At 69.4% G+C, this 57,256-nt stretch carries 49 protein-coding genes (1 of these 49 cut by a window edge); 21 read left to right on the top strand and 28 right to left on the bottom strand.

Annotated features, from left to right (window positions below; translation table 11 throughout):
* Positions 1–1,177 carry the 3' portion of a globin domain-containing protein gene (locus ACNPQM_RS00245; RefSeq protein ID WP_418082348.1) on the top strand. Its footprint begins 29 nt before the window's first position, so only the last 1,177 of its 1,206 coding nucleotides appear in the window; its start codon lies off the left edge, out of view; the stop codon is at positions 1,175–1,177.
* 21 nt (positions 1,178–1,198) lie between these two features.
* On the opposite strand, the gene ACNPQM_RS00240 is transcribed toward ACNPQM_RS00245, so the two are convergent.
* From ACNPQM_RS00240 to ACNPQM_RS00215, 6 genes are all read right to left on the bottom strand, one after another.
* A complete protein-coding gene (locus tag ACNPQM_RS00240; RefSeq protein WP_418082347.1) occupies positions 1,199–2,953 on the bottom strand; it encodes an NAD+ synthase in 1,755 nt (584 codons plus the stop codon).
* 87 nt (positions 2,954–3,040) lie between these two features.
* A complete protein-coding gene (locus ACNPQM_RS00235) occupies positions 3,041–4,669 on the bottom strand; it encodes a multicopper oxidase family protein (protein ID WP_418082346.1) in 1,629 nt (542 codons plus the stop codon).
* 61 nt (positions 4,670–4,730) lie between these two features.
* The gene (locus ACNPQM_RS00230) at positions 4,731–5,144 is read right to left on the bottom strand and encodes a hypothetical protein (protein WP_418082345.1); all 414 of its coding nucleotides are present in this window, start codon (positions 5,142–5,144) and stop codon (positions 4,731–4,733) included.
* Positions 5,145–5,243: 99 nt separating this feature from the next.
* A complete protein-coding gene (locus tag ACNPQM_RS00225; protein ID WP_358858502.1) occupies positions 5,244–5,669 on the bottom strand; it encodes a CBS domain-containing protein in 426 nt (141 codons plus the stop codon).
* A gap of 135 nt (positions 5,670–5,804) precedes the next feature.
* Positions 5,805–6,539: a DUF305 domain-containing protein gene (locus ACNPQM_RS00220; protein ID WP_418082344.1), complete on the bottom strand. Its 735-nt coding sequence runs from the start codon at positions 6,537–6,539 to the stop codon at positions 5,805–5,807.
* Positions 6,536–7,213 carry a DUF3105 domain-containing protein gene (locus ACNPQM_RS00215; RefSeq protein ID WP_358858500.1) on the bottom strand — a complete coding sequence of 226 codons (678 nt, stop codon included), beginning with the start codon at positions 7,211–7,213 and terminating at the stop codon, positions 6,536–6,538. Before ACNPQM_RS00215 ends, ACNPQM_RS00220 begins: the two co-directional genes overlap by 4 nt.
* Before the next feature lie 272 nt (positions 7,214–7,485).
* Between ACNPQM_RS00215 and glnA (ACNPQM_RS00210) the strand changes: the two genes are divergently transcribed.
* Entirely contained in the window at positions 7,486–8,847 is a 1,362-nt protein-coding gene (glnA, locus tag ACNPQM_RS00210) for a type I glutamate--ammonia ligase (protein WP_358858499.1), read from the top strand.
* 208 nt (positions 8,848–9,055) lie between these two features.
* Here the strand turns inward: glnA (ACNPQM_RS00210) and ACNPQM_RS00205 are convergent, their stop codons facing one another.
* Positions 9,056–9,577 carry a hypothetical protein gene (locus ACNPQM_RS00205; protein ID WP_418082343.1) on the bottom strand — a complete coding sequence of 174 codons (522 nt, stop codon included), beginning with the start codon at positions 9,575–9,577 and terminating at the stop codon, positions 9,056–9,058.
* A gap of 151 nt (positions 9,578–9,728) precedes the next feature.
* Between ACNPQM_RS00205 and ACNPQM_RS00200 the strand changes: the two genes are divergently transcribed.
* On the top strand, positions 9,729–9,944 hold the full coding sequence (locus tag ACNPQM_RS00200) for a hypothetical protein (protein WP_418082342.1): 216 nt from the start codon (positions 9,729–9,731) through the stop codon (positions 9,942–9,944).
* Between the two features lie 211 nt (positions 9,945–10,155).
* Complete coding sequence (locus ACNPQM_RS00195) at positions 10,156–10,968, top strand: putative protein N(5)-glutamine methyltransferase (protein ID WP_418082341.1); 813 nt, start codon at positions 10,156–10,158, stop codon at positions 10,966–10,968.
* A gap of 30 nt (positions 10,969–10,998) precedes the next feature.
* Here ACNPQM_RS00195 and ACNPQM_RS00190 read toward each other — a convergent pair whose 3' ends face one another.
* A complete protein-coding gene (locus ACNPQM_RS00190) occupies positions 10,999–11,343 on the bottom strand; it encodes a DUF6191 domain-containing protein (RefSeq protein WP_418082340.1) in 345 nt (114 codons plus the stop codon).
* A gap of 271 nt (positions 11,344–11,614) precedes the next feature.
* Entirely contained in the window at positions 11,615–12,130 is a 516-nt protein-coding gene (locus ACNPQM_RS00185; protein WP_418082339.1) for a pyridoxamine 5'-phosphate oxidase family protein, read from the bottom strand.
* A 138-nt stretch (positions 12,131–12,268) separates the two neighbouring features.
* Between ACNPQM_RS00185 and ACNPQM_RS00180 the strand changes: the two genes are divergently transcribed.
* Positions 12,269–15,259, top strand: coding sequence for a bifunctional [glutamine synthetase] adenylyltransferase/[glutamine synthetase]-adenylyl-L-tyrosine phosphorylase (locus ACNPQM_RS00180; RefSeq protein WP_418082338.1), 2,991 nt, complete (start codon positions 12,269–12,271; stop codon positions 15,257–15,259).
* An 83-nt stretch (positions 15,260–15,342) separates the two neighbouring features.
* Here the strand turns inward: ACNPQM_RS00180 and ACNPQM_RS00175 are convergent, their stop codons facing one another.
* Both ACNPQM_RS00175 and ACNPQM_RS00170 read right to left on the bottom strand, forming a co-directional pair.
* Positions 15,343–16,332 carry a phosphatase PAP2 family protein gene (locus ACNPQM_RS00175; protein ID WP_418082337.1) on the bottom strand — a complete coding sequence of 330 codons (990 nt, stop codon included), beginning with the start codon at positions 16,330–16,332 and terminating at the stop codon, positions 15,343–15,345.
* A gap of 89 nt (positions 16,333–16,421) precedes the next feature.
* Entirely contained in the window at positions 16,422–17,489 is a 1,068-nt protein-coding gene (locus tag ACNPQM_RS00170) for a LacI family DNA-binding transcriptional regulator (protein WP_358858491.1), read from the bottom strand.
* A 404-nt stretch (positions 17,490–17,893) separates the two neighbouring features.
* On the opposite strand from ACNPQM_RS00170, the gene ACNPQM_RS00165 reads away from it, so the two are divergent.
* The 6 genes from ACNPQM_RS00165 (at position 17,894) to pulA (ending at position 29,904) form a co-directional block, all read left to right on the top strand.
* Entirely contained in the window at positions 17,894–19,168 is a 1,275-nt protein-coding gene (locus ACNPQM_RS00165; RefSeq protein ID WP_358858490.1) for an extracellular solute-binding protein, read from the top strand.
* Between the two features lie 21 nt (positions 19,169–19,189).
* Positions 19,190–20,206: a carbohydrate ABC transporter permease gene (locus tag ACNPQM_RS00160; RefSeq protein WP_358858489.1), complete on the top strand. Its 1,017-nt coding sequence runs from the start codon at positions 19,190–19,192 to the stop codon at positions 20,204–20,206.
* A complete protein-coding gene (locus tag ACNPQM_RS00155; RefSeq protein ID WP_418082336.1) occupies positions 20,203–21,096 on the top strand; it encodes a sugar ABC transporter permease in 894 nt (297 codons plus the stop codon). Before ACNPQM_RS00160 ends, ACNPQM_RS00155 begins: the two co-directional genes overlap by 4 nt.
* A 101-nt stretch (positions 21,097–21,197) precedes the next feature.
* A complete protein-coding gene (locus ACNPQM_RS00150; protein WP_418082335.1) occupies positions 21,198–22,901 on the top strand; it encodes a glycoside hydrolase family 13 protein in 1,704 nt (567 codons plus the stop codon).
* The gene (locus tag ACNPQM_RS00145) at positions 22,886–23,944 is read left to right on the top strand and encodes a LacI family DNA-binding transcriptional regulator (RefSeq protein WP_358858486.1); all 1,059 of its coding nucleotides are present in this window, start codon (positions 22,886–22,888) and stop codon (positions 23,942–23,944) included. The genes ACNPQM_RS00150 and ACNPQM_RS00145 overlap by 16 nt, the downstream gene beginning before the upstream one ends.
* A 647-nt stretch (positions 23,945–24,591) precedes the next feature.
* Complete coding sequence (gene pulA, locus ACNPQM_RS00140) at positions 24,592–29,904, top strand: pullulanase-type alpha-1,6-glucosidase (protein ID WP_418082334.1); 5,313 nt, start codon at positions 24,592–24,594, stop codon at positions 29,902–29,904.
* Positions 29,905–30,169: 265 nt separating this feature from the next.
* On the opposite strand, the gene ACNPQM_RS00135 is transcribed toward pulA, so the two are convergent.
* From ACNPQM_RS00135 to ACNPQM_RS00110, 6 genes are all read right to left on the bottom strand, one after another.
* Positions 30,170–30,883 carry a TetR/AcrR family transcriptional regulator gene (locus ACNPQM_RS00135; RefSeq protein WP_418082333.1) on the bottom strand — a complete coding sequence of 238 codons (714 nt, stop codon included), beginning with the start codon at positions 30,881–30,883 and terminating at the stop codon, positions 30,170–30,172.
* 230 nt (positions 30,884–31,113) lie between these two features.
* Positions 31,114–32,193, bottom strand: coding sequence for a PDR/VanB family oxidoreductase (locus ACNPQM_RS00130; protein ID WP_418082567.1), 1,080 nt, complete (start codon positions 32,191–32,193; stop codon positions 31,114–31,116).
* Positions 32,194–32,202: 9 nt separating this feature from the next.
* The gene (locus ACNPQM_RS00125; protein WP_418082332.1) at positions 32,203–33,108 is read right to left on the bottom strand and encodes a metal-dependent hydrolase; all 906 of its coding nucleotides are present in this window, start codon (positions 33,106–33,108) and stop codon (positions 32,203–32,205) included.
* Between the two features lie 119 nt (positions 33,109–33,227).
* Positions 33,228–33,620: a hypothetical protein gene (locus tag ACNPQM_RS00120; RefSeq protein ID WP_418082331.1), complete on the bottom strand. Its 393-nt coding sequence runs from the start codon at positions 33,618–33,620 to the stop codon at positions 33,228–33,230.
* Between the two features lie 381 nt (positions 33,621–34,001).
* Positions 34,002–35,957, bottom strand: coding sequence for a hypothetical protein (locus tag ACNPQM_RS00115; RefSeq protein WP_418082330.1), 1,956 nt, complete (start codon positions 35,955–35,957; stop codon positions 34,002–34,004).
* Between the two features lie 264 nt (positions 35,958–36,221).
* A complete protein-coding gene (locus tag ACNPQM_RS00110) occupies positions 36,222–36,785 on the bottom strand; it encodes a carboxymuconolactone decarboxylase family protein (RefSeq protein ID WP_418082329.1) in 564 nt (187 codons plus the stop codon).
* A 70-nt stretch (positions 36,786–36,855) separates the two neighbouring features.
* Here ACNPQM_RS00110 and ACNPQM_RS00105 point away from each other — a divergent pair, with 70 nt between their 5' ends.
* Positions 36,856–37,359 (top strand): MarR family winged helix-turn-helix transcriptional regulator, encoded by a 504-nt coding sequence (locus ACNPQM_RS00105; protein WP_358858479.1) that lies wholly within the window; start codon positions 36,856–36,858, stop codon positions 37,357–37,359.
* Between the two features lie 107 nt (positions 37,360–37,466).
* Here the strand turns inward: ACNPQM_RS00105 and ACNPQM_RS00100 are convergent, their stop codons facing one another.
* Both ACNPQM_RS00100 and ACNPQM_RS00095 read right to left on the bottom strand, forming a co-directional pair.
* On the bottom strand, positions 37,467–38,114 hold the full coding sequence (locus tag ACNPQM_RS00100) for a response regulator transcription factor (RefSeq protein ID WP_358858478.1): 648 nt from the start codon (positions 38,112–38,114) through the stop codon (positions 37,467–37,469).
* Positions 38,099–39,367, bottom strand: coding sequence for a sensor histidine kinase (locus ACNPQM_RS00095; protein WP_358858477.1), 1,269 nt, complete (start codon positions 39,365–39,367; stop codon positions 38,099–38,101). Before ACNPQM_RS00095 ends, ACNPQM_RS00100 begins: the two co-directional genes overlap by 16 nt.
* Positions 39,368–39,608: 241 nt before the next feature.
* On the opposite strand from ACNPQM_RS00095, the gene ACNPQM_RS00090 reads away from it, so the two are divergent.
* On the top strand, positions 39,609–41,756 hold the full coding sequence (locus ACNPQM_RS00090) for an MMPL family transporter (protein ID WP_418082565.1): 2,148 nt from the start codon (positions 39,609–39,611) through the stop codon (positions 41,754–41,756).
* 71 nt (positions 41,757–41,827) lie between these two features.
* On the opposite strand, the gene ACNPQM_RS00085 is transcribed toward ACNPQM_RS00090, so the two are convergent.
* From ACNPQM_RS00085 to glnII, 3 genes are all read right to left on the bottom strand, one after another.
* The gene (locus ACNPQM_RS00085) at positions 41,828–42,409 is read right to left on the bottom strand and encodes a winged helix-turn-helix domain-containing protein (RefSeq protein ID WP_418082328.1); all 582 of its coding nucleotides are present in this window, start codon (positions 42,407–42,409) and stop codon (positions 41,828–41,830) included.
* Between the two features lie 345 nt (positions 42,410–42,754).
* Positions 42,755–43,666 (bottom strand): DUF6891 domain-containing protein, encoded by a 912-nt coding sequence (locus tag ACNPQM_RS00080; protein ID WP_418082327.1) that lies wholly within the window; start codon positions 43,664–43,666, stop codon positions 42,755–42,757.
* A gap of 97 nt (positions 43,667–43,763) precedes the next feature.
* Positions 43,764–44,798 carry a glutamine synthetase gene (gene glnII, locus ACNPQM_RS00075; RefSeq protein ID WP_366689801.1) on the bottom strand — a complete coding sequence of 345 codons (1,035 nt, stop codon included), beginning with the start codon at positions 44,796–44,798 and terminating at the stop codon, positions 43,764–43,766.
* Between the two features lie 173 nt (positions 44,799–44,971).
* Between glnII and ACNPQM_RS00070 the strand changes: the two genes are divergently transcribed.
* Positions 44,972–45,898: a Gfo/Idh/MocA family protein gene (locus ACNPQM_RS00070; protein WP_418082326.1), complete on the top strand. Its 927-nt coding sequence runs from the start codon at positions 44,972–44,974 to the stop codon at positions 45,896–45,898.
* A gap of 48 nt (positions 45,899–45,946) precedes the next feature.
* Here the strand turns inward: ACNPQM_RS00070 and ACNPQM_RS00065 are convergent, their stop codons facing one another.
* Together ACNPQM_RS00065 and ACNPQM_RS00060 are read right to left on the bottom strand one after the other, a co-directional pair.
* Positions 45,947–46,081 (bottom strand): hypothetical protein, encoded by a 135-nt coding sequence (locus ACNPQM_RS00065; protein WP_358858472.1) that lies wholly within the window; start codon positions 46,079–46,081, stop codon positions 45,947–45,949.
* 162 nt (positions 46,082–46,243) lie between these two features.
* A complete protein-coding gene (locus ACNPQM_RS00060) occupies positions 46,244–46,693 on the bottom strand; it encodes a MarR family transcriptional regulator (RefSeq protein ID WP_358858471.1) in 450 nt (149 codons plus the stop codon).
* Between the two features lie 71 nt (positions 46,694–46,764).
* Between ACNPQM_RS00060 and ACNPQM_RS00055 the strand changes: the two genes are divergently transcribed.
* Positions 46,765–47,640, top strand: a complete 876-nt coding sequence (locus ACNPQM_RS00055) for an alpha/beta fold hydrolase (RefSeq protein WP_418082325.1) — start codon at positions 46,765–46,767, stop codon at positions 47,638–47,640.
* Between the two features lie 12 nt (positions 47,641–47,652).
* Here the strand turns inward: ACNPQM_RS00055 and ACNPQM_RS00050 are convergent, their stop codons facing one another.
* Positions 47,653–48,012 carry an arsenate reductase family protein gene (locus ACNPQM_RS00050; RefSeq protein WP_418082324.1) on the bottom strand — a complete coding sequence of 120 codons (360 nt, stop codon included), beginning with the start codon at positions 48,010–48,012 and terminating at the stop codon, positions 47,653–47,655.
* Positions 48,013–48,132: 120 nt separating this feature from the next.
* Between ACNPQM_RS00050 and ACNPQM_RS00045 the strand changes: the two genes are divergently transcribed.
* Together ACNPQM_RS00045 and ACNPQM_RS00040 are read left to right on the top strand one after the other, a co-directional pair.
* Positions 48,133–48,402, top strand: a complete 270-nt coding sequence (locus ACNPQM_RS00045; protein WP_358858468.1) for a hypothetical protein — start codon at positions 48,133–48,135, stop codon at positions 48,400–48,402.
* A gap of 148 nt (positions 48,403–48,550) precedes the next feature.
* Positions 48,551–49,033, top strand: a complete 483-nt coding sequence (locus tag ACNPQM_RS00040) for a hypothetical protein (protein ID WP_418082323.1) — start codon at positions 48,551–48,553, stop codon at positions 49,031–49,033.
* A gap of 38 nt (positions 49,034–49,071) precedes the next feature.
* On the opposite strand, the gene ACNPQM_RS00035 is transcribed toward ACNPQM_RS00040, so the two are convergent.
* Positions 49,072–49,995: a helix-turn-helix transcriptional regulator gene (locus tag ACNPQM_RS00035; protein ID WP_418082322.1), complete on the bottom strand. Its 924-nt coding sequence runs from the start codon at positions 49,993–49,995 to the stop codon at positions 49,072–49,074.
* A gap of 202 nt (positions 49,996–50,197) precedes the next feature.
* Between ACNPQM_RS00035 and ACNPQM_RS00030 the strand changes: the two genes are divergently transcribed.
* The 3 genes from ACNPQM_RS00030 to ACNPQM_RS00020 all read left to right on the top strand — a co-directional run bounded on the left by ACNPQM_RS00030 (position 50,198) and on the right by ACNPQM_RS00020 (position 52,840).
* Entirely contained in the window at positions 50,198–50,971 is a 774-nt protein-coding gene (locus ACNPQM_RS00030; protein WP_418082321.1) for a hypothetical protein, read from the top strand.
* A 939-nt stretch (positions 50,972–51,910) separates the two neighbouring features.
* Positions 51,911–52,282, top strand: a complete 372-nt coding sequence (locus ACNPQM_RS00025) for a hypothetical protein (protein ID WP_418082320.1) — start codon at positions 51,911–51,913, stop codon at positions 52,280–52,282.
* Positions 52,283–52,615: 333 nt separating this feature from the next.
* Complete coding sequence (locus tag ACNPQM_RS00020; protein WP_358858463.1) at positions 52,616–52,840, top strand: hypothetical protein; 225 nt, start codon at positions 52,616–52,618, stop codon at positions 52,838–52,840.
* Positions 52,841–53,429: 589 nt separating this feature from the next.
* Here the strand turns inward: ACNPQM_RS00020 and ACNPQM_RS00015 are convergent.
* Both ACNPQM_RS00015 and glnA (ACNPQM_RS00010) read right to left on the bottom strand, forming a co-directional pair.
* Entirely contained in the window at positions 53,430–54,005 is a 576-nt protein-coding gene (locus tag ACNPQM_RS00015) for a DUF1990 family protein (protein WP_418082319.1), read from the bottom strand.
* A 1,050-nt stretch (positions 54,006–55,055) separates the two neighbouring features.
* Positions 55,056–56,465 carry a type I glutamate--ammonia ligase gene (gene glnA, locus ACNPQM_RS00010; protein WP_358858460.1) on the bottom strand — a complete coding sequence of 470 codons (1,410 nt, stop codon included), beginning with the start codon at positions 56,463–56,465 and terminating at the stop codon, positions 55,056–55,058.
* Between the two features lie 253 nt (positions 56,466–56,718).
* Here glnA (ACNPQM_RS00010) and ACNPQM_RS00005 point away from each other — a divergent pair, with 253 nt between their 5' ends.
* A complete protein-coding gene (locus ACNPQM_RS00005) occupies positions 56,719–57,186 on the top strand; it encodes an RDD family protein (protein ID WP_358858459.1) in 468 nt (155 codons plus the stop codon).
* Positions 57,187–57,256 lie beyond the last annotated feature (70 nt).

The raw sequence follows: 57,256 nt of genomic DNA, 5'->3' as shown, positions 1-57,256 counted from the left end.
GAGCTTCTCTGTCGTCGAACGGCGTGCGGATCAGCTGAGCAAGTACTTCTACGCCCACCTGTTTCACCACAACCCCGGCGTCCGCCACATGTTCCCGGAGCAGATGGACGAGCAGCAGGACCGGCTCTTCGCCGCCCTCACCACGGCAGCCATGAACACCGCCGACCCCGAAGCGCTCGTGGCGTATCTGCGCCCCCTCGGCTTCGACCACCGCAAGTTCGATACCCGTCCCGAGCACTACCCGGCCGTGGGTGCCAGCCTCATCGCGGCGCTGAAGGTGTTTGCCGGCGACGCCTGGACGCAGGAGGTCGAGGAGGCGTGGGTCGCGGCCTACGACCTCATCTCGCAGGTGATGATCGCTGCGGCCGAAGAGGTCCCTGCGTCGACGCCCCGCTGGTGGGATGCGGAGGTCGTGCACCACGAGCTGCGCACCGATGACATCGCCGTTCTCACGGTGCGCCCGCACCTTCCCTATCCCTTCGAGGCCGGTCAGCACGCCGCGCTGACCGTGCCCGAGGCGCCCCAGGTCTGGCGCCCGTACTCGATCGCCAACGCTCCGCGCATGGACGGCACCCTGGAATTCCATGTGCGCCGCATCGAGCGCGGCCGACTGAGCACCTCACTGGTGGACCGGGTCCGCTCCGGAGGCAGCGTCCGTCTCGGCCCCGCGACCGGCAGCATGACCCTGCCGCCCGATTCCGGTCACGGTCTGCTGTGCGTGGCCGGGGGTACCGGCTGGGCGCCGGTGAAGGCGATCATAGAGGCGGCCGCGGCCCTGCCCCGGCCGGGTGAAGTGAGGCTGATCCTCGGCGCCCGCACCGAGCGCGAGGTCTACGACCTCGACGGCCTGGAGCGGCTGGCCAAGACGTACGACTGGCTGGACGTCACAGCGGCGCTGCCACCGGAGGGCGGGGAACCGGAGGACGCCGACGCCGAACTGCTGCGGCAGGTCGGTGAGTACGCCCGTAACCGACCTGGCCGCCAGGCCTGCATCAGCGGACCCTCGGGCATGGTGCGCGCAGTCGAGAAGCAGCTCGGGGCGCTCGGCTTCGATCCTGACCGCGTACACCGCGACGCCTACATCCACCGGTACGGCACCGACGACCCCACGTCCCCCACGTCCCCGGCGGAGTGGTTCCTGAGCAGACGCGACATCCCATGGATTCACTCCCGGTAGACCCGCGAGGGACGTCGCCGCTCACCCCGACTCGCGCCACCGATTGGTGATCGGCAGCCGTCGGTCCTTGCCGAAGCCCTTCGGGGAGATCTTCGTGCCCGGCGGGTACTGCCGCCGCTTGTACTCCGCCGTGTCCACCATCCGCAGCGTCCTCGTCACCAGCGTCTCGTCGAACCCGGCCGCCACGATCGACTCCAGCCCCAGGTCCTGGTCGACGTACAGCTCCAGGACCCGGTCCAGCACGTCGTAGTCGGGCAGCGAGTCCGTGTCGACCTGGTCGGGCCGCAGCTCGGCGCTGGGCGGCTTGGTGATGGACGCCTCCGGGATCGGCGGGGTCTGGCCGCGTTCCTCAGCGGCCCGGTTGCGCCACTTCGCCAGCCGGAAGATCGACGTCTTGTAGACGTCCTTGATCGGCCCGTACGCGCCGACGGAGTCCCCGTACAGCGTCGAGTAACCGACCGCCAGCTCCGACTTGTTGCCCGGAGCGAGGACGATATGGCCCTCCTGGTTGGAGACGGCCATCAGCATCGTGCCGCGCAGCCGCGACTGGAGGTTCTCCTCGGCGAGACCGGTGAGCCCCAGCGACTTCATGTATGCGTCGAACATCGGCTCGATCGACACGGTGCGGAAGTTCAGCCCGGTACGGCGCGCCAGCTTCGCCGCGTCGCCCTTGGAGTGGTCCGAGGAGTACTTCGACGGCATCGAGATGCCGTAGACGTTCTGCGCGCCCAGCGCATCGCACGCGATGGCCGCGACGAGCGCCGAGTCGATCCCGCCGGACAGCCCGATCAGCACACTGCTGAAGCCGTTCTTGGCGGCGTACGCACGCAGGCCCACGACCAGCGCGGAGTACAGCTCCTCGTCGTCGTCGAGCCGCTCGGCGTAGCCGCCGGTCAGCTCCGCCTCGTAGGCGGGGAGGGGCTCGTCGGAGAGGACCACGTGGTCGATCCGCAGTCCGTCGTTCACCACCCCGGACGGCGCCTCGGGCGCCGCGGCGGGCAGCTCCAGGTCGAGGACGACGCAGCCCTCGGCGAACTGCGGAGCACGGGCGATCACGTCGCCGTCCTTGTCGACGACGATCGAGTCGCCGTCGAAGACCAGCTCGTCCTGCCCGCCGATCATCGCCAGATAGGCGGTGGTGCAGCCGGCCTCCTGCGCCCGCTTGCGGACCAGTTCCAGGCGGGTGTCGTCCTTGTCGCGCTCGTACGGCGAGGCGTTGATCGACAGCAGCAGCCCGGCCCCGGCGGCGCGCGCGGCCGGCACCCGGCCGCCGTCCTGCCAGAGGTCCTCGCAGATCGCGAGCGCCACGTCGACCCCGTGGACCCGTACGACGGGCATCGAATCGCCCGGCACGAAATACCGGAACTCGTCGAAGACCCCGTAGTTGGGCAGGTGGTGCTTGGCGAAGGACAGCGCGACCCGCCCCCGGTGCAGAACCGCGGCGGCGTTCTGCGGAGCGCCGGCAGGCTGGCCGTAGCGCGGCTGGGCCTTCTCTGAACGGTTGAGGTAGCCGACGACGACCGGCAGCTCCCCGAAGCCCTCCGCGTCTAGGCGGGCGGCGAGCGCAGACAGCGCGTTCCGCGACGCCTCGACGAAGGACGACCGCAGGGCCAGATCCTCGACGGGGTAACCGGTCAGCACCATCTCGGGAAACGCCACCAGATGGGCGCCCTGTTCGGCGGAGTGCCGGGTCCAGTGGACGATCGCCTCGGCGTTGCCGGCGAGGTCACCGACGGTCGAGTCGATCTGATTCAGTGCGAGGCGTAGTTGAGGCACGCGCCTCAGTGTAATCGTCTTTCTGACGCGATATCCTGGCGGGCCGTACTTCCGCTGCCGCGGCCGGCGCGGCCCGCCAGGACCTGGTCAGCGGCGGTAGCCGAGGACCGTCATCATGTTCATGTTCGAGTGGTAGACGTTGTGGCAGTGGAGCATCCACAGCCCCGGGTTGTCCGCGTCGAACTCCACGGCCACCGACCTCTTGGGCAGAACGATCGCGGTGTCCTTGCGCGCCCCGGGAGCCCTGCCCAGCACCGAGCGCGGTCCGGCACGTCCCGCGAGGCCGAACGTGTGCCCGTGCAGATGGATCGGGTGCCACATCTCCGTGATGTTGTAGAACTCCAGCCGGACCCGCTCGCCCGGCCTGACCCCGTGGCGCCGAGCGGGGTCGTACTTCTGGTGGTCGAAGCCCCAGTCGAACGCCCTCATGCTGCCGGTCATCTTGATCCGGATCGTCCGGTCGGGCTTGCGGGCGGCCAGCGCCACCGACTCGTCCGGCTTCAGCTCGAAGGCCGACACCAGCTGCCCGGTCAGTTCATCGGGCAGCACGGAGGCGGACGGCGCCGCGCCGCCGCCGGTACGGAGCAGGGCCAGCGCCGATGCCCTCTTGCCCTCGGCGACCGCCGTCAGCGGGAACACCCCGTCCCGCGCGGTGACCAGCACGTCGTACCGCTCGCCCATGCCCAGCAGCAGTGCGTCCGTCGTGGTGTGCCGGACCGGGAAGCCGTCCGCGTGGGTGATGGTCATCCGGTGGCCGCCGAGCGCGACGCGGAACGGGGTGTCGCCGCCCGCGTTGATGATGCGCACCCGGATCCGGTCGCCGGGCTTCGCGGTGAACGTGGTCGGGTCCTTCGGGACGCGGCCGTTGATCAGGTAGTACGGGTAGTCGACACTGCCCGCGTCACCGCCGAGCAGTCCGCTCCGGGCGCCCCTCAGCATCCGCGAGGGCCCGGACGCGGAGCGGGGCTTGTCATCGGCCCCGGAAGACCCGTGTTCCATGCCACCCATGCCGTGGCTGAGCTCGGCCAGCACCGCGTCCGGAGTGGAACCCTCCACTCCGTCGAGCCAGTCGTCGAGCACGACGACCCACTCCTTGTCGTACGACAGGGGCTCCTTCGGATCATCGACGATCAGTGGCGCGTACAGACCGCGGTCCTGCTGGACGCCCTGGTGCGGATGCAACCAGTACGTCCCCGACTGCGGCACCGCGAAGCGGTACGTGAACTCCGCGCTCCGTTTGATGGCCGACTGGGTCAGTTCGGGAACACCGTCCATGTCGTTGCGCACATGGAGGCCGTGCCAGTGCACGGTGGTCGACGTCGGCAGGTGGTTCGCGAGGTTGACTGCCAAGGTGTCGCCCGCGGTGATCCGGACTTCCTTGCCGGGCAGCCGGCCCCCGAAGGACCAGGAGCTGACGGTGAGCCCGCCGCCCAGATCGAGGCGGCCCGGGGTGGCGGTGAGGTCGATCTTCCGTACGGGGCCGGAGCCCCGCTTCGCCTCGACCGCCGCGACCTCCGGGTCGCCGGGGGAGATGTACTCTCCGCGGCTCCCCGACGCGGGCGACGGGCTGTGGTTCATGGCGTCGTGATGCGTGGGGCCAGGGTTCGCGGCGTGCCGTTGCGGGTCCGTACCACTGGAGCAGGCGGCCAGAACTCCCGTGCCGGCCATGGCGATTCCGGCGCCGAGCACGGCGCGTCGAGTGGGTTGAGTGGGCATGACTGGAACACCTCTGCTGCTGTCGGCGTGGGCTGAAGGAGGGATGCGGAGCGACCCGCTCCTATATCCGAAGCACCGACAACCGGGCGGGAACCGTCATCGCGGGCGAGGGGCCGGACCGCAGCGCACGCGACAACAGCGCCCCGGCGGCCACGAGGAGATGCTCCGCGATCAGCCGGCCGACGAGCAGGGCGAGACCCCAGGCGCCCAGCACGGCGAGACAGACTGCCATCGGGTCCGTGCCGTCGCCCCTCGGCAGGGGCGGGACGGAGGAGTGCTCCACCGAGGGCTCCGTCATGGCGCTCGCCGGGTGTACTCCCTGAGCTCCCTGGTCCCGCACGTGGCCCGCCGTCACCACAGCCTCAAGGCCGCTGTGTTCCTCCGGATGCCCGACGGTGTGCATGGTGAAGATCCCGAACAGCAGCGCGGCAAACAGCAACAGCTGTCCGTATGCCGCACTCTGTTTCGGGCCCATGCCAGGGACCCTACCCCCGCTGGGTATGCCTCGCACGCGGGCCCGGCACCCCCGTTGTCAGGGGTGCCGGGCCCGCAGTGGCGCGTTGCCGAACGCCGGTCAGCGGCGGGCGTAGACCTTCTCCGCCCAGCCGGCGATCTGGTCCTCGGAAAGGTGCTGGGCGAGGTCGGCCTCGCTGATCATGCCGATCAGCATCTTGTTCTCGACCACGGGGAGCCGGCGGATCCGGTGGCTCTGCATTTCTTCCAGAACCTCGTTGACCTCTGCGTTCGCATCGATCCAGCGCGGCGTTCCCTGGGCGAGTTCACCCGCGGTCACCCTCGACGGGTCGTGGCCCATCGCCACACAGCCGACCACTATGTCGCGGTCCGTGAGGATGCCGACCATCCGGTCCTTCTCGCCGTTGGCCGAGATCGGCAGTGCGCCGACGTTGTGTTCGCGCATCATCTGGGCGGCGCGGTCGAGCGTCTCGTGCGCGGGGATCCAGTGGGCCCCGGTGTGCATGATGTCCTTGGCGGTGGTCATGAGGAATTCCTCCTGGTGCCGATGGGCACTGCGGTCCGACCCCGAGCGAACCCATCGTCATGGGCCCGTTCGGGGCGCGCGACCGCTATCACCCATTCGGGTGCATCCATGCTGCTGCGGGGCCGGCGGAATGCCTCAGGACCTGGGCTTCGCCCCGCGCGCCGCCAGCATCTGTGCCATCGCGTCCAGCTCGGACTGCTGAGCCTCGACCATGCCCTGGGCGAGCCGCTTCTCCGCCTTCACCGTGCAGAGCTCGGCGCAGCCGCGCGCCATGGCCACGCCGCCCTTGTGGTGGTCGGTCATCAGTTGCAGGAACAGGATCTCGGCCTGCTTGCCGCTCGCCTTCCTGAGCCGGTCGAGTTCGGTCCGGGTGGCCATGCCGGGCATGAGAGCGCCGTCATGCGCGGTGAAGGCGCCGTCCGGCCCGCCCGCGTCCCCCATGCCGGCCATCCCGTCCATGGCGTGGTCACCGTGCGTGCCGTGTCCACCGCGGGGCGTCATCCACCCCATCGGCTCCTGCCCGGCGGCCACCTTCGGCAACTCCCACAGATCCAGCCAGCCGAGCAGCATGCCCCGCTGATTGGCCTGGGTATTGGCGATGTCGTACGCGAAACGGCGTACCTCCTCGTCCTGCGTACGGTCACGCACGATGAAGGACATCTCCACGGCCTGCTGATGGTGGACCGCCATGTCGCGGGCGAACCCTGCGTCGGCCGAGTCCGGGCCGGGCACCCGGACGGCCGCGGCGGCCGCTCCGGGCTGCTTCGCGTCCGCCGTGTCGTCCCGCGCCGAGGCGACCGTCGCCACCCCCGCGAGGAGCAGCGCGAGGGCGACGGCGGAACCGGCCACCCACTGTTTCGTACTGGTCACTGGGACCCCAGCCCGCCCGTGCACGCCGCACCCGGCTCCGGGGTCTGTTCCCCCTGCACGAACTTGGCGAAGAACCGGCCGACCCGCGGGTCATCGGCGCTGTCCACGGTGACCTGCTTGCCCCAGGCGCTCAGCATGATCGTGCCGGCCTGGTCCTGGTACGGGCTCATCAGCGAGTACGGCGTCTTCCCGACCAGGGCCGCGAGCTCGGCCACGTCGGCGGCCGACGCCCTGTCCGTGTATGTCACCCACACCGACCCGTGCTCCAGCGAGTGCACGGCGTTCATGTCGGGGATCGCCTTTTTGTATACCTCGCCGTCGCAATTCATCCAGACGGGGCTGTGGTCACCGCCGACCGGAGGCTTCATCGGGTACGTGACCGCCTTGGTGACGTGGTTGCGGGTTAGTTTCTTCGCGTCCCACGTCTTGAGCCCCTCGATCGGCTCGGCGGCCAGCACCTTCTTCTCCGCCGCGGACGGCGTCGCTTCGTCGGCCGCGACGGTGTTCGTCTTGTCCGCAGCCTCGGACCTGTCCAGCAGCGCGTAGGAACCGAAGGCGACCAGACCAGCGACGACGAGGGCGCTCAGCCCTATGGCGAGGGCGCGGTTGCGACGGTCGCGTGCACGGTCGGTGTTGCGCATCTGCTCTATGCGGGTCCTGCGGTCGAAGCTCATGTCGTCTGGTCCTTCGGTCCTTCTGCGAATGGGCGGGGAGGGACAGGAACGGATCGGGGTACCGGCGCGCACGGGGCAGCTGCGACGCCGTTCCGCCCCTGGGGCCTCTCCTTCGAAGGCCCGCACACCATGGCCGCCGATCGTAGTGGGTGGCCGAGTGCTCCATCTCACGTCGAGTGCGTAATCTGGGTGAAATCCCGGGTCGTGATACTGGAGCTTCTCCCTATCCCGGGCGGTGGTGCACAGACCGTCTGAACTGCAAGGATGTGGCTATGGACAAGCAGCAGGAATTCGTCCTCAGGACACTTGAGGAGCGCGACATCCGCTTTGTGCGCCTGTGGTTCACCGATGTGCTCGGGTATCTCAAGTCCGTTGCCGTGGCCCCTGCCGAGCTGGAACAGGCGTTTGACGAGGGAATCGGCTTCGACGGCTCTGCCATCGAGGGCTTCGCCCGGGTGTACGAGTCCGACATGATCGCCAAGCCGGATCCGGGCACCTTCCAGATCCTGCCCTGGCGTGCGGAGGCCCCCGGCACCGCGCGAATGTTCTGCGACATCCTGATGCCCGACGGTTCGCCGTCCTTCGCCGACCCGCGCTATGTGCTCAAGCGCATCCTTGCCAAGACCTCCGACCTGGGTTTCACCTTCTACACCCACCCGGAGATCGAGTTCTTCCTGCTGAAGAACAAGCCGGTCGACGGCAGCCGCCCGACCCCCGCCGACAGCTCCGGCTACTTCGACCACACCCCGCAGAACGTCGGCATGGACTTCCGTCGCCAGGCGATCACCATGCTCGAATCCATGGGCATCTCCGTCGAGTTCAGCCACCACGAGGGCGCCCCCGGCCAGCAGGAGATCGACCTGCGGTACGCGGACGCGCTCTCGACCGCCGACAACATCATGACCTTCCGTCTCGTCATGAAGCAGGTGGCGCTGGAGCAGGGCGTGCAGGCGACGTTCATGCCGAAGCCGTTCTCGGAGCACCCCGGCTCCGGCATGCACACCCACCTCTCCCTCTTCGAGGGCGACCGCAACGCGTTCTACGAGTCGGGCGCCGAGTATCAGCTCTCCAAGGTCGGCCGCTCCTTCATCGCCGGCCTGCTGAAGCACGCCGCGGAGATCTCCGCCGTGACGAACCAGTGGGTCAACTCGTACAAGCGCATCTGGGGAGGCTCCTCGCGCGCCGCGGGCGCCGGCGGCGAAGCCCCCTCGTACATCTGCTGGGGCCACAACAACCGTTCCGCGCTGATCCGAGTCCCGATGTACAAGCCCGGCAAGACCGGTTCGGCCCGTGTCGAGGTCCGCTCCATCGACTCCGGCGCCAACCCCTATCTGACGTACGCGGTGCTGCTCGCCGCGGGCCTCAAGGGCATCCAGGAGGGGTACGAACTCCCGGCAGGCGCCGACGACGACGTGTGGGCGCTGTCCGACGCCGAGCGCCGCGCGATGGGCATCGAGCCGCTGCCGCAGAACCTGGGCGAGGCGATCTCGCTGATGGAGAAGAGCGAACTGGTCGCCGAGACGCTCGGCGAGCATGTCTTCGACTTCTTCTTGCGCAACAAGAAGCAGGAGTGGGAGGAGTACCGCAGCGAGGTCACGGCCTTCGAGCTGAAGGCACTGCTGCCGGTGCTGTAGTCGCAGGCCGGCGCTGTCCGAGCGAACGTACGCGGCTTCGGGCCGACGGTTCCGTGCCGTCGGCCCGAAGCCGTTTCACCCGCCCTGGGCGGTGCGACGGGGCAGAGATATGCGGCTGATCGTCTTCACGGGTGCCACGAGCCGCACTACGCGCGAGCGGATGCGATGTGAGCCGACGGTGACTCGCGGCGCGACGGTTTTCCAGAACTCAGTGCTGGAGCGCGACCTTGGCGGCCACGATGATGAGCCCGAGCACCAGGTTGACGGCAGCGACGGACGCCACTGCACCGCGCGAGGCGCCGGCCCGGATGACAGCGGCACTGGCCCAGCTGACTTGCTGGGCCACAGCGACGCCCAGCGCGAGCCAAGCCGCCCCTTCGAGACCCAGGCCCAGGAACGGACTGATCGCGACAGCGGCGGCCGGCAGGAAGGCCGACTGCACGATCGGCCACTGGCGAGCCATGACGTGGCGGATCTCCCGCCACGTCACGGCCTCGTGCTTCAACCGGTCCCCGACAAAATCGGCGTAGACGTGCGCGGCCCAGAACACCCCACCGGTGCACAGCAGAAGCACCACGAGCTCAAAGCGTGGATAGTGGCCGAGCGCACTGGCCCCGGCCACCACTGATGCGGCCAGGAGCGAACCATAGATTGCGCCCGTGTAGTCAGTGCGGACCGCATCGGTCGGTTGACGGGAGTTCGATTCATCCGGAGAGGTGCGGTGTGCCACCTGTCCAGGATCGCAAGAGAGGCCGGATCTTGCCATTGCACCGCTGCGGCTCGCTCCGGGCCCGGAGCGGATGCGCGCCGGCTGACTCTGGACGAGGTGTGTCCGGTGGGCGACACTGCGGACAGAAGGTCGGATCAGACACGGGGGATTCATGACACACGTGCTCGTGCTGCTCGGTGGGCTGCTGGCGTTAATCGTCGCGCTCATCGTCAGACTGCAGCTGAGGTCGCGGCGCAGGACCGAGAACTTCGACGGCCAGCAGATCGAGCGGCAGCATCGCGAAGCGATCCGGCACACCCGCGCGAACAACACCTCTATAGCGGTCCACAACCGGTTCTACGACGGCGGTGGCGGCCGCCGTTCGTGACCGGCCGTCCGCGCGTACCGCCCGGTCCGGCCCGTGGCAGGCACCGGGACTCGATTCGGGTAGTGTTGCCGACCCCAGCACAGGGACGGACCGAGGAGGTGAGACCCATTACCGCTGTATCAGGCTGGGTGCTCATCTCTCGCGATTGCGTGGTCGGACCGGTATAGGCGGACCGCGGAGCACCCATCGGCATTCCGAAAGGCTCCGCTCCATGTCGCTTTCCTCGACACCGCTCCCTTACTCCGTCATCGTCAACAGACTTGGCGCCGCCGGCTGTGTATTCGCCGAGGACGAGGCGGATTTGATCCTCTCCACAGCCGTGGATCCGGCCGAACTCGCGGCCATGGTCGACCGGCGGACAGCCGGAATCCCCCTCGAACACGTCCTCGGCTGGGCCGAGTTCCGTGGTCTGCGGATCAGCGTGGACCCCGGTGTATTCGTCCCCCGGCGCCGTACCGAATTCCTTGTCGACCAGGCTGTCGGTCTCGTACGCCCCTCGGACGGACCTGCCGTCGTCGTCGATCTGTGCTGCGGTTCCGGTGCGCTGGGCGCCGCGCTCGCTGCCGCCCTGGACCTCGTCGAGCTGCACTCCAGCGATGTCGAACCCGCCGCGGTGCGGTGCGCGCGCCGCAATGTCGCCGGCGCGGGGGAGGTGTACGAGGGTGACCTCTTCGAACCGCTGCCCGCCTCGCTGCGCGGCCGCGTCGGGATTCTGCTCGCCAATGTGCCGTACGTACCCAGCGAGGACGTCGAACTCCTGCCCGCGGAGGCCCGGGTCCATGAACCGAGGGTGGCGCTCGACGGTGGGGGCGACGGGCTCGACGTGCTGCGCAGAGTGACGGCCGAAGCGCCTCGGTGGCTCGCACCGGGTGGGCATCTGCTGGTCGAGACGAGTGAACGGCAGGCGGCGCGGGCCCAGGAGACCGTCGCCCGGAGCGGGCTGACTGCGCGGGTGGTCACCTCCGACGAGCTGTACGCGACCGTCGTCATCGGTACGAAGCCCGTTGCCGGCAACGGCAGGTAGCCGGTCCCGGGGCGCCTGAGCGGTTCTCGCTCAGGCGCCGCGTGATCCGTCGGCGCGCTTGCACGGGGACGGCGGTGGTACGGGACCGGCGTGGAACACGGCCGTCCGTGCGTCCAGATCCACCCCCATCCGGGGCGGTGCACCGTCCGGGGCGTCGTCCTTGAGGACCTGCTCCTCCACCCGGTGCTCGATCTGCACACGTTTGGCCGAATTCAGGAACGCGTGCAGTTCGTCGGCGACCGAGGCCCCCACGCCCAGCCCGTGACGAGGGGTGCGGGCCGCGAGGACGCGGCGTAACCAGTCGGGGCGGCCGGTGCGTACGACCACATGACGGGCCGATGCCAACAGGAACGGCACCAGGACCAGTACGGCCATCAACAGCAGGCTCGACATCATCACCATGCCCCGCCAACGCCCTGGCGGCCCGCGCGGTTCCGCTGCGCGGGCCTGCGCCAGGGGTCAGCGCTCAGCTCTCGGCGCTCAGAGCCTGTCGGGTGACCTCTGATCGGGCGGCCACGCCCTGGCACGCACGCTTCCCGCGTTGCCGAAATATCCTAGTAGCTCCGCTACGAGGACATCCCGCCGCCTTGGAATCGCACGCACCAGACCGCGTCCGCTATCCGATCGAAGGTCACCCGACAGGCTCTCAGCCGAAGAGCCAGCGCGTCTGGCTGTACGGCTCTCCCTTGCCGAAGCCGAATGCCTTGCGCGGGGTCACGCCGAACACGTCGGCGCGTCCGCCCGCACCGTTCGCGAACGCGCCCGCGTGGACCTCGAAGTGCCAGTCCGCGCCGTACTTCTCCTCCCAGAGCTCCGCCAGCCGGGTCAGCCGGGTCTCGTCCGTCACCGGGACCGCCCTGCCCTCGACCACCACGTCGAAGCCCCGGGACAGGGTGTTGGTGCCGGTCGTCAGCACGACCTCCGGGTTCTCCGCCAGGTTCCGCGCCTTGCGCTCCGTCGGGCCCGTGCAGAAGTGCAGCGTGCCGTCCGTCCATAGCCCGATCAGCGGAGTGACGTGCGGGCGGCCGTCCGGGCGGACCGTGGACAGCCAGAACACCTCTGCCTGCGTCAGCACACCCACGGCTTCCGACCACGGGCGGGCGGTGGCTCTCTTGTCGCTGTACTCGTGATGCAGCTCGGCGACGGGTTCGGGTCCGGACATGGGCGCGCCCTCCTGATACAGGTCCTGCAGGCGATCGTGCCTGCAGAGTACAGACGGCGCAGCCGCTACGAATTCATCGGCACCGGGCTAGGCTCGGAATGCTGGGACGGGAACGGGCGGCGAGCAGGAGAGCACGGAATGACGACGGTGCCGGGGCGCAGAAGCAGTACGTTCACCCGACTGCTGCGGCACGGTTTCACCGACCCCGCCGCCGCCGAGCGGCTGCTCGACCTGCCCGCCCTGGCGTCCGTACGCACCGATCCAGTGCTGCTCGACGCGCTCGGGGCGACCGCCGACCCCGATCTGGCGCTGCGGGGACTCGCCCGGCTGGTGGAGGCGGAGGAAGCCGACGAGCGGCAGATGCTGCTGGACACGCTCGTCTCCGCCAAGCCGCTGCGGGACCGGCTGCTCGGGGTGCTCGGGGCGTCCGAGGCCCTCGGCGACCATCTGGCCCGGCACCCCCGCCACTGGCAGGCGCTCGTCATGTACGAGGCGACGGACCTGCACCCCGGGGTCGCCGAATTCGAGCACGAGCTCGGGGACGCCCACGACCCGGACACGCTGCGCATCGCCTACCGCCGGTGCCTGCTGGCCATAGCGGCCCGGGATGTCTGCGGTACGACGGACGTCGCCGAGACCGCCGCCGAACTCGCCGACCTGGCGACCGCCACCCTGCGGGCCGCGCTCGCCATCGCCCGGACGGCCGCACCCGCCGACGCCGCCCTGTGCCGGCTGGCGGTCATCGCGATGGGCAAGTGCGGCGGGCACGAACTGAACTACGTCTCCGACGTCGACGTCATCTTCGTGGCGGAACCCGTCGACAGCTCGGGGGAGAGCAAGGCCCTCCAGGCCGCCACCCGGCTGGCCGCGCACATGATGCGGATCTGCTCCGAGACGACCGTCGAGGGCACCATCTGGCCGGTCGACGCCAACCTCCGGCCCGAGGGCCGCAACGGACCGCTGGTTCGGACGCTCTCCTCACATCTCGCGTACTACCAACGCTGGGCCAAGACCTGGGAGTTCCAGGCACTGCTCAAGGCCCGGCCGGTGGCCGGAGACCCCGAGCTGGGTGCGGAGTACGTCGAAGCCGTCTCGCCGATGGTCTGGCAGGCAGCCGACCGGGAGAATTTCGTCGGCGACGTACAGAAGATGCGCCGCCGCGTCGTCGACAACATCCCCGCGGACCGCATCGACCGTGAGATCAAGCTCGGGCCCGGCGGGCTGCGGGACGTCGAGTTCGCCGTACAGCTGCTGCAGCTCGTGCACGGCCGCAGCGACGCGTCCCTGCACAGCGGTTCGACCTTGGACGCCTTGCGGGCGCTCGCCCAGGGAGGTTACGTCGGCCGGGTGGACGCCGCGCAGTTCGACGACGCGTACCGCTTCCTGCGCGCCATGGAGCACCGCATCCAGCTCTACCGGCTGCGCCGCACCCACCTCGTGCCCGAGGACGAGTCGGATCTGCGCCGGCTCGGGCGCTCCCTCGGGATGCGTATGGACCCCATCGCCGAGATCAACCAGGCGTGGAAGCGGCACGCGTCCGTGGTGCGGCGGCTGCACGAGAAACTGTTCTACCGGCCGCTGCTGGACGCCGTCGCCCAGCTGGCACCCGGCGAGACCCGGCTCAGCGCGAAGGCCGCCGGGGTCCGGCTCGAAGCCCTCGGTTACGCCGATCCGGCCGCCGCGCTCCGGCACCTGGAGGCGCTGTCGTCCGGGGTGTCCCGCAAGGCGGCGATCCAGCGGACCCTGCTGCCGGTGCTGCTCGGCTGGTTCGCGGACTCCGCCGACCCGGACGCCGGGCTCCTCGGCTTCCGCAAGGTGTCCGACGCGCTCGGCAAGACCCCCTGGTACCTGCGGCTGCTGCGCGACGAGGGCGCGGCGGCGGAGAACCTCGCCCGCGTTCTGTCGGCCGGCCGGCTCGCCCCCGACCTGCTGCTGCGGGCGCCCGAGGCGGTGGCGATCCTCGGCGACCCGCAGGGGCTGAAGCCGCGCAGCCGGAACCACCTGGAGCAGGAGGTGCTGGCCGCGGTGGGGCGGTCCGAGAACGCCGAGTCGGCGGTCGCGGTGGTCCGCGGTGTGCGACGGCGCGAACTGTTCCGTACGACGGCGGCCGACCTCATCGGCTCGTACGGCACGGAGGAGAACCCCGCGGAACTCGACCACGGCGCACTCGTCGACCGGGTCGGTAACGCGGTCACGGACCTGAATGCGGTCACCATCGCGGGCGCGCTGCGCGCCGCCGTACGCGAACAGTGGGGCGACACCCTTCCCACCCGGTTCGCCGTCATCGGCATGGGCCGCTTCGGTGGTCATGAACTCGGTTACGGCTCCGACGCCGATGTCCTGTTCGTGCACACACCGCGGGAGGGCGTCGACGAGCAGGAGGCGACCCGGGCAGCCAACAGCGTCGTTGCCGAAATGCGCAGACTGCTGCAGCTGCCCACCGCCGACCCGCCACTGCTCATCGACGCGGATCTGCGGCCGGAGGGCAAGAGCGGACCACTGGTGCGCACATTGAAGTCGTACGACGCGTACTACCGGCGCTGGTCGCTGATCTGGGAGAGCCAGGCCCTGCTGCGCGCCGAGCCCATGGCGGGTGACGCGGAGCTCGGCCGCGACTTCATCGACCTGATCGATCCCCTGCGCTACCCGATGGAGGGGCTGGGGGAGGACGCGGTCCGCGAGATCCGCCGCCTCAAGGCCCGGATGGAGTCCGAGCGGATGCCGCGCGGCGCCGACCCGACGCTCCACACGAAGCTGGGGAGGGGCGGGCTGAGCGACGTCGAGTGGACGGTCCAGCTGTTGCAGATGCAGCATGGCTGGGTGGAACCGGGGCTGCGCACGACCCGCACACGCGAGGCGCTGGCCGCGGCGTGTGCGGCGGAACTGATCTCCGGCGAGGACGCACAGACGCTGGACGAGGCATGGGTCCTGGCGACTCGGGTCCGCAACGCGGTGATGCTGGTGCGCGGACGCCCGGGGGACACGTTCCCTTCGGGGCCGCGGGAGCTGACGGCGGTGGGGCGGTACCTGGGGTACGAGCCGGGGCACGTGGGGGACATGCTGGACGACTACCGGCGGATCACGCGGCGGGCGCGCGCGGTGGTGGAGGAGCAGTTCTACGGGGCGTGAGGCGGAGCTCGATCCTCAAGCATCGGCCGGCGGGCGTTATCGGGCGTCGGCCGCGGAGTCACGGATGGCCCGCGGCGAAACCCTCAACGGCGCGCCGCCACGTCCGCCGCGGGGTGGCCCGCCCGGATCGGTATTCCCGCGCTCAGCCCTGCCAGGCGTGCCCGCCCCCGCGGCACCTGCACCCGCTTCGCGAGGTGGTGCGGCAGCGCCCCGTACCAGGCGTACGACACCGCGAAACCGAACGTCAGGCAGGCCGTACCGCCCATCGCGTCGAGCCAGAAATGGTTGGCCGTCGACACGATCACGACCAGGGTGACCGCCGGGTAGAGCAGGCCCAGGATCCGCGCCCAGGGCGCAGACGCCAGCGCGAAGACGGTCAGCCCGCACCACAGCGACCAGCCGATGTGCATGGACGGCATCGCCGCGTACTGGTTCGACATGTTCTTGAAGTTGCCCGAGGCCATCGAACCCCAGGTGTGGTGCACCAGCACGGTGTCGATGAAGTGCCCGCGGTTCATCAGACGGGGCGGTGCGAGCGGATACAGGTAGTAACCGAGCAGTGCTACACCCGTCGTTGCGAACAGCGTCAGACGCGCTGCCGCGTAACGGCCGGGATGGAAGCGGAACAGCCACACCAGCACACCGATGGTGACGACGAAGTGCAGTGTCGCGTAGTAGTAGTCCATCGAGACGACCAGCCATGTCACGGAACTCACCGCGTGGTTGACCGTCTGTTCGACGGCGACGCCCAGGAACCTCTCCACCGACCAGAGCCGGTCGGCATTCGCCAGCGCCGCCGCCTTCTGCTCGGGGACGGCGTTTCGCACCAGCGAGTAGAGCCAGTAACTGGCCGCGATCAGCAGGACTTCGAACCAGATGCGCGGCCTATGGGGGGACCGCAGCGAGCGCAGTCTCGCCGGCCGGTCGTTCCGCTTCGCCTCCGGGGCGTGTTTCGAAAGTCCCGCCTGGGCCGCCCTGCGGGCGGACGACGGTCCTTTCGGAACACGCCCGAGGGCCGCCTCGTCCGCGATGGGTGACGGGGGAGCCGTCGTTCGGCCTTCCTGTGACTTCACGCGCAATTCACCCATAGGCATCGATTCCGCCAGATGTGCTCCTCTACCCGATCATCCTCCCGTCGGGTTCCGGCTGCACGTGATGCACCCTATGGGCGGGTGTGCGACCCTGGGCCGATTCCGGAAGCGGACGACGGATCCGGGCCGGGGCCCGCGGCAGTGGAACCGCGTACGACCAGTTCCGGCATGAAGACGAACTCGCTGTGCGGAGCCGGTGTGCCACCGATTTCCTCGAGCAGGGTGCGGACCGCGGCCTGACCCATCGCCGTGACCGGCTGCCGAATCGTCGTCAGCGGCGGATCGGTGAACGCTATGAGCGGCGAATCGTCGTAGCCGACGACCGACAGGTCGCGCGGCACCTCCATCGACAGCCTGCGCGCGGCCCGGATCGCTCCGAGCGCCATCATGTCGCTCGCGCACACCACTGCCGTGCACCCGCGCTCGATCAGTGCGGAGGCGGCCGCCTGGCCACCCTCCAGCGTGTACAGCGAGTGCTGAATCAGTTCCTCCACCTCGTCCGAGGTGAGGTTCAACTGCTCCTGCACGGTGGCGCGGAAGCCCTCGATCTTGCGGAGTACGGGAACGAAACGCTTGGGTCCGACCGCGAGACCGATCCGCTGATGGCCGAGTGACACCAGATGCGTCACCGCGAGCCGCATCGCCGCCCGGTCGTCGGGTGAGATGAAGGGTGCCTGGACTTTCGGCGAGAATCCGTTGACCAGGACGAAAGGGACGCCCTGGGCGCGCAGTTGCTCGTACCGCTGCATATCGGCCGAGGTGTCGGCGTGCAGACCCGAGACGAAGATGATGCCGGAGACGCCACGGTCGACGAGCATCTCGGTGAGCTCGTCCTCGGTGGAACCGCCGGGCGTCTGTGTGGCCAGCACCGGGGTGTAGCCCTGCCGGGTCAGCGCCTGGCCGATCACCTGGGCGAGCGCCGGGAAGATGGGGTTCTCCAGCTCGGGCGTGATCAGCCCGACCAGCCCCGCGCTGCGCCTGCGCAGCCGTACCGGCCGTTCGTAGCCGAGGACGTCGAGCGCGGCGAGTACGGATTCGCGGGTGGCCGCAGCAACGCCGGGCTTGCCGTTCAGTACACGGCTGACCGTAGCTTCGCTGACCCCCGCCTGAGTTGCGATATCGGCAAGCCGTGCGGTCATGGAAGTGGACTGTACCGGGCGTATGTCGGATTGCCCACCATGCGCAGGAATCGGGCGACCGGACCCGTAGGTCACGCGCGGCAACCGCGTGCGCCGGTGAGCGGCCTCGCCCCGGAGCATCGTCGCAGACACGGATGCCGCAACTTCTTGCAAGGATTTACGAAGGCGCCATGCTGCTTGCGGTCGGATTGTCGCACCGCGGAATCGGCCGCCTGCTCCTTTTCCTGTCGGGGTGGGGGGTCTCGTCAAGAGGCTTGACGGCAACCTTGAGGACACGCGAATGTAACGATCGTCGAAGCTTGCAGAAATCTTCCGCAAGGTCTTTCGACCTTCTTGCATCCTTGTTACGTTCACGTCGACCCGGCGCCGCGACGGAGCGGTACGGCAGTTGAAGGAGTTCACAGATGCGACGTGGCATAACGGCCACCGCCCTGGTCGCGGCCCTGGCGCTCGCGGCGACCGCCTGCGGCAGTGACGACAAGTCCGACGGCACCAGCAAGGGCTCGGGGGAGCTTTCCGGGACCGTGACGTGGTGGGACACCTCCACCGTGGGCAGCGAGGACAAGGTCTTCAAGAAGCTCGCCGAGGACTTCACCAAGCAGCACCCGAAGGTCCACATCAAGTACGTCAACGTGCCCTTCGGTGACGCGCAGAACAAGTTCAAGAACGCCGCCCAGTCCGGCTCCGACGCACCCGACGTCATCCGCTCCGAGGTCGCCTGGACCCCCGAGTTCGCGGACCTCGGCTACCTGGCCCCGCTCGACGGCACCTCCGCGCTGAAGAACCCGGACGACTTCCTGAAGCAGGCCGCCGCGTCCACCAAGTACAACGGCAAGACGTACGCGGTGCCGCAGGTCATCGACTCCATGGGCATCTTCTACAACAAGAAGATCTTCAAGGAGGCCGGCGTCGAGGTCCCCAAGACCATCGACGAGCTGAAGTCTGTCTCCAAGAAGATCAAGGACAAGACCGGCAAGACCGGCATGTACCTGCGCGGCGACGACGCGTACTGGTTCCTCTCCTTCCTCTACGGCGAGGGCGGCGACATGGTCGACGCCTCCACCAAGTCCGTCACCATCGACAACCCTGCGGGCGTCAAGGCGATGAAGGTCGTCAAGGACCTCGTCGACTCCGGTGCGGCCAAGACCGATGCCACGGACGGCTGGGAGAACATGCAGTCGTCCTTCAAGGACGGCAAGGTCGCCATGATCATCAACGGCCCGTGGGCCGTCGCCGACACCTACGCCGGCCAGGAGTTCAAGGACAAGGCCAACCTGGGCATCGCCCCGGTCCCGGCCGGCTCCGCCGCGCAGGGCGCTCCGCAGGGCGGTCACAACCTGGCCGTCTACGCGGGCTCCAAGAACCTCGATGCCTCCTACGCGTTCGTCGACTACATGACGTCCGCGGACACCCAGGCCAAGGTCACCAAGGAGCTGAGCCTCCTGCCGACCCGTACCTCCGCCTACGCCAAGCAGGACGTCGTCGACAACGAGATCGTCGGCTTCTTCAAGCCCGTCGTCGAGACCGCCGTCGAGCGTCCCTGGATCCCGGAGACCGGCAGCCTCTTCGCCCCGCTCGTCACCGAGTACACCAAGGTTCTGACCGGCCAGACCACTCCGGAGAAGGGCGTCAAGTCCACCGGTGACTCCTACCGCAAGCTCCTCAAGGGCTGGAAGTAACTCAGGAAGGCAGGCCGACTGATGGCTGTCCACACCAGCCAGTCGGTGGCGAAGGCCGCGGGTGACGACGTCGCCCGCGGCCGGAGCCGCGGTACTGGCAACCCTCCGCCGCCGAGCAGGCTCCGGCGGGCCCTGTCGACCCACTGGTACGCGTGGACCATGGTCGCCCCGGTCGTCGTCGTGATCGGCGTGATCATCGGCTATCCGCTGGTCCGCGGCATTTACCTGTCGATGACCGACGCCAACGAGCGCAACGTCGCCAGGTCCATCGGTGTCAACCACATGCCCGCCACGTACAAGTTCGTGGGCCTGGACAACTACACCGAGGCGATCACGGGCGACCAGTTCCTCGGCACGCTCGGCTGGACCCTGGTGTGGACGGTCTCCTGCGTGGCCATCACCTTCTCCCTCGGCATGGCCCTCGCCAACATCCTCAACCGTCGGATCGCCGGCCGCTCCGCGTACCGGATGGCACTCATCCTGCCCTGGGCCATCCCCGGCTTCGTTTCCGTCTTCGCCTGGCGCTTCCTGTACAACGAGGACCGCGGGCTGCTCAACAAGATCCTCTCCGGTGCCGGTATCGACGGCATCCCGTGGCTGAACGACCCGGCCTGGGCGAAGTTCTCCGTCATCGCCGTCAACGTCTGGCTCGGCGTGCCGTTCATGATGGTCGCCCTGCTCGGCGGACTGCAGTCGATCCCCAGCGAGCAGTACGAGGCCGCGGAGATGGACGGCGCCACCGCCTGGCAGCGGTTCCGTCACATCACGCTGCCCGGGCTGCGGCCGGTCTCCACCACGGTGATCCTGCTGTCGACCATCTGGACCTTCAACATGTTCCCGGTGATCTTCCTGCTGACCCGTGGCGGACCCGGCGAGGCCACCCAGATCCTGGTCACCCAGGCGTACAAGTTCTCCTTCGAGATCAGCCCGCGCGACTTCGCGCAGTCCTCCACTTGGGGAGTACTGATCCTCGTACTCCTGCTGATCTTTGCCGCCGTCTACCGGCGAGTCCTGCGCACCCAGGGAGACGACTGGTGACCACCGCCCCCGCAACCACCGCCCCGGCGACCCCCGCAGGGCACTCCGTGCGCAAGGTCCGGCGGCGCGGCGAGCGTTCGCCGATCGCCTCCGTCGGGCTGCATCTCACACTCATCGCCGCGTCCGTGATCGCCGTCTTCCCCGTGCTGTGGGTCCTGCTCACCTCGCTGAAGCCCGCCGCGTACGCGACGACCACGGACTTCTTCAAAGAGACGACGTTCGAGAACTACACGAAGCTGATCCAGAACACGAAGTTCCTGACCTGGTTCGGCAACTCGCTGCTCATCGCGGGGCTCACCACACTTCTCGGCGTCATCGTCTCCGCCTCCACCGGCTACGCCGTCAGCCGCTTCCGCTTCCCCGGCAAGCGCGGGCTGATGTGGACGCTGCTGATCACCCAGATGTTCCCGGTCGCCGTCCTTATCGTGCCGATCTACAACATCATGGCCGGCATGGGGCTGCTGAATCAGCCCGCCGGCCTCGTCATCACCTACCTCACCATCTCGGTGCCGTTCTGCGCCTGGATGATGAAGGGCTTCTTCGACACCATCCCGCGCGAGATCGACGAGTCGGGCCAGGTCGACGGCCTCACCCCGTTCGGCACGTTCTGGCGGCTCATCCTGCCGCTCGCCAAGCCCGGGCTCGCCGTCACCGCGTTCTACTCCTTCATCACCGCGTGGGGCGAAGTGGCGTACGCCTCCGCTTTCATGGTCGGCGAGGACAACCTCACCCTCGCGGGCGGACTGCAGCTCTTCGTCAACCAGTACGGAGCCCAGTGGGGAGCGATGACCGCCGCGTCCGTGCTGATCGCGATACCCGCGGCCCTGGTCTTCCTCTTCGCCCAGCGCCACCTGGTGACCGGCATGTCCGCCGGAGCCGTCAAGGGCTGACGCAGCCCGCCCCGTACGACCCGCACGCACCAAGTCACGGCGGCGCCGGATCCCCGACCCGGTCCCGGCGCCGCTCCCCACCCAGACACCCCAGGGACGACATGACCCAGCACCTCGCTGCCCCCTCCGCCGGCACGTCCGACGACGCTCCGGGCCACCGCACCGGCTGGTGGCAGGACGCGGTGATCTACCAGGTCTATCCGCGGAGCTTCGCCGACGGCAACGGCGACGGCATGGGCGATCTCGCAGGCGTACGCGGCAGACTCCCGTACCTCAAGGACCTCGGCGTCGATGCGGTCTGGCTCAGCCCGTTCTACGCGTCGCCGCAGGCGGATGCGGGGTACGACGTCTCCGACTACCGTGCCATCGACCCGATGTTCGGCACCCTGCTGGATGCCGACGGGCTGATCCGGGACGCCCACGACCTGGGCCTGCGGATCATCGTCGACCTGGTGCCCAATCACTCCTCCGACCAGCACGAGTGGTTCAGGCGCGCCCTCGCCGAGGGCCCCGGCTCCGCACTGCGCGAGCGCTACCACTTCCGCCCCGGCAAGGGCGCGGACGGTGAACTCCCGCCCAACGACTGGGAGTCCATCTTCGGCGGCCCCGCCTGGACCCGGACCACCGACCCGGACGGCACGCCGGGTGACTGGTACCTCCACCTCTTCGCGCCCGAGCAGCCCGACTTCAACTGGGAACACCCGGCCGTCGCCGACGAGTTCCGCTCCATCCTGCGGTTCTGGCTCGACATGGGCGTGGACGGCTTCCGCGTCGACGTCGCCCACGGCCTCGTCAAGGCCGAGGGCCTGCCCGACCTCGGCACCCACGACCAGCTCAAGCTGCTCGGCAACGACGTCATGCCGTTCTTCGACCAGGACGGGGTGCACGAGATCTACCGCTCCTGGCGCACCATCCTCGACGAGTACTCCGTAGGAGAGGGGCCCGCAGGGGCTTCGGGCGGGCGGATCCTCGTCGCCGAGGCCTGGACCCCCACCGTCGAGCGCACCGCCAACTACGTGCGCCACGACGAGATGCACCAGGCGTTCAACTTCCAGTACCTCTCCACCGCCTGGGACGCCGCCGAGCTCCGCAAGGTCATCGACACCTCGCTGGACGCGATGCGTCCGGTCGGCGCCCCCACCACCTGGGTGCTCTCCAACCACGACGTCACGCGGCACGCCACCCGGTTCGCCAACCCGCCCGGCCTCGGCACCCAGATCCGCACCGCCGGCGACCGTGAGCTCGGCCTGCGCCGGGCCCGCGCCGCCACCCTGCTGATGCTGGCGCTGCCCGGCTCCGCGTACGTCTACCAGGGCGAGGAGCTCGGCCTGCCCGACGTGACCGACCTGCCCGACGAGGTCCGCCAGGACCCGTCGTTCTTCCGCGCGGAGGGCCAGGACGGCTTCCGCGACGGCTGCCGGGTGCCGATCCCGTGGACCCGCGACGGCAGCTCGTACGGCTTCGGCAGCGGTGGCAGCTGGCTGCCCCAGCCCGACAGCTGGGGCGCTCTGAGCGTCGAGGCGCAGACCGGCGACGTGAACTCCACGCTGGAGCTGTACCGGGCCGCGATCGCCGCCCGCCGGGTGCACCCGGGGCTCGGTGCCGGGACCGCGGTGGAGTGGCTCCAGGCCCCCGAGGGGCTGCTGATCTTCGCCCGTCCCGGCTTCATCTGCACCGTCAACACGACGGGCCGTCCGGTGCGCATCCCCGTACGTGGCACCGTCCTGCTGTCCAGCACCCCGGTCGTCACCGACGGCGCCGAGATCGAGCTGCCCGCGGACACCACCGTGTGGTGGACGGTGTGACGGTTCCCCTGCCCAGGGCCGGTGGTGCGCCGAGGCTCTCGGACATCGCCGGCCAGGCAGCGGTCAGCGAGGCGACCGTCAGCCGGGTGCTCAACGGGAAGCCGGGCGTCGCGGACACCACGCGTCAGCGGGTGCTCGCGGCGCTGGACGTCCTGGGTTACGAACGCCCGGTACGGCTGCGGCAGCGCAGCGCCGGGCTGATCGGGCTGGTGACGCCCGAACTCACCAACCCGATCTTCCCGGCGTTCGCGCAGGCCGTCGAACAGACCCTGGCCGGGCACGGGTACACCCCGGTGCTCTGCACCCAGACACCCGGCGGGGCCACCGAGGACGAACTCGTCGAGCAGCTCGTTGAACGGGGTGTCGGCGGGATCGTCTTCCTGTCCGGGCTGCACGCCGACCTGTCGGCCGACCCGGCCCGGTACGCCGCGCTCACCGAGCGCGGTGTGCCCTTCGTCCTGATCAACGGCTACAACGAACGGATCAACGCCCCGTTCGTCTCGCCCGACGACTCCGCCGCCGTACGGATGGCCGTCGGCCACCTCGCCGAACTCGGCCACCGCAGGGTCGGCCTGGCCATCGGACCGCAGCGCTACGTGCCGTCCCGCCGTAAACGCGAGAGTTTCCTCGACGCCGCCGTGAACCTTCTCGGCCTGGGCCGGACCGAGGCCGAACTCCTGGTCTGCTCCGCGCTGTTCGGCGTCGAGGGCGGCCAGGTCGCGGCTGGTGCGCTGCTCGATCAGGGGTGCACGGGCATCGTCTGCGGCAGCGACCAGATGGCGCTCGGCGTGGTGCGCGCGGCCCGGGGCCGCGGACTCGACGTGCCGCGCGACGTTTCGGTGGTGGGCTTCGACGACTCACAGCTGATCGCGTTCACCGACCCGCCGCTGACGACGGTGCGGCAGCCCGTGCAGGCCATGGCGGCGGCCGCGGTCGGGGCGCTGCTGGAGGAGATCGGCGGCAGCCCCGTGCAGCGTACGGAGTACGTGTTCCAGCCGGAGCTGGTGGTACGGGGGTCCACAGCGGCGGTCCGCGCCGCCTGACGGCGCGTCCGGCACGCGCAGAGGTCCTGGATCCGGAGGGGGATCCAGGACCTCGTTGTCTGTGGGCGCGAGGACAGGCCGACGTACAGGAGAGGCACCGGGAGTCGGCCCTGAATGGGCCGGCGGGGAGTGAGCGACTCCGGGTGCCTCTCTCGTACGTGACCGGCCGGCCGGGCGCGTGGGGCCCGGGTTACCGGGATCCCGACCGAACCGGAGTCAGGAAGAAGGTAACAGCTCTGCAATGTCTTGCGTAAGGCCTTGCAGGAAGAAAACTGCAGTATTTCGCCGATGTGAGCGGGTGATGTCCAAAGGGTTGACCGGAACCTGACGGGCTCGTACGGTCTCCCCGCAGCAAGGTTTGCATTCTTGCAGCAAGAACCTGCAGGGGCCTTGAGGGCAGGGCGCGTTGCCATGTGAGGCTGCACTGTCACCCGCATTTCCCGGTCCTCCGCGGACCGGGGCGGCCGACCGCGTCGTCCCGGTCCGGTGGCTGAACCGGGGCCGGTGCGGCATCGGCGCGTGTCCTCGGGTGCCGCATCGGGGAGTCTGCGGCGTCCGAGGAGACGCCCTGGCACGCCCCCCGTCCCCGGTCCACCCCGCAACTCTGTTCACCCCCAGTAGCCCGTCGACGCAAGGAGACCCGACCCGTGTCCCGTACCCTCCTCCGACGGGGAGCCGTAGCCGCACTGTGCGCCGCGCTCCTCCCCGTCGTCCCGGCGGCAGCCACCTCCGCCGCGCCGAGCCCCCCGGGCCCGCCGTCGGACGCCCGGCTCGCGGCCGAGCCGGCCCGGCACGACCTGACGCGCGAGCAGTTCTACTTCGTCATGCCCGACCGGTTCGCCAATGGAGACATCTCCAACGACCGTGGCGGACTCACCGGTTCACGCCTGGAGACCGGTTACGACCCCACGGACAAGGGGTTCTACCAGGGTGGTGACCTCAAGGGCCTGACCAGCCGGCTCGACTACATCAAGGACCTCGGCACCACCGCCATCTGGCTCGCCCCGATCTTCAAGAACCGCCCGGTGCAGGGCACCGGCAAGGACGCCTCGGCCGGCTACCACGGCTACTGGATCACCGACTTCACCCAGGTCGACCCGCACTTCGGCACCAACGCCGAACTGTCGAAGCTGATCGACAGGGCCCACGCCAAGGGTATGAAGGTCTTCTTCGACGTCATCACCAACCACACTGCGGACACCGTCGACTACGCCGAGAAGAAGTACGGCTACAAGTCGAAGGGCGCCTACCCGTACCTCGACAGGGACGGCCGCCCCTTCGACGACACCAAGGGCCTGGCGAAGGTCGACGCCGACTCGTTCCCGTACACCCCGAAGAGCACCGGCACGAAGGTCCCGTCGTGGCTCAACGACCCGACGATGTACCACAACCGCGGCGACTCGACGTACGCCGGCGAGTCCACCACGTACGGCGACTTCTCAGGGCTCGACGACCTGTGGACCGAGCGGCCCGAGGTCGTCTCCGGCATGGAGAAGATCTACCAGAAGTGGGTCCGTGACTTCGACATCGACGGCTTCCGGATCGACACGGTCAAACACGTCGACCTGGACTTCTGGACCCAGTGGGCGACCGCCCTCGACGCCTACGCGGACCGGCGCGGACGTCACGACTTCTTCATGTTCGGCGAGGTCTACTCCGCCGACACCGCCATCACCTCCCCGTACGTCACCCGGGGCCGGCTCGACGCGACGCTCGACTTCCCGTTCCAGGAAGCGGCCCGGCAGTACGCCTCGCAGGGTGCTCCGGCCTCGAAGCTCGCCGCAGTCTTCGGCGACGACTACCGGTACACCACCGACAAGGCCAACGCCTATGAGCAGGTGACCTTCCTCGGCAACCACGACATGGGCCGCATCGGCGCGTTCCTGAAGCAGGACAACCCGAAAGCCGACGACGCCGAGCTCGTCGGCCGGGCCCGCCTCGCCAACGAGCTGATGTTTTTCAGCCGCGGCAACCCCGTCATCTACTACGGTGACGAGCAGGGCTTCACCGGCGCCGGCGGCGACAAGGACGCCCGCCAGACCATGTTCGCCTCGAAGACCGCCGACTACCTCGACGACGACGAACTGGGCACCGACCGTACGCACGCCTCCGACGCGTACGACACCGGCCACCCGCTGTACCGGAACATCGCCGCACTCTCCGAACTGACCAAGGAGAACCCGGCCCTGCGCGACGGCATCCAGACCGAGCGGTACGCGGAAGGCTCCGTCTACGCGTTCTCCCGTACGGACCCCAAGCGCACCAACGAGTACGTCGTTGCCGCCAACAACGGCACCGAGGCGAAGACCGTCGAGCTGTCCACCGAGTCGGCCGCCATGAACTTCCGTACGCTGTACGGAGGTTCCGGTACGGTCCGCAGTGGCGCCGACAAGAAGATAGCCGTCACCGTGCCCGCCCTCTCCAGCGTCGTGCTGCGCGCCGAGCAGCCCCTGGGCGCCCCGGCCGCCAAGCCCTCGATCACGCTGAAGGCGCCCGCAGCCGGAGCCACCGGCACCGTCGAGATCTCCGCGGACACCGACGGAGGATCGCTGAACCGGGTCGTCTTCGCCGCCCAGACCGGCACGGGCGCGTGGGTCACTCTCGGCTCCGCCGACCATGCCCCGTACAAGATCACCCAGCACCTGGACGCCGCCGTGACGGCGGGAACGCCGCTGCGCTACAAGGCCGTTGTGGTCGACCGGGCCGGACGCACCGCGAGCGCTCTCGCCTCGACGACCGCGGGCCAGGCGCCGGCGGCCGAGAAGCCCGTCGCCGTCGAGCGCGACTACGCCGTCGTCCACTACCGGCGCGCGGACGGCGACTACGACGGCTGGACGATCGAGTCCGGCGACAAGTCCGCCGAGTTCACCGGGCGCGACGCCTACGGCGCATTTGCCTGGATCAAGCTGGACGAGGACACCTCCTCCGTCCCGTACACGGTCGAGAAGGACGGCACGGCCGACGGCCCCCGGCGCACCGTCGAGCTCGCGAAGACCGGGCAGGTCTGGATCGAGCAGGGCAAGGACGGCCAGTCGGACACGGCCCCCGAGGGCGCCTACCCGGTGCAGGACAGGACGAGGGCCGTCCTGCACTACCACCGCGCCGACGGCGACTACGACGGCTGGGGACTGCACACCTGGACCGGCGCGAAGGACCCCACCGACTGGGCGAAGCCGCTCCAGCCGGTGAAGAAGGACGCCTACGGCGTCACCTTCGAGGTCCCGCTCACTGACGGGGCCACCTCACTCAGCTACATCCTCCACAAGGGCGACGAGAAGGACCTCCCCAGCGACCAGTCCCTCGACCTCGCCACGTACGACCACGAGGTGTGGATAGTCGCCGCACGGCCCGGCTACCTGCTGCCGCAGACCGGCGGTACGCCCACCATCGACCTCACCAAGGCCGAGGCGCAGTGGATCGACTCCGACACCGTGGTCTGGAAGGTGAAGGCCACCGACGCCACCAGTCAGCAGCTCGTCTACGCGAAGGACGGCGGGATCTCCGTCGTCGACGGCGCCCTCACCGACGAGGGGCAGTGGCTGCGGCTCAGCCCGGCCGCGCTGACCGACGCGCAGCAGTCGAAGTACCCACACCTCAAGGACTACCCGGCCTTCACTGTCGACCCGCGTGACCGGGACCGGGTCCGCGAGGCGCTGCGCGGCCAGCTGATCGCCACCCAGCGTGCAGCCAACGGCGCCCTGCTCGCCGCCACCGGCGTACAGAGCGCGGGTGTGCTCGACGACCTGTACGGGAAGAACGCGAGCACCGCCGCGCTCGGCCCGGTCTTCGACCACGGCCGGCCCACGCTCTCCGTCTGGGCCCCCACCGCGCAGACCGTCGCCCTGGAACTCGACGGCAGGAGCGTCCCGATGCGGCGCGACGACCGCACCGGCGTCTGGTCGGTCACCGGCACCGCGAAGTGGACCGGCAAGCCGTACCGCTTCGTGGTGAAGGTGTGGGCGCCCACCGTCCAGAAGATCGTCACCAACAAGGTCACCGACCCGTACTCCACCGCCCTGACCACCGACTCCGCCCGCAGCCTCGTCGTCGACCTCGACGCCCCGGGCCTCGCACCGAAGGGCTGGGCCGGGCTGAGGAAGCCCGCCGCCGTCCCGCTGCGCGACGCCCAGATCCAGGAGCTGCAGATCCGCGACTTCTCGATCGCGGACCCCACGTCCCAGCACCCCGGCGAATACCTCGCCTTCACCGACACCCGCTCCGACGGGATGAAGCACCTCAAGGAGCTCGCCGACGCCGGCACGAGCTACGTCCATCTGCTGCCCGCCTTCGACATCGGCACCATCCCCGAGAAGAAGTCGGACTGGCAGAAGCCCGCCTGCGACCTGTCCGTGTACGCCCCCGACTCCGAGGAGCAGCAGGCCTGCGTGGCGAAGGCCGCCGCGAACGACGGGTTCAACTGGGGCTACGACCCACTGCACTACACCGTCCCCGAGGGCTCGTACGCCTCCGACCCGAACGGTACCGAGCGCACCGTCGAGTTCCGTCAAATGGTCCAGGGGCTGAACGGTGCCGGACTGCGGACCGTCATGGACGTCGTCTACAACCACACCGTCGCCTCCGGTCAGGACGACAAGTCCGTCCTCGACCGGATCGTGCCCGGCTACTACCAGCGGCTCATGGGCGACGGCACCGTCGCCACGTCCACCTGCTGCGCCAACACCGCGCCCGAGAACACCATGATGGGCAAGCTCGTCGTCGATTCGATCGTCACATGGGCCAAGGAGTACAAGGTCGACGGCTTCCGCTTCGACCTGATGGGCCACCACCCGAAAGCCAACATCCTGGCCGTCCGCAAGGCGCTCGACGCGCTGACCCCGGCCAAGGACGGCGTCGACGGGAAGAAGATCATTCTGTACGGGGAGGGCTGGAACTTCGGCGAGATCGCCGACGACGCCCGCTTCGTCCAGGCCACCCAGAAGAACATGGCCGGCACCGGCATCGCCACCTTCTCCGACCGGGCCCGGGACGCCGTCCGAGGCGGCAGCCCGTTCGACGAGGACCCCGGTGTCCAGGGCTTCGCCAGCGGCCTCTACACCGACCCCAACACCTCGACCGCCAACGGCACCCCGGCCGAACAGAGGGCCCGGCTGCTCCACTACCAGGATCTGATCAAGGTCGGTCTGACCGGCAACCTCGCCGACTACACCTTCACAGACTCCTCGGGCCGTACGGTCAAGGGCTCCGGCGTCGACTACAACGGGACCCCCGCCGGATACGCATCGGTCCCCGGCGACGCCCTCGCCTACGCCGACGCCCACGACAACGAGACGCTGTACGACGCCCTCGCCTTCAAGCTCCCGGTGGGCACCTCGGCCGCCGACCGGGCCAGGATGCAGGTCCTGGCGATGGCGACCGCCACCCTCTCGCAGGGCCCGTCGCTCTCCCAGGCGGGCACGGACCTGCTGCGCTCCAAGTCGCTGGACCGCAACTCGTACGACAGCGGCGACTGGTTCAACGCACTGCACTGGGACTGCCGGGACGGCAACGGCTTCGGCCGCGGACTGCCGCTCGCGGCCGACAACAAGGCCAAGTGGTCCTACGCCAGGCCGCTGCTGACCGCCACCGCGCTCAGTCCCGGCTGCGCGCAGATCGACGGCGCGTCCGCCGCGTACCAGGACCTGCTCACCATCCGCACGACGGAGAAGGAGTTCGGCCTCTCCACCACCGAGCAGGTGCAGTCCGCCCTGTCGTTCCCGCTCTCCGGGAAGGACGAGACGCCCGGGGTCATCACCATGCGCATCGGGAGGCTGGTGATCGTCCTCAACGCGACCCCCGGCGCCGAGCACCAGCAGATCGCCGATCTGGCCGGGAAGGACTACGCCCTGCACCCCGTCCAGGCTGCGGGGGCGGACTCCACTGTCAAGAAGGCCTCTTACGAGAGGAGTTCGGGAAGCTTCATCGTCCCGGGACGCACAGTGGCCGTGTTCTCCCTGCGGTGACCCGTACCGGACTGTGTTGAGGACAGCCGCCCGGGAGTGAGCCGCATCGCACACTCCCGGGCGGCGCGTCCCTCCCACCACCTCATCGAGGACCGGGCCCGCGCCGCGGACCCCGGCGTCACGTCACGGTGACGGTGCAGGGCGACTACCCGGCCGCCCGGCGCGCCAGGGCTGCGGCCCGCGACGGAACGCGCGAAGGCATCCTCGCCGCCGTGATCGCCGCCCAGGGCGCGGGCGCGCACGCCGCCCGGGTGTACGGCACGGGTCACTCGTACTGGCCCATGGCCGCGGTGGGCGAGAAGGCGGAGAGTCGCGCCAGCAGATCTCCGAACGGCCCGTCGTCCGGCTCCTCGGCGAGGACCCGCAGCACGATGCCGGCCATCTCCGCGTCGTGCGCCGCACTGACCGCGGCCAGCGCCGCGAAGTCGTGCACCAGCTGCATCTCCAGCTCCGCGCGCGGAATCCGCCGCCCGTCCAGCCAGATCAAAGCCGTCGACTCGGCCAGCGACACCCACGACCGTACGACCAACTCCAGCCGCGTCGGGGGCTTCTCCACCCCCAGGTGGGCGAGGATCTGCTCGTACGCAGCCTGCCGCACCCCGTCGATCATCGCGTTCGTCGTCGACGACCCGGCTGCGGGCCCGCCCCGCATCAGCGCGGAGAACCCGGGCCCGTGCTCGTCCACGAAGTCGAAGAACCGCCCCATGACCCGCAACAGCCGTGCCCCCAGAGGCCCTTCATGCGGCTCCACGAACCGTCCCGCCAGCTCGTCGGCCGCCCGCCGCAGTGCCGCCTCATACAGGCTCTGTTTCCCCGGGAAGTAGTGGTAGACGAGCGGCCGGGAGATCCCGGCCGCGGCTGCGATCTCATCGATGGAGACCTCGTCGGGGGCGCGGCGGCTGAACAACTCCAGCGCGACGCCTATCAGCTGCTGTTTGCGCTCATGGACGCCCATCCTGCGCCGCACCCCGGTCGTCATACCAACAGCCTAACCGGGCCGCGGCGAACTCGTCGGTCTCAGACCGGTCGGCACATGGAGGGTGGGAGAAGGAGCGGGGCTGGGTGCGTGCGGCTGCAAGGCGGAGGAGGGAGGCAACGCGAAGGGGGTCCCCCCATGCCTTCAGGGCTATGGGGGAGTTGTCGACCGACGACAACGCCGCAGACGTGCGTACCCGGCCCCGCGACGCCGCCTCCCATGTGCCGACCGGTCTAAAGGTCCAGCACCAGCCGCTCCCCCCGGCACCGCGACACACAGATCAGCATCGAGTCGTCGCGCTCCGCGTCCGTCAGGAGTTCGTCGCGGTGGTCGATCTCGCCCTCCAGCACGCGCTGTTGGCACGTCCCGCAGAAGCCCTGCTCGCAGGAGTACGAGACATACGGAAGCTCCTCGCGGACCGCGGCCAGGATCGACTGGCCCGCCGCGACCTGGACCGTACGCCCGGTGCGATGCAGCTCCACCTCGAAGACACCGCGGTCGCCCTCCGCCGGCGCCGCGGCGGTGAAGCGTTCCAGGTGCAGGGTGCAGTCCGCCGGGAGCGCGGCGGTGACCGCGTTCATCAGGGGTTCCGGGCCGCAGCAGTAGACCGCTGTGCCGGGTGCGAGGTCCGTCAGCGCTGCCGCCGCGTCCGGACGGCCCGATTCGTCCTCCGGTACGACCGTGACGCGGCTGCCGTCCGCGCCGAGCTTCTCGATCTCGTCCAGGAACGGCATCGAGGCGCGCGTACGCCCGCCGTACAGCAGCCGCCAGTCGGCGCCGGAAGCCGCGACCGCCCGCAGCATCGGAAGGATCGGGGTGATGCCGATGCCTCCCGCGACGAATATGTACGCGGGGGCTTCGGCGACGAGCGGGAAGCGGTTGCGAGGGCCGCGGACCTCGATCTCCTCGCCCTCGTGGAGCTGGGCGTGGACCTCACGCGAACCGCCGCGGCCGTCCTCGACCAGGCGGGTCGCGACCGTGTACGTGCCGGGGTCGGCCGGGTCGCCGCAGAGCGAGTACTGGCGCACCAGGCCCGACGGGAGCACGAGGTCGAGGTGGGCGCCGGGCTGCCAGGCGGGCAGGTCCGTTCCTTCCAGGCGGAGTTGGACCACGCCGTCCGCGGGTGCGGTGCGCTCGGTGATCAGCAGCCGGCGGGTGATGGTGGAGCGGCGCCCGGACTGCCCCGAGATCGGTTCCTCCAGGGCCGGCAGCGGCCACAGCGGGGACCTCTCGACACGGCGTTGCAGGGCGCGTCTGGCGAGCAGCGCGGCGCCGGTGACGAGGAGGACGGTACGCAGGCGGGGGCGGGGCAGGGTCATGGGTCAGTGGGTTCCCGTCATACGGGCCTCGGCGGCCAGTGCCGCGGGCGAGTGGGCGAGATAGCCGACGGCCTGTGCCGTACTGCCCTCCTGGGAGGGGTGGTAGGAGCGGCTCAGGTAGCGCGGGACGGAGCGCAGCAGGGCGGGAGTGGAGGGCAGGGTGCCGCGCTTGCCGCTGTCGTAGAACGCCTTGAACGACGCCTTGCCGTCCAGCAGGCTGGGGTCGTTCTCCATGAAGAAGCGGACACCGCGCTGCCAGAGGAAGAACAGAGTGGAGAAGGCCAATCCCCAGGTCCGAACCCGCCGCCGGTAGCCGCCGTCGACGTGCATGAAGACCTCGAAGGCCACCGAGCGGTGTTCCACCTCCTCCGCACCGTGCCAGCGCAGCAGGTCCAGCATGGTGGGGTCGGCGCCCTTGCGGTCCAGGGCCTCGGAGTTCAGGATCCAGTCGCCGAGGAACGCCGTGTAGTGCTCGATCGCCGCGATGATCGCCACCCGCTCCATCAGCCACCATGTGCGGGCGCGGCCCGGTGGCAGCGTCCGGTCGCCGAGCAGCTTCTCGAAGAACCAGTCGACCTGCGCGGTGTACGGGGTCGGGTCGAGCCCGAGCTTCTTCAGATGGGGGAGGACGTCGTCGTGGGCCTGGGAATGCACGGCTTCCTGGCCGATGAACCCGATCACGTCCTGCCGCAGCTGCTCGTCATGGATGTACGGCAGCACCTGCCGGTACACATGGATGAACCAGCGCTCCCCGGCCGGGAGCAGCAGGTGGAGCACATTCATCGTGTGCGTGCTGAAGGGGTCGCCCGGCACCCAGTGGAGGGGGGTCTTCTCCCAGGCGAACGAGACGTTGCGGGCCTTCAGCTCGGTTCGCTCCGACGCGACCGCCGCTGGCTGAGTGTTAGACATGTTGTCAATGTACTGACGGGTACACGGGGGGAACAGGGGCGTGCAGCAATTCGGGCCCGTGGCGTTCCTCCTCGATGGATGACGCCACGGGCCCAGTTCATGCTGCGGTTCGGATCGGATCAGCGGTTACGGTACTCCCGGTAGCGGTCCTGGTCGTGGCCCCAGCGCCGGTCGTCGCGACGGTCGTGGCCCCAGCGCCAGTCGTGGCCCCAGCGCCTGTCGTCGCAGCGCTTGTGGTCGCGGCGGTCGTGGCCCCAGCGCCAGTCGTCGCGGCGGTCGTCGCGGCAGCGCTTGTCGTCGCGGCGGTCGTGGCCCCAGCGCCAGTCGTCCTGGCGGTCGTGGCCCCAGCGCCAGTCGTCCCGACGGTCGCCATCCCCGTGCCGACCGTCATTGGCCTGCAGGGAGTGGGCACCGCCGGCGGCGCCGGGTGCAGCGGCCTGAGCTGCGCCGGCGCCGCCCAGGATGACGACGGCGGCCACACAGACTGAGGCCGCGAAGCGGGAAACATGCATAGAAATCTCCTGTCGCAGCAGGCGCCGAAGCGCCTGCTCGGGTTGGACACCACAACCGTCGCCCCCCGACGGCCATCGACGACCGCGCCACGCGCTCCAAGACACCCGATCTGTTGCAATGCCGCCGCTCGTGGAACCGAGTCCTGTAGGCAATCCGTGAACCCCCGTCCGTCCCTCCCGTCTCCTCCCGCGACCGCCGCCATTCGCCCTCGGCGCCCCGTCCCACCTGCGGGTCCCGCCGATGTATCGGGGGCACGTATGCCCGGCAGCGACTGCGCATTCTGATTTTGCGGGCACGCCGGAGGGTCCGCAGCCGACCACCGGGATTCGGCCGAGTGGAGGATGACGGCGTGCACCACGGGAAGCGGCACGGCGGCATGGTCAGCGCAGGGCGCCCACCTGGGTGCCGTTCATCAGCACACCGTTGAGCTCCGCCCGGTCGCCCGCCCGCGCCTGTACCGCGAGCAGATGCCCCTGAGCCCGGCCCTCCACCCCGCCCGATGTGGTCAGCGAGGCGAACTCCGTGCTGCCTGCAGCCAGTACGTACCACCGGCCGCCGTGCGACTTCCACAGCACGCCCGCCAGCACCCGCGGATCCCGCTCTCCGCAGGCCGGCGAGTCCTCCGCGCGCGCTGCCACCGCCCCGGGCGGCACCGCACCACCGGCGGCGGACTGCGCCGACGGGGCCTGGAACTGGGCGAAGACCCTGCTTCCCGAGCCGCGCCAGGTCTCCGCCCGGGTGCACAGCCACTGCGCGAAGCCGTTGCCCTCAGGCAGCCACTGCCGTGCGTACGGCCAGGAGTTCACCGAGCGCACGCCGCGCGATCGCACCGCGGTCAGCAGACATGCGGTCCGTGCCCAACTCTCCCGCTCCGCCCGCCCGGACACATCATGCGGCGCCGACGGCGACCCGGATGTCAGCCGGGCCGGGGCGAGTTCGCCGAGGTCCGTCAGCAGACGTGTCGCCGTGGCGTCATGCATTTCGACGGCGGACCAGGACCGGCAGTCCCCGGCCGTCTGCGGGCTCGCCAGCACACCGGTCACGCCGTTCCGGTCGCGGTGCAGCGGCCGCGCGGCCCGGCCGGGGGCGAGCAGGTCCCGTACGGACACCTGTCGCACCCAGGGCGCTGTCAGATAGCGGACCGTTCCGCCGCCACGGCTCACGACCAGAGCGTCGGCGGAGGACGCGTCCGCACTGTCGACACGGGCGAAGTCGAGTGCCGCGCCCTGTGCCGGATCGGCGTCGCGGGCCTCCGCGTACCGCACGATGCGCAGCCCGTCGTAGAACAACACCACCGCTACGGCGCCCACTTCGCCCGCGTACAGCAGCTGCGGGGGCCCCATCGGCGGCCCGACCGGCGTCCCGGGCGTCGTGGACGACCGGACGGCGGGGCCCGGACGCGCCCAGACGGCGAGTGCCCGCCGCAGCAGCCGGGTGTCGTCGGTGCGGTCGCCGCGGGCGGGCCAGGCGGTGAAGTCGGTCCGGGGCGAGCGCTGCCAGTATGCCGGGGGCACCCTGAGCAAGGCGGCTGGTTCCAGGGCCTGTTCGGCCGCTGGGTTACGGGTGGACAGCCGCGCGGACGCCAGGTTCCGGCCCCAGCCGCTGCCCGGAAGCCCGAGCAGCGCCCCGCACACCAGGAGTGCGGCGACCGCCGCGAGCGCCGCCTTTGCGCGCCGGCGGCGGCGCAGCAGATCAGGCGGGCGGGCCTGCAGGGAACAGGGGTCGAACTCCGCGGAGTCCAGGAGCGTGTACGGCGCCGCCACCGCGTCCGCCTCCGTCAGCGCCGCGTGCGGGTCCGCCACTCCTGCGGCGGCGAGCACCTGCCGTACCTCTCCGTCCGCGAGGCCCTCCAGGCCGCGCAGGACGTGCGCCGCGCGCGCCGGCCCGGAGAGTGCGGACAGTGCCTGGTCCAGGGCGAGTTCGTCCGCACCTCCGGAGTGCGGGAACAGGTGCAGACCCCACACCAGAGGAAGGAGCGGGGGCAGCTGGGACCGGCGCGGCCAGGCCAGGCGGCGCAGGGGGCGGCCTGCCTCCAGGGCGGTGGTCACCACCCGCTGCCGGACGTGCGCATAGCCCGGGTCGACCGCCGTCCCGCCGGCGGGACGGCGGGGGAGAGGGACTCGGTCGTCGGCCGCGAACGCCGTCCGGCGCCCCAGTGGCAGGGACTGCTGGGCGAGGGAGTGTGCCGTCAGGACACGGCGGTTGCGGCCGAGGGAGGGCGGCAGGACGAGGTAGCCGAGCCGGACCAGCCGCGGATAGTGCTCGACGAGCGCCGCCCGGGCCTGCTCCACATGGACCGGAGCGGTGACGGACGGTACTTCTGGCAGTGGGCGCACATTCAGCTGAACGAGCGAATCGTGCGATGGTCACCCCGGCCCGCGGCCGGTTCTCCGGGATCCGGCCGTTCGGTCGCGCGACGGAGCGCGCAGGGGCGCGACGGCCGGACGGTGACGCAGCTGGAGATGCGACGGGACGTCGTTCCGAGGTCAGGGTCGCGGCGGTCGTCCTTGCGGAGCTGGCTCGTCCGGCGGCGTGCGGCGGTGGTGCGGGCGGTGACGACAAGCCGCACGTCCCGCCGACGGCGACCGGCAGCCTACGGGTCACATCTGGGCGGGGGCGAACGCGGCGAGCTGGGGGTCGACGGGTGCGTCGGTCATCCGGTTGGCGAGCGTCGACATCGTGTACGCGCCGATGCCCAGGACCACTTCCAGGGCGTTCTGGTGGGTGTAGCCGTGCGCGAGGAAGGCCTGCAGCGTGTCGTCGTCGACCGCGCCCGCCGAGGCGATGACGGCCAGGGTGAACTGCCGCACCGATTCAAGTCGTTCGTCCGGGAGCGGCTGTGGCTTCTCCTCGCGCAGTGCGGCGATGAGATCGGAGTCCGCGCCGAGGGCGGTGAGCTTCGCCGTGTGCATCGCCACGCAGATGTGGCACCTGTTGCGGGTGGCGATCGTCATGATCAGGACCTCGCGGGAGAGCGGGTCCAGGGTGGTCGACTCGAAGATCGCGCTGATCTTCAGAAAGCCGTCGAGCAACTGCGGGGACGTGGCCAGCCGGCCGACGGCGGCGGGCAGATGTCCCTGCTTGTCCGCTACCGCCTTCATGGTGCGACGGGCGGCGGCGGGGGCGGATTCGAGGGTGTGGTCGGGGAACGCGGATGCGGGCATGGCGTGACCTCTCGCGGTAAACTCGACAACGTGATTGACGAAAACGTAAACCAGGTTGTCGAGTTTCGCAATGGCTGAGCCGGCGGGGCGAGCTGGGGAGGCGGCGGCCGCCAGGGATGGTGCGGGCTTCGAGCTGCCTCTGCTCCTGTTCGCCGGGTTCCGGACGATCATCGATGAGCTGCACCGGGAGCTGGCCGAGAGCGGTCACCCCGACGTGCGGCCCGCGTACGGCTTCGCGCTCCAGGCCATCGGCCGTGACGGCGCGACCGCGAGTGAGATCGGCCGACGGCTCGGTGTCTCCAAGCAGGCTGCCGGGAAGACCGTCGACCGGCTGGAGGGTCTCGGTTACGTCGAGCGTGTCGACGATCCGCAGGACGGGCGCCGCAAGCTGGTCCGGGTCACCCCGCGCGGTATCGACGTACTGGTCCGGTCCGCCGAAGGGTTCGACCGGCTGCACGCCGCGTGGTCCCGGGCGCTCGGGGCCGATCGGCTGCGCGCCCTGGAGTCCGACCTGCGCGCGATGGCGCCCGCCGGTGCGTTCCGGCTCGACGCGGCGGCATGGTTCAACGGCTGAGCTGCCGCCGGGTCAACAGGCCCTGGAATCCCGGGCCGCAGCCCACCCGGGGGCGGCCACGCTGCACCTGGGTCCGACCGGATGTGCCGTCGGGCGGGGGCGCGGGGTCATCCCCGGTCCAGGTAGGCCAGGACGGCCAGAACGCGGCGGTTGTCGTCGTCGGACGGCGGCAGGCCGAGCTTCCCGAAGATGTTCGAGGTGTGCTTGGCCACCGCCCGCTCCGTGATCACCATCTGTGAGGCGATCGCCGCGTTCGAACGGCCCTGCGCCATCAGTGCCATGACCTCCAGCTCGCGTGGGGTCAGACCGCCCATCGGCTTGTCCTGTGCGCGCCGGGACAGCAGTTGTGAGATCACCTGCGGGTCCATCGCGGTGCCGCCCGCCGCGACCCTGCGTACCGCGTCGATGAACTGGTCCGCGTCGAAGACCCGGTCCTTGAGCAGGTACCCGATGCCCCCGTTGCCGTCCGCCAGCAGCTCACGGGCGTACAACTGCTCCACGTGCTGGGAGAGGACGAGCACCGGCAGCCCCGGCCGGCCCTTGCGGGCCGCAAGGGCGCACTGCAGTCCCTCGTCCGTGTGGGACGGCGGGAGCCGGACGTCGACAACGGCGACGTCCGGATCCAACTCGGCGAGCGCACGGGTCAGTTCGGGGCCGGTTTCGACGGCTGCCGCGATCTCGAAGTCGTACGCCTCCAGCATCCGGACCAGACCGTCGCGCAGCAGGAAGAGATCTTCGGCTAGGACAACTCGCAAGGGATCTCCATGGTCACCATGGTGGGGCCGCCCGCTGGACTGCTGACGGCCATGATGCCGTCGAATGTACCGAGTCGGCGTTCGATTCCGCTCAGTCCCGAGCCCGCTCCGACGGTCGCGCCGCCCCTGCCGTTGTCCGTGACGGAGATCCGCAGCATCGAGTCGGCGTGATGGATGTCCACCAGGAGACGGTCCGCCCCCGAGTGCTTGGCGGCGTTTGTCAGGGCCTCGCTGACCGCGAAGTACGCAGCCGACTCCACCGGCGCCTCGGCGCGGCCGGCCAGCTCCACCTCGACCTCCGCCTCGATGGGCAGCCGCAGCGCCAACGCCCTCACCGCGTCCCCGAGCCCACGCTCCGCGAGGACCGGCGGGTGGATGCCCCGGACGAGATCACGCAGTTCGGTGAGGGCTTCCGCGGAGGACTCACGGGCCGTCGCAAGGAGCTTCTTGGCCTGCGCCGGATCCTTCTCGATCAGCGCCTCGATCGTGCCCAGATGCATGCCCATGGCGACCAGCCGGGCCTGCGCGCCGTCGTGCAGGTCCCGCTCGATACGGCGCAGTTCGGAGGCGGCGGTGTCCACGGCCTCGTGCCGGGTCTCGGTGAGCCGGTCGATCCGCCGGGCCAGCTCCTGCTCATGGGTGGGCGCCAGCAGCGAGCGGGCGATCACGAAGTGCAGCCGCAGGAGTGGTTCGCTTGCTTTGAGACCGATGAGGAAGAGCACCCCACCGAGTGCCGCGGCGGCCAGCGCCGTCGCCTGGCTGTCGACCGGCACGAATCCGTACCAGTAGGTGTCGTCGGTGAAGACCCGCCACAGGCCCGCCGCCAGGACGACCCCCTCCACCGGATAGAGCATCAGCCCGACGGCCAGGGCCAGCACCACGTAGCCGGCCGTCATGTCGACCAGCATCCAGCACAGATCCCGCCAGGTCGCCGGATCCTTCAGCATCAGCGTCGTCCGCTCCACCTGCCCCGTGAACCCGCCGCGCACATCCTTCGGAAAGGGCCGGTACGGGACCGGGATGCGGACGTCTGACCAGGTCGCCGCCAGTAGTCGGCGCTGGTTGGCGTGACTGCGGACCGCGTCCAGCACCTGCGGGGTGGTGAACAGCCCCAGACCCAGCGCAATGAAGGCGATCGACAGCACCGCCAGGACGAACAGGGTGATCGATCCGGCGAGACTGGCGATCGAGAGCACGATCCCGCGCCCGGCGGCCAGCAGCGCGGGCCGTACGCGGCTCTTCATCGCGTTCATGATGTGGTCCCTCTCCCCTCGCCGGGCCTGTCACGGCAGGCCGCGGTCCCAGGACAGTCTCTCCCGGCGGCTGGGCGCGACGTCAGCCGTTTCACCACCCGGGAGGGGTGTACCCAGCACCACCGTCGAAACCTCGCCCTACGCCTCGGGGGGAGGGGGTTTCGACGGCTGGGGCGGCGGACGCCCCGCTCCTAGGTTCATGAGCGACTCATTCGACGGCAACTTCTGGGGGCGAAACGCCATGAGGCGCAACCTCGCGGCACGCATCGGTGTGTGGAGCGCACACCATCGCAAGACGGCCATCCTCGGCTGGCTGCTCTTCGTCGTGCTCGCCACGGGCATCGGCGGAGCATCCGGCATGGTCGAGATGACGGACGCCGAGAACGCCACCGGCGACTCGGCGCGGGCCGAGCAGATCCTCGACGACGCCGGCCTCGCCCGACCTGCGGGTGAGCTGGTCATGGTGTCCGCCGCGAAGGCGGGCGACTGGCAGGACGCGGCCCGTGAGGTCTCCGCGGCCGTCGAGCGGACCGGCGAGGTCCGTAATCTCGCGGCGCCCGTCCCCTCCAAGGACGGCAAGGACGCCCTGATCACCTTCGACATGAAGGGCGACGCGGCGACGTCCGCCGACCGGGTGCAGCCCGTGCTCGACGCCGTGTCCGGGGTCCGCGAGCGGCGACCGGACGTCACCATCCAGCAGTTCGGCGAGGCCAGCGCCGGGAAGTGGCTCGGCGACCTGCTCTCCGAGGACTTCAGGAAGGCCGAGTTCACCGCCGTACCCCTGGCTCTGGGCATCCTGCTGGTCGCCTTCGGCGCCGTGGTCGCGGCCCTGCTGCCGGTCGGGCTCGCACTGACCGCGTGCATGGCCGCCTTCGGTCTGCTGTCGCTGGCCAGCCACCAACTGCACCTGTTCCAGACCACGTACTCCGTGATGTTCCTGATGGGCTTCGCCGTCGGCGTCGACTACTGCCTCTTCTACCTGCGGCGCGAGCGCGACGAGCGGGCCGCGGGGCGCGACGCCGAGACGGCGCTGCGGATCGCGGCGGAGACCAGCGGCCGGGCCGTGCTGGTCTCCGGCCTCACCGTGATGGTCGCGATGGCCGGCATGTTCCTGTCCGGACTGATGCTGTTCAAGGGCTTCGCCCTGGCCACGATCACCGTCGTCCTCATCGCCGTGCTCGGCTCGGTGACGGTGCTTCCCGCGCTGCTCTCCTGGCTCGGGGACCGGATCGACGCGGGGCGGGTACCGCTGCTGAACCGGCGCGCCAAGCGGGGAGTGCGGGCCAGCGGATCCCTCGCCGGCACCGTTCTCAGGCCCGTCCTGACCCGGCCCAAGGTCTTTGCCGTCGCCTCGGTCGTCTTCCTGCTCGCGCTGGCCGCGCCCGCCCTCGGCATGAAGACCGAGTCACTCGGCCTGGAGAAGCAGTTCGGCTCGGACTCGGAGCTCTCCGTCGCGTACCGGAGCATCGCGGAGACGTTCCCGGGCGGCCCCGCCCCCGCCCTCGTCGTGGTCGAGGCGGACGACATCGACTCGCCCGAACTGCGCAGGGCACTGGCGGAGTTCGGCCCCGACAAAGTGACCGTGCACCGGGCGCAGAACATCGCGGAGATCGAGGTCCCGCTGCCGGACGGCGAGGCCGGCCTGGCCGGGCTGCGCGACAAGCGGGTGCCCGCCGCCTTCGACGGGACGGGCGCGCAGGCGTACGTCACCGGAGAGGTGGCCGGGTCCGTCGACTTCAACAGTCAGCTGAAGCGCGGCATCGCCCCCGTCTTCGCATTCATCACGGCGGTGACCTTCCTGCTGATGCTGTTCTGCTTCCGCTCGTATGTCATCGCGGTGACGTCGATCCTCCTCAACCTGCTCTCCGTGTGCGCCGCCTACGGTGTGATGGTCGCCGTCTTCCAGCACGGCTGGGGCGCCTCGCTGATCGGCTCGGAGGGGGTCGGGGCGATCGAGGCATGGATGCCGCTGTTCGTCCTGGTGGTGCTCTTCGGTCTCTCGATGGACTACCACGTGTTCGTGGTCTCCCGGATCCGTGAGGCCCGGCAGGCCGGGCTGGACACCCGGGCGGCCATCGACACGGGCATCCGGCGGACGGCGGGCGCAGTGACCGGCGCGGCCGTGATCATGGTGGCGGTGTTCGCGGTCTTCGGGACGCTGTCCATGCAGGACATGCAGCAGATGGGCGTCGGCCTCGCCGTTGCGGTGCTGCTGGACGCCACGATCGTACGGATGGTCCTGCTGCCTTCCGCCATGGCGCTGCTCGGCGAGCGGAACTGGCGGACTCCGCGCGGACTCTCCTGGCTGCCGGCCCCGGACCACGACGAGGCGGGGACGGCGGACGTGGTGGCCGGTCCGGTTCCGACCGGTTCGGGGCTCCGTGGCTGATGCCGGTACGCAGAAGCCCTGGCCCACCGGGTGCGTAACCGGTCGGCCAGGGCTGTTGTGCGCGGCCCCCGTCAGGGGGCGTACTTGTAGCCGACGCGTCGCACCGTCTGGATCGACCGCCGGTGCTCGGCACCCAGCTTGCGGCGCAGCCGGGCGATGTGGACGTCGACGGTGCGCCCGTCGCCCACGTGCCCGTAGCCCCAGACCGTTGTCACCAACTGGTCGCGGGTGTGCACCCGGTGCGGATGCGCCACCAGATGGGCGAGCAGTTCGAACTCGAGGAATGTGAGGTCGAGCGTGCTCCCGTCCACCGTCGCGGTGCGCTGCATACTGTCGATGCGCACCGGCCCCGCCCCCGGCGTCACCAGCGGCTCCGGAACGATGCGCTGCGCCGCGGCGGCCGCGGCCGCGACGGCGGGCTGCTGGTCGGCCGGTACGAGGACCAGGTAGCCGATCATCGGCGGACGGCCCGGCAGCGCCGGAAGGGTGTGCGGGGGTGCCGGAAGCCAGGTCGCGCCCGGCGGCAGGAAGCCGGCCACGTCGGCCGTCTGGACGTCGTCCGGGGCGACGGCGCGCAGCCTGTGACGGCTGGGAGGAACGGAGCGGGCGGTCGCTGCGGTGGCAGCGGTGGAGAAGGTACGAGTGTTCGCCATGAGGGTCAGCTCTTTCGCGCGAAGGAGTCGTCGAGGGACGGACTTGCGTCGTGCGCGCGGACCGAAGGCCGGGGTGAGCGGCTTTAGAGGGCCTGCGCGTTCCACGCGCGGCAACACACCCGGTCGAAGTCATGATGCTGACGAGAGGGCCAGAACGGCTCTAGGTCGCTGCGACCTGATGAGGTGTACGGGAAGCCGGCCATGCTCCCCATTAGACCAGACAACGCGGTGGCGCAGCAGGACTCTCTCACCCGTCGGTACGGACCCATGGCGTTCCGTTCCTCACCACGTCGTCACCCGGCCCGCACCTCGCCCCACCCCCCGCCGGGCAGTTCTCCCGCCGCCTCAGCCGACGAGCCGCTTGCGCCAGTCCAGGTCGGTCACCTCGATCGCCTGGTCGGGCGACCCGTCCCACTTCACCGTCAGCCCGGCCGCACCAAGTGCCGCCGCGACCTCCCGCCCGATGGCCACGGTGGTCGCCTCCAACTTGTCGAACCCGCCGTAGTACAGCGAGAGCCCGTACCCGCCGGCCGCTGCCTCCGTGATCTGCGCATGAAAGAAGACGAAGCCCCGGGCGTCCTCCTCGCCGTCCGCATGGATCTCGCTCAGCCCGCAGGAGCGGCAGCAGGTGAAGTGCTCCCGCGCCGTGATGCCGCTCCCGTCCACCCGGGCGAAGGCCCGCTCCAACCGGTCCGCGTCCGTCACATCGGTCCACTGCTCCTGCTGGTCGACCCGCTCCAGCCACAGCCGCTCCACCAGCCGGCGCGCCTGGGCCGTCGTCACCGGATGGACACCGTCCTTGACGAGGTAGTCCTCGGCGAGCTCGGTCAGGCTCCGCACCGTGCCGTAGCCGCAGCGCAGTGCCAGCCGGACCCGTTCCGTCAGCTGTTCCTCGACCTCCGAGGGTATCGCGGGCACCGGCTCGTCGGCGGGCAAGCCGGCGCTCTCCCAGACGATCCCCGCATCCCACCCCGGCTCCTGGCGCGCCCAGCGCGTCATCACCTCGGCGACCCGCTCGGGGGAGTCGGCCGTCACCTGGAAGTGCCGCTCGGGAACAGCGTCGCGGTACTCCAACTGGTAGTCCCCGCCGTGTTCGTGCCAGGTCTGCACGTAGCACCCCGGTCGGTCCGGTACCCGCTGGACCACCAGGAAGCGGTCGCCCTCCCCGCCGATCCGGTGCACCAAGTCGCTCAGCGCCTGCGCCGAAATGCGGGTGTGCGTCTGCCGGTTCTCGGTCTCCACCTTGATGTCGAGCATGGTTCAACCCTGGCATCCGCCACTGACAGCGGACCGGGCATGCCGAAGGGGCGCCCCCGTTTCTGAGGGCGCCCCTTCGTACGGAGCCGCTGGTGGATCAGACCTGGTCGGCCTTCTCCAGCGCCGTGCAGCAGGTGTCGACGATCAGCCGCGTGACGACGTACGGGTCGACGTTGGCGTTCGGGCGACGGTCCTCGATGTAGCCCTTCTGGTCCCGCTCGACCTGCCACGGGATACGGACCGAGGCGCCGCGGTTGGAGACGCCGTAGCTGTACTCGTTCCACGGGGCGGTCTCGTGCAGGCCGGTGAGACGGTCGTCGATGCCCGCGCCGTAGTTCTTGACATGGTCCATCGGCTTCGAGCCCTCGCCCATCGACTCGCACGCGGTGATGATCGCGTCGTAACCCTCGCGCATCGCCTTGGTGGAGAAGTTGGTGTGCGCACCCGCGCCGTTCCAGTCACCCTTGACCGGCTTCGGGTCCAGGGTCGCGGAGACGTCGAAGTCCTCGGCGGTGCGGTAGAGGAGCCAGCGCGCGATCCACAGCTGGTCGGAGACCTCCAGCGGGGCGAGCGGGCCCACTTGGAACTCCCACTGGCCCGGCATGACCTCGGCGTTGATGCCGGAGATGCCCAGACCCGCCTGCAGGCAGTTGTCGAGGTGCTTCTCGACGATCTCGCGGCCGAAGATCTCGTCGGAGCCGACACCGCAGTAGTAGCCGCCCTGCGCGGCCGGGAAGCCGCCCACGGGGAAGCCTAGCGGGCGGTGGCCGTCGAAGAAGGTGTACTCCTGCTCGATACCGAAGATCGGCTCCTGGCCGGCGAACTGCTCGGCGACCGGACGCAGGGCGGCGCGGGTGTTGGACTCGTGCGGCGTCATGTCGATGTTGAAGACCTCGCACAGGACGAGGACGTCGTTGCCGCCGCGGATGGGGTCCGGGCAGGAGAAGACGGGCTTGAGTACAAGGTCGGAGGCGTGACCCTGGGCCTGGTTGGTGCTGGATCCGTCGAAGCCCCAGATGGGCAGTTCCGCGACGTCCCCCGAGGGCTCGCCTGCCATGATCTTCGTCTTGGAACGAAGCTTGGCGGTCGGCTCGGTGCCGTCGATCCAGATGTACTCGGCCTTGAACGTCACGGAAGTCATCCTTCGGGGGTGGTGCGGTGCTGCGGTCTGCGGTCCGTCTCTGCAGCGCAGCTTCGCAAGACGGGATTTCCCGTCCGTTGCCCGAATGTGAACCCCGTGTTACCGAGGACTCCTGCGTAGTCGTACGCCGCCACCCGACAAGCGGACCGGGCAGACTGGCCCCCATGACGACACCGCCTGCCGCCCCCATGCGTATCGGCCTTTTCGGTACGGGCCCCTGGGCCCGGAACACCCAGGCACCCGCCCTCGCCACCCATCCCGGCGTCGTGTTCAGCGGCGTGTGGGGTCGCCGCCCCGAGGCGGCGGACGCGCTCGCGACCACCCATGGCACCACGGCGTATTCCGGTGACGGGGGCGTCGACGGACTTCTCGCCGTGAGCGACGCCGTTGCGTTCGCGCTGCCGCCGGACGTCCAGGCCCCGCTGGCCGCCCGCGCCGCGGCGGCCGGGTGTCACCTGCTGATGGACAAGCCGATCGCGACGACCCTGGCCGGGGCCCGGGAGGTCGCCGAGGCCGCCGACCGGGCACGGGTCGCGTCCGTCGTGTTCTGCACGCTGCGGTTCGCGAGGGATACGTCCGACTGGATCGCCGAACAGGCCGGCCGGCACGGCTGGTTCACCGCCCGCGCCCAATGGATCGGCGCGCTGTACGCCCCCGGTGCGGACAGCGAGTACGCAGCGTCTCCGTGGCGCCGTGACAAGGGCGGCCTCTGGGACGTCGGTCCGCATGCGCTGTCGGTGCTGCTGCCGGTGCTCGGCGATGCGACGGAACTGACCGCGGCCCGAGGTCCCGCCGACACCACTCACCTGATCCTCCGCCACACCTCCGGCGCGTCCAGCACAGTGACGCTCGCTCTGGCCGCGCCGCAGGGAGCGGCGGGTACGGAGATCGAGCTCCGAGGGGAGCCGGGCGTTGCGACGCTGCCCAGGTGGGGGGATGCGGTGGGGTCGTTCCGGGCGGCGGTCGATGCGCTGCTCGAAGCGGTACGTACGGGGGTGCCGCACCCCTGCGACGTACGGTTCGGGCTGCGGCTGACCGAGCTGCTGGCCGAGGCGGAGGTCAAGGCGGGGCCTGTGCCCGCACGGTCCTGAACGGCGGGGAGAGCCCGTCCGGCACTGTGCGGGCACCGGCCGGGCCGGTCAGCCCAGGCGCCGGACCCCCGGCACCGGGTCGTCGACGAGCCGGGCGCACTGCCGGGGATCGTTCGTGCTGCGCGCGAAGCGGGCACGGAGCCACTCGTCGGGATGGCGCACGAGCGCATCGACGACCTCCACGGGCAGCCCCTCCCGGTCGGTCGATCCGGGCCCAGCTGTCCTGCGCGTCGAAGGGGCGCACCCGCTGCAGTACGTCGGCGGTGGCGGCGGGGTTGCGGGCGATACCGGTGGCGTATCCGCCATGGAGCCGGATACGAACGAGTCCCTCGATCGCCCCGCCGGTCAGGGGATGGCGGTGACCGCCTGGTGCGCGGCGGACAGGAAGCGCCGCACGGCAGCCGTCTCACTCTCGTCGAAGTCGCGCAGCACTGTCACCGTGTTTTCGATCAGCGGCCCGAAGAAGGCCCACCCCAGCTCCACCGCCCGCGGGTCCACCGCCAGCAGCACCCGTCGCCGGTCGCGCGGGTCGCGGGTGCGTGTGAGGTGGCCGAGCCGTTCCAGCCGGTCGATGACGGCGGTGGTGCCCGCGGAGTTGAGCCCGAGCTGCGTACCGAGCCACCCAGCCGTCGCGCCGGTGCCTTCTCGTTCGGCGTCGAGCAGGCAGATCAGGGCGCGTACGTCGGTGGGGTGCATGCCGTTGCGGCTCGCGAATTCGGCCTGACGCAGCCCGAATTCGACAGTCACCTTGCGCAGCAGATGAACGATCTCCAGCTCGGAACCATGCTCGCTCATCAGTCCTCCTTCCTCTATTGTCTCGTTGAGCGAGACAATATCCAAGGGCACCCACCTTCGAGAGGCACCCCATGGCAACCACGTCATCCGCAACGGCCGTCACCGCGTCGTTTCTCGCGGCGTACGACGAGGTCCTGGCGGCCAAGTGGCCCACCGAAACGACCCACTCCGACGTCCCCACCCCGTACGGCACCACCCGTGTCAACAGTTGCGGCCCCGAGGGTGCCCCGCCCCTGGTGCTCCTGGCAGGGGGCGGCTCCACCTCCACCGTCTGGTTCGCCCAGGCCGCCCACCTGGGTCGCACCCACCGCGTCCACGCCGTCGATCTCATGGGCGATCCGGGCCGCAGCGTGGCGGGGGAGCGCCCGGTCCGTACGGTGCCGGACCTGACGGCCTGGCTGGATGCCGTGCTGGACGCCCTGAACATCGCATCGGCAGCACTCTGCGGCCATTCCTACGGCGCCTGGATCGCGCTCCACTACACCCTGCACGCACCCGACCGCGTCCGGAAGCAGATCCTCGTGGACCCGACCCAGTGCTTCGCCGGCTACCGCCCCGGCTATCTGCTGCACGCACTGCCGATGCTGCTCCGCCCCAGTGCGAAACGCACGCGCATCTTCATGAACTGGGAGACGGCCGGGGCCACCCTCGACCCGGCATGGCTGCACCTGCGCGACGAGGCCGCAGGCTTCCCGACCGCTCGGCCGGTCACGGGCCGTCGCCCCACACCCGAGGTCCTGAGCAGGCTGGACGTACCGACCCTGATCCTCGCGGCCGAGAACAGCCGGGCCCACAAAGCCGCACGGGTCACCGCCACCGCGACCCGGCTGCTCCCGCACGCACGGACGGCGACGATCCCGGGCGCCACGCACCACACGCTGCCGCTGCACGCCCCGGACGCCGCCGAACTCAACCGCAGGATCGAGGACTTCCTGCTGACCGAGTGATTCCGGCCGCGCTCAACGCCCCAAAGCGTCCCGCACGGCCTCCTCCGTACGCGCCACGACAGCCGTCCCGTCCTCCGCCGTGATGATCGGCCGCTGGATCAGTTTCGGATGTTCGGCGAGCGCCGTGATCCACCGCTCCCGCGAACCGGCCTCGCGCGGCCAGTCCTTGAGCCCGAGCTCCTTCGCGTCCGCTTCCTGCGTCCGCGTGATGTCCCACGGCTCCAGCCCCAGCCGGTCGAGCACTGCCCGGATCTCGTCCGGCGACGGCACATCCTCCAGATAGCGGCGAACGGTGTATTCGGCGCCCTCGGCGTCGAGCAACTGCACTGCGCTGCGGCACTTGGAACATGCGGGATTGATCCAGATCTCCATGGGGTCAACGGTACGCGACGGATCCCGCGAAAGCCCCGCTGGCCAGGGGTGATTGTCAGTGGTGGGCCGTAAAATGGAGGTAGTTCGTGAGGGTTTCACGACCGTGCCAGGAGGATGCCCATGGCCGTTGCCGCAGTCACGACCAAGCCGCTCCACAAGCCCCTGCAGAAGAAGCCGCTCCCCGCGGGCCGGCCCCGCGAGTGGTACGTCTCCCACAACCGCCGCCTGAAGGCCATGCGCCTGGCGATCGCCCTGCTCGACACGGGTGTCTACTACCCGTCGAGCGCTGACAACGACACGATACGCACGACTGCCGAGCGCATCGGCATCCACCCGCCTTCCGACACCACCTGCCGCATGGTCCGCGCCCTGATCCGCTACGGCCGCTGACGGACCGGAAGCCTGTGCCTCCGGAGACCGGGGGCACAGGCACATGCGCACACACCCGGCCCGGCCCTTCACCCGTCCGGCATACCGGGCATGCGGTGCGGCCTGCGGACCCTTTGACTGGGGCGACGGGCGAGTGCTGGGAGGCGCGATGACGAGGAAAGCCGCGCGAGGTCTGTGGGTCGTGCTGCTGACGACGGCCGTGATGTCGACCGCCGGTGCCTGCTCGCACGGCGGCGGCACCTCCACCACGGCGTCCCCAGCGGCTTCCGCCGCAGCGTCGGTGGCATCCAGGGGTTCCGACGTGGTGGCCTCGGCGACTGCTGCCGCGGGCGAGAAACTGAGAGGCTTCAAGAACGGCGTGAACGCCAAGGGCGACGTCAAGCTGGGCGCGGTGAGCACCGACCACGACGGGCGCGCCACCTCCAAGATCACCGTGACGAATGGCACCGACTCGCCGAAGTCCTACGTCGTGCAGGTCACCTTCCGTGACGCGAGCGGCAACCTGCTCGACACGGTGGTGGTGACGGTCGACGACGTCGGGCCGAAGACCTCCAAGGACGCCATCGCCCGCAGCAATCGCAAGCTGTCGGGTGACGTCAAGGTCGAGGTGGGGACGGCTCTGCGGCACTGACCGCACCACCACTGCCACCATCCGGTCCGAAGAACGGCTCACCACCCGGTGCGGCGGCCACTGCTGGTCCGCCCACGTTGTTTTCCTGAAGTCGGCTTTCGATGCACGTGCCGCGGCGGAACCTGTACTTGGTGGGGTCGCCGGGAAAGCGCCGTCAGCTTGTTCTCGGTTCCGGTGCCGGGTTGCGGGATCTCGAGAATGATCCGTCGACCTGAACGGTCGTCGACAACGAGAGCGCTCTCCTCCAGCACCATGCGGCCGACAGCGGGATGCCACACTTCCCGGGTGGTGACGTGGTTACTTTCGATTTCGTGCTGCTGCCACCATCCGCGGAATTCCTTGCTGTTCTGGCTCAGTTCTCGGACCAGTGTGGTGAACCACGGTTCATGGACGTAAAGTCCGGTGGCCGCGCGGAATTCAGCCAGCACGGAGCGGGCGCTCTGCTCCCAGTTCTGAATGAACTCGCGCAGATATCCGCCGAAGAAGAGCCAGAGCATGTGGCGGTGCTCAGGGGGAATTTTGGTCAGATCGCCGTAGACATCGGTTCTGGCCTGGTTCCAGGCCAGAATGTTGAAACGGGGGCCGAGGGCGATTGCCGGATGTGGATGCTGGCTGTCCAGGATGCGCTGGAGAGTCGGAGGCACTCCGTCCGGGGCAATGCTTGCGCTGGAACGGGCGTCCTCGCGCGCCAGGGCCAGGAGGTAGTCGTGCTCTTCGGTACTGAGGCGAAGGGCATCGGCCAGCGAGTCGAGGACGTGGTCGGACACCCGGATGTTCCGGGCCTGTTCAAGGCGTGAGTACCAGCAGGTGCTGATGCCCGCGAGGTCGGCCACGTCTTCCCGGCGCAGGCCAGGGGTTCGCCTTGATGTCCGGGGTGGAAGACCCACCTCTTCCGGCTGAATGGCCAGCCGTCGTGTTCTGAGGAAGTCCGCGAGCTGAACTCGCCGTTGGTCGTAATTCATCCATCGTTCCCTTTGCTGGGCGACGTTTCGGATGGTTAGTACCTGGGACCTCTACTCCTAGGATAGTCGGTTTCTGGATGTGCGCTCGGCCACGTGTGATCCTGATGCAGGAAGCGGCCTTCGGCCGTGCGAGGTGCTGAGGAAGCAGCACCGTTCTGGAACGAACACCCATCTTTCGCTCCGGCGATCGAAGGAGAAAATCATGCGTGGCAAGCGATACCTTTTCCGGCTCAGCCCGGTGCTGATCGCCTCTCTGGCGGTGCCTGCGGGTTTCGCCGGGAACGCGTTCGGCGCCTCACCCGCAGCCGATCCGACGGCAGCGGCGCCCTCGAAAGCACCCTCGCAGGTTATCGATCCGTTCAGCTTCAACGCCGGGTTGGCGGCGTGCAGGGCTGGGAACGTGTCGCAGAACCTGAACCGAAACGCCAACTTCAACCGTAACGTCAACCGCAACCTCAACCAGAACGTCAACCGCAACCTCAACCAGAACGTCAACCGCAACCTCAACCAGAACGTCAACCGCAACCTCAACCAGAACATCAACCGCAACCTCAACGAGAACGTCAACCGCAACCTCAACCAGAACCTCAACGAGAACGTCAACCGCAACCTCAACCAGAACCTCAACGAGAACGTCAACCGCAACCTCAACCAGAACATCAACGAGAACGTCAACCGAAACCTCAACACGAACATCAACCAGACGCCTGCACAGCCGCCGGTGGGGCAGACGCCGGCCCAGCAGCCTGCACAGCCGCCGGTGGGGCAGCAGCCCGCCCAGCAGCCCGCGCAGCAGCCGGCCCAGCAGCCGGCCCAGCAGCCCGCGCAGCAGCCCGCGCAGCAGCCGGCCCAGCAGCCCGCGCAGCAGCCGGCCCAGCAGCCGGCCCAGCAGCCCGCGCAGCAGCCGGCCCAGCAGCCGGCCCAGCAGCCGGCCCAGCAGCCCGCGCAGCAGCCGGCCCAGCCGCAGGCGATGTAGCACCAGCCACTCGCCGCCTAGCCGGCCTGTGCGGCGGTCACCATGCCGCCGGGGACGCGTAGCCCGTGGGACATGCGGGCTGCGCGTTCGGCCCCCACTCAGCTTTGTTCTCGGGGGCAGCGGGCGACTTTCCCGGAATTTCTGCGTCAATGCCGACTAGCTAGGGCCGCTACCCCGGTGGTGTGGGGTAGCGGCCCTAGCTAGTAGCTGTTTTGGGAGATCAGTGAGCGGCCCTCTCTGTTCACTTGTGTACAAGAGAGGGGGATCGGTCGACCTCGCTCTTTAGTCGAAGAACTGATGCGCTGACGCTGCGACCTCGGACGTTGCGGATCCTAGGGGTGCTGACCAGCGCAGGAGCGGTTGTTGATGGTCGTTGTTGTTGGTCCTGGGGCGACCTCTGACGGCCCACAGACGGCCCCGGATCGCCCTGGGCGCGGCTACATCAGCTTGATGATCAAGGGTGTGAGGGCTGTGATGGCACTTGCCACGGCCGCGATCAGGGATGCCAGGCTGGTCCGCTGCGAGGGCTGACTGACGGCTTTCGTACGACCCGGTCTCGTCCCGCGCCATGAGACCTCGAGGTGGCCGAGGCCGTGCCCGGCGTGCGTCGGGCTGGTCACCCATACGCGCGCCGTTTGATCGGCCAGCTCAGGTTTTGCTCAGAAAGGACGTGAAGGATGGTGGTTCGCCAGGAGCGCTGACATGATCTCGACAGCTGCCTTCCGGACAGCGAAGGCAAGGTCATCATCCACACGCCACATTACGTCGGCTGGGCTGTCTCGGAGAGCTGATATGTCTTACCGAACCCGTGCACTAGTGGGCATCGCGTGTGCCGCGGTACTCCTGTCCGTCGCCGCGCGCACGACGGATCATTCGGAGGCCGGGCAGCCCACGCGGTCTCAAGGCTCCACGACGCCGGTCCCGGCAACGGCTGGCACCGTGCCCGGCACCGCGCAGCCCTCTCTGCTGAAGCCGCCGGAGTTGGACCCTGGGGCAATACTCGCCGGCCGCCAGAAGGTGACCACAGGGAACGCCAGCATTCCCTACAGCAAGGGCAGGAAAGGTGACTCCCTCACCATCGTGGCGAGCTGCCAGGGCGAGGGGAAGATCACGGTGACGGTGCGGCCTGTGCACGTCTCCTTCCCCCTGGAGTGCGGCGCTGACCAGGTCAGTACCGTCTCCAACGAGGTGGCCCTGTCCGGGGTGGAGCGCAGTGGAGCCGTGTCCGTCGAGGCGTCCTCAGCCGTGCGTTGGTCGTTGACCGTAGGCCGTGGCGCACCAACAGAAGCAGACCCGCCGGGTGCTGGCTGAGTTTCGCCACCGTGCCCGTTAAGGTCAATGACCGAGCCAAGCCTCGCCGCGCGTGTCTCAGGGCGCCAGTTTGGAAGGTCGCGTATGCGGATCGGGGTTGAGCTGGCGAGACGCTGACGTGCGGGTTCGCGGGGGTGCTCGCCGATGTTCCCCGCCGGTCGCTGCTCGATCGGGCACTCGAGGGGCACGTGTGCTCCTCTGCCGCACTCTCGGCGATCAGATGACAGTCCCCGTGCAGGCGGGCCCGTTGCGCGCTCATGTGGGCTGTGAGCGGCTAGCACTTCCCGTAGTCTCGGTCTGTTTTACACGGCAAGGACGGGGGGCGTTCACTCGATGGCGAAGCCGGTACGTGCAGCACTGGGGGAGGTCTGGCTCAAGTGCCAGGTCTGCCAGGGTGACGTGTTTCGAGAGCGGGGCGTCTTGCTCAACAGCGCCGGGATGGAGTTCATGAAGTTGGCCTGGGCCGACGAGAAGGCCACAGGCCTGATTTGCTGGCGGTGCGGCTACGTACACCTGTTCGTCAACAAGGACATCGAGCTCTACCGAGCGGATAAATGACCGAGATGCGTCCCTTTTGTGTCGCTTCGGTCAGCTTCCATCCTCACCTCCACCCACCACTCTCCCCCAGCTCCCATCCCGTCCGCCGTCGACCCCCACACCGTGGAGCGGGCGTGGTTCATGGCGTCCAGGTGGAGCGCGACACTGTACGAACGACCTGGACGCCATGGGCCGCGTCTGCTCGGCTCTGCCTGGGTCGGCGGCGGACGGGATGGGAGCTCCCCGCGCACGCCACGATGGATCCGCAGTCGGAAGCGGCGCCCCCTCCATCCCGGTGCCAGCCGATCCCCCGCCGGAGGCAAGGAGGGGCGGCGCGGCACCTTCGATCTTCGATCGGACTGCTTGCAGTTCAGGAGGCCGGGAGCGACGGCGAGCGAAGCGAGCCTTGATGGAGTAGAGAAGATTTTACCGCGCTCGCACAATGACGAATTTCAAGACCGTCGCGGTGTCGCGCTCGAAACCCCATCCGACCTGGCCGAAGACACTTTTTGCTGAGACACGGCCCGGGTGCTGGCCCACGGACCCTCCGTCCACGCCACCCGCGCCCCGTCTCCGGCCCGCCGTTCCGCGCCGGGTGCAGGACGGCGGGTCACTCCACGTCCGCTCCCCCACCGGGCAGCAGGGCGCGCAGATAACGTCGCCGGAAGACCCGCTGCGCGACCAGCAGCACCGGGAACACCGGGCGCCACCACCCGCGTGGGGCGGCACCGGTCAGGGAGCGGACCGTCAGCGCGACCGTGCCGTCGGGGGACCGGTGGACGATGAAGGCCTCCTCACCGCTGACGGGATGACCGGCCAGGGTGCCGTAGGCGAAGCCGCAGCGGTCCGGGGTGTCGACGACGGCGACGACCCGGACCGGCTCCCGCACCACGCATGGACCGAATGCCGCAGTGACCTGGTACTCCGCCCCCTCGACGACCCGCTCCCCTGCACCGTCGCGGCCACTGACTGTGAAGCCGCTGCGCCGCTTGACGCCCCATCGCAGCACCGCGTCCGCCGCGGCCTGCCAGTCCGCCTCCCCGCGGCCGATGACGACGGTACGGGCATAGGGGCGCAGACCTGTGTTCCCCGGCGGCCATGGCTCGTCGGCGGGTCGGGTCGCCCCGGCCGGGCCGTAGGTGAGTGCGCCGGCTGACGGGCCGTGTCTCGTACGGCTGTGGGGCATGACGCTCCTGTGGGGCGTGCGGGCGGGCCGTGATCCTAACGCGGCGGTACCCCTCCGAACGTCGACGGTCGGCCAGAAGGTCGTTCCACGGCGGAGTGCCACGTGTACGCCGGCGTGTACCTGTGTGCGGCGACGTTGATGTCAGTTACTGATGTCAGACAGCAACACCTTTGACGCTTGGTCCGCTGACCTGCGCGCACAGTTGAGGCGCAACGGCGTCGGGCGCGGCTTCCACCAACACGCTTTCCAACTGTGTTGGTGGGCTGCTGAGCTGTGGGCAGGGGCGTTCACCTGTGTTCATGAGCGGTCGGCCGTGGCAGCCGCTGCCGTCCTCGGTCTCGTCCGAACGGCCGTGAACGGTGCTGAATGAGACGGAAACTGAGACGGACGGTGAGGCAGGGCCCGCTAGCATCTTCGCTGTTGGAGGGGGAGCCATGGCGCTGGTCCGCAAGGGATCACGACGGATCGTTGTCGACGGCACGGCCTATCGCTGGCGGCTGCGAGGCAGACCGACGTACTTCCAAGGGATGGCCTGGTCGCCGTGTACGTTCGCGGTCGAGCATGCGGACACCCCAGGCACGGTCCTTCTGGTGACGACCAACCAGCCGCATACGAGCAACTGGGTCGGTCGTGAGGCCGAGCCTGTGTTGCCCGCGACGACCAGTCCGCGAGCACACCTCCTGAGCCATCAGCTTGGGAATCAACGGCCGCTCAAGCTCGATCAAGGCCTTGAGCTGCGGGTAATCGCGCCCTTACTGAGCTGGACTACGTGTCGACGTAACCGCTGTTGGCCCCTCTTCCCCGCCTGTTCTGGCACGCATCTGGCACGGCTGCCACGAGATGGGCACCAGCTCCCCCTCGTCGTCAGTCCTCTCCGGGAGGAATCAGGCGGTCGTCCTCCATGTCGCCGTCTGGCCGGCCGCTTGTAGAAGGCACCTCGGCGACACCCGGGAAAAGGCCGTCGGCCGTGCCTTCCGAGGATGGAAGAACACGGCCGACGGCCCACAGACGGCCCAGGGGAGCGGAAACCCGCTCTGACCTGCGGCGTTCTTAAATGTCGAAATAGAGCTCGAACTCGTGCGGGTGCGGGCGCAGCTGGATCGGGGCGATCTCGTTGGTGCGCTTGTAGTCGATCCACGTCTCGATCAGGTCGGACGTGAAGACGCCGCCCGCGAGGAGGTACTCGTGGTCCGCCTCCAGGGCGTCCAGGACGGCGGGGAGCGAGGTCGGGACCTGCTGGACGTTGGCGTGCTCCTCGGGAGCCAGCTCGTAGAGGTCCTTGTCGATCGGCTCGGCCGGCTCGATCTTGTTCTTCACACCGTCGAGGCCGGCCATCAGCAGCGCCGAGAAGGCCAGGTACGGGTTGGACGACGGGTCCGGGGCGCGGAACTCGACGCGCTTGGCCTTCGGGTTCGAGCCCGTGATCGGGATACGCATCGCGGCCGAGCGGTTGCGCTGCGAGTAGACCATGTTGACCGGGGCCTCGAAGCCGGGGACCAGGCGGTGGTACGAGTTCACCGTCGGGTTCGTGAAGGCCAGCAGCGACGGTGCGTGCTTGAGGATGCCGCCGATGTAGTAGCGGGCGACGTCCGAGAGACCCGCATAGCCCTGCTCGTCGTAGAACAGCGGGTTGCCGCCGGCCCACAGGGACTGGTGGACGTGCATGCCCGAACCGTTGTCGCCGAAGATCGGCTTCGGCATGAAGGTCGCGGTCTTGCCGTTGCGCCAGGCGACGTTCTTCACGATGTACTTGAAGAGCATCAGGTCGTCGGCCGCGGCGAGCAGCGTGTTGAACTTGTAGTTGATCTCGGCCTGGCCGGCGGTGCCGACCTCGTGGTGCTGGCGCTCGACCTGGAGGCCGTTCTTGTCCAGCTCAAGGGAGATCTCGGCGCGCAGGTCGGCGAAGTGGTCGACCGGCGGGACCGGGAAGTAACCGCCCTTGTAGCGGACCTTGTAACCCCGGTTGTCCTCTTCCGAGCCGGTGTTCCAGGCGCCGGCCTCGGAGTCGATGTGGTAGAAGCTCTCGTTCTCCGACGTCTGGAAGCGGACGTTGTCGAAGACGTAGAACTCGGCCTCGGGGCCGAAATATGCGGTGTCGGCGATGCCGGTGGAGGTGAGGTACGCCTCGGCCTTCTTGGCCACGTTGCGCGGGTCACGGCTGTACTGCTCGCCGGTGATCGGGTCGTGGATGAAGAAGTTGATGTTGACGGTCTTGTCGCGGCGGAACGGGTCGACGCGGGCGGTCGACAGGTCCGCGCGGAGCGCCATGTCGGACTCGTGGATGGCCTGGAAGCCGCGGATCGACGAGCCGTCGAAGGCCAGTTCCTCGGTCGGGTCGAATGCCGCTGCCGGGATGGTGAAGTGCTGCATCACACCGGGCAGGTCACAGAACCGGACATCGATGAACTTGACATCTTCGTCGGCGATGTACTTCTTCGCGTCGTCGGCGTTCTGGAACATCCAACTCCTCCTACTCCCGGCCCGGGAGGGACGGGGTTGTAGCTCGTTGTGCGGCCAGTGCGGTGGCACACGCTGGACCCGACCATAGGCAGACCGGATTTCTCAAGCATGACCCATTTGTTTCGCAGAAGTTAACCGAGGCGGGTGTCGGCGGCACCTCGGAGGCGTGCCGGGGCGGCGGCGGGAGCCGCGTCCGTGCGCCCGGAGGGCCCCACCCGGTAGGGCTGGAAGGCGGGCGCAGTACCGTGGACGGGTGGACAACAGGCAAGCAATCGGATCGTGGCTCTCCGGGCCGCGTGCGGCCGCCGAGGACATGGGCGCCGATTTCGGCTACCGGGGCAAGCGGCTCGGTCTGCCCGAAGAAGGGCCGGGGGCGATCGCACCGCTCGGCCGGCGCTTCGGCGCCCTTTTCGTCGACTGGGCGCTCTGCCTGCTGATCGCATACGGGCTGTTCGCTCGCGGCGACCAGCAGGCGGCCGGGAACTGGGCTCTCGGGATCTTTGTCGTACTGAGTGTGCTCACCGTCGGGACCGTCGGCTGTACGCCGGGCAAGCGCATCCTCGGTATTCGTGTCGTCGGCGAGGGCGGCGGCCGGCTCGGTTTCGGGCGGGTGATCATCCGGAGCGTGCTGCTGTGCCTGGCGATTCCGGCTCTGGTCTGGGACCGCGACGGGCGCGGGCTGCACGACCGGCTCTCGCGCGCCGTGCAGGTGCGGATCTGAGAGCGGTCCGACGAGCGGATACGTGAAGAGGGGGGGGGGGGCTCCCAAAATATTAGGCGGCCCCCCGCAG

This window comes from Streptomyces sp. NPDC056231, from assembly GCF_048270745.1.
Classification (GTDB): domain Bacteria; phylum Actinomycetota; class Actinomycetes; order Streptomycetales; family Streptomycetaceae; genus Streptomyces.
Note: the sequence above shows the minus strand (reverse complement) of the source record. Positions and strands in the feature narration are given on the sequence as shown.

What these genes read in the sequence shown, in the direction of transcription:
- ACNPQM_RS00120 (WP_418082331.1), bottom strand. Translation starts at nt 33,620, where the DNA reads ATGCATGTTTCCCGCTTCGCGGCCTCAGTCTGTGTGGCCGCCGTCGTC.
- ACNPQM_RS00190 (WP_418082340.1), bottom strand. Translation starts at nt 11,343, where the DNA reads ATGGCCGTACTGGTCCTGGTGCCGTTCCTGTTGGCATCGGCCCGTCAT.
- ACNPQM_RS00125 (WP_418082332.1), bottom strand. Translation starts at nt 33,108, where the DNA reads ATGTCTAACACTCAGCCAGCGGCGGTCGCGTCGGAGCGAACCGAGCTG.
- ACNPQM_RS00110 (WP_418082329.1), bottom strand. Translation starts at nt 36,785, where the DNA reads ATGCCCGCATCCGCGTTCCCCGACCACACCCTCGAATCCGCCCCCGCC.
- glnA (WP_358858499.1), top strand. Translation starts at nt 7,486, where the DNA reads ATGGACAAGCAGCAGGAATTCGTCCTCAGGACACTTGAGGAGCGCGAC.
- ACNPQM_RS00080 (WP_418082327.1), bottom strand. Translation starts at nt 43,666, where the DNA reads ATGCTCGACATCAAGGTGGAGACCGAGAACCGGCAGACGCACACCCGC.
- ACNPQM_RS00195 (WP_418082341.1), top strand. Translation starts at nt 10,156, where the DNA reads ATGTCGCTTTCCTCGACACCGCTCCCTTACTCCGTCATCGTCAACAGA.
- ACNPQM_RS00225 (WP_358858502.1), bottom strand. Translation starts at nt 5,669, where the DNA reads ATGACCACCGCCAAGGACATCATGCACACCGGGGCCCACTGGATCCCC.
- ACNPQM_RS00200 (WP_418082342.1), top strand. Translation starts at nt 9,729, where the DNA reads ATGACACACGTGCTCGTGCTGCTCGGTGGGCTGCTGGCGTTAATCGTC.
- ACNPQM_RS00070 (WP_418082326.1), top strand. Translation starts at nt 44,972, where the DNA reads ATGACGACACCGCCTGCCGCCCCCATGCGTATCGGCCTTTTCGGTACG.
- ACNPQM_RS00040 (WP_418082323.1), top strand. Translation starts at nt 48,551, where the DNA reads ATGACGAGGAAAGCCGCGCGAGGTCTGTGGGTCGTGCTGCTGACGACG.
- ACNPQM_RS00090 (WP_418082565.1), top strand. Translation starts at nt 39,609, where the DNA reads ATGAGGCGCAACCTCGCGGCACGCATCGGTGTGTGGAGCGCACACCAT.
- ACNPQM_RS00015 (WP_418082319.1), bottom strand. Translation starts at nt 54,005, where the DNA reads ATGCCCCACAGCCGTACGAGACACGGCCCGTCAGCCGGCGCACTCACC.
- ACNPQM_RS00215 (WP_358858500.1), bottom strand. Translation starts at nt 7,213, where the DNA reads ATGAGCTTCGACCGCAGGACCCGCATAGAGCAGATGCGCAACACCGAC.
- ACNPQM_RS00030 (WP_418082321.1), top strand. Translation starts at nt 50,198, where the DNA reads ATGCGTGGCAAGCGATACCTTTTCCGGCTCAGCCCGGTGCTGATCGCC.
- glnA (WP_358858460.1), bottom strand. Translation starts at nt 56,465, where the DNA reads ATGTTCCAGAACGCCGACGACGCGAAGAAGTACATCGCCGACGAAGAT.
- ACNPQM_RS00045 (WP_358858468.1), top strand. Translation starts at nt 48,133, where the DNA reads ATGGCCGTTGCCGCAGTCACGACCAAGCCGCTCCACAAGCCCCTGCAG.
- ACNPQM_RS00230 (WP_418082345.1), bottom strand. Translation starts at nt 5,144, where the DNA reads ATGGGCCCGAAACAGAGTGCGGCATACGGACAGCTGTTGCTGTTTGCC.
- ACNPQM_RS00095 (WP_358858477.1), bottom strand. Translation starts at nt 39,367, where the DNA reads ATGAACGCGATGAAGAGCCGCGTACGGCCCGCGCTGCTGGCCGCCGGG.
- ACNPQM_RS00020 (WP_358858463.1), top strand. Translation starts at nt 52,616, where the DNA reads ATGGCGAAGCCGGTACGTGCAGCACTGGGGGAGGTCTGGCTCAAGTGC.
- ACNPQM_RS00135 (WP_418082333.1), bottom strand. Translation starts at nt 30,883, where the DNA reads ATGACGACCGGGGTGCGGCGCAGGATGGGCGTCCATGAGCGCAAACAG.
- ACNPQM_RS00050 (WP_418082324.1), bottom strand. Translation starts at nt 48,012, where the DNA reads ATGGAGATCTGGATCAATCCCGCATGTTCCAAGTGCCGCAGCGCAGTG.
- ACNPQM_RS00105 (WP_358858479.1), top strand. Translation starts at nt 36,856, where the DNA reads ATGGCTGAGCCGGCGGGGCGAGCTGGGGAGGCGGCGGCCGCCAGGGAT.
- ACNPQM_RS00160 (WP_358858489.1), top strand. Translation starts at nt 19,190, where the DNA reads ATGGCTGTCCACACCAGCCAGTCGGTGGCGAAGGCCGCGGGTGACGAC.
- ACNPQM_RS00185 (WP_418082339.1), bottom strand. Translation starts at nt 12,130, where the DNA reads ATGTCCGGACCCGAACCCGTCGCCGAGCTGCATCACGAGTACAGCGAC.
- ACNPQM_RS00165 (WP_358858490.1), top strand. Translation starts at nt 17,894, where the DNA reads ATGCGACGTGGCATAACGGCCACCGCCCTGGTCGCGGCCCTGGCGCTC.
- ACNPQM_RS00085 (WP_418082328.1), bottom strand. Translation starts at nt 42,409, where the DNA reads ATGGCGAACACTCGTACCTTCTCCACCGCTGCCACCGCAGCGACCGCC.
- ACNPQM_RS00180 (WP_418082338.1), top strand. Translation starts at nt 12,269, where the DNA reads ATGACGACGGTGCCGGGGCGCAGAAGCAGTACGTTCACCCGACTGCTG.
- ACNPQM_RS00170 (WP_358858491.1), bottom strand. Translation starts at nt 17,489, where the DNA reads ATGACCGCACGGCTTGCCGATATCGCAACTCAGGCGGGGGTCAGCGAA.
- ACNPQM_RS00060 (WP_358858471.1), bottom strand. Translation starts at nt 46,693, where the DNA reads ATGAGCGAGCATGGTTCCGAGCTGGAGATCGTTCATCTGCTGCGCAAG.
- ACNPQM_RS00055 (WP_418082325.1), top strand. Translation starts at nt 46,765, where the DNA reads ATGGCAACCACGTCATCCGCAACGGCCGTCACCGCGTCGTTTCTCGCG.
- ACNPQM_RS00035 (WP_418082322.1), bottom strand. Translation starts at nt 49,995, where the DNA reads ATGAATTACGACCAACGGCGAGTTCAGCTCGCGGACTTCCTCAGAACA.
- ACNPQM_RS00150 (WP_418082335.1), top strand. Translation starts at nt 21,198, where the DNA reads ATGACCCAGCACCTCGCTGCCCCCTCCGCCGGCACGTCCGACGACGCT.
- ACNPQM_RS00235 (WP_418082346.1), bottom strand. Translation starts at nt 4,669, where the DNA reads ATGCCCACTCAACCCACTCGACGCGCCGTGCTCGGCGCCGGAATCGCC.